Origin of the sequence: Bacillus sp. FSL W8-0519 (genome assembly GCF_038005585.1) — a bacterium.
In the GTDB taxonomy this organism is placed as follows: Bacteria; Bacillota; Bacilli; order Bacillales; family Bacillaceae_G; genus Bacillus_A; species Bacillus_A paranthracis.
In genome coordinates this window covers 4,812,966-4,870,636 of sequence record NZ_JBBOTL010000001.1, presented here as the reverse complement: position 1 = coordinate 4,870,636, position 57,671 = coordinate 4,812,966, and the positions used below count along the sequence as shown (strand labels likewise).

64 protein-coding genes, 1 riboswitch and 1 other annotated feature (1 of these 66 only partly in view) are annotated in these 57,671 nt (G+C 36.8%); of the genes, 49 read left to right on the top strand and 15 right to left on the bottom strand.

The features are described 5' to 3' along the window. The 3 genes from NST14_RS25700 to NST14_RS25690 form a co-directional block, all read left to right on the top strand. On the top strand, positions 1–178 hold the 3' portion of the coding sequence (locus NST14_RS25700) for a hypothetical protein (RefSeq protein WP_000394930.1). The gene continues 107 nt to the left of window position 1, outside the view; the window shows 178 of its 285 coding nt (coding positions 108–285); its start codon lies off the left edge, out of view; it ends in the stop codon at positions 176–178. Between the two features lie 28 nt (positions 179–206). Beyond that, a complete protein-coding gene (gene yidC, locus NST14_RS25695; protein WP_229143398.1) occupies positions 207–989 on the top strand; it encodes a membrane protein insertase YidC in 783 nt (260 codons plus the stop codon). Positions 990–1,119: 130 nt separating this feature from the next. Then, entirely contained in the window at positions 1,120–1,935 is an 816-nt protein-coding gene (locus NST14_RS25690; protein ID WP_341119238.1) for a hypothetical protein, read from the top strand. Between the two features lie 78 nt (positions 1,936–2,013). On the opposite strand, the gene NST14_RS25685 is transcribed toward NST14_RS25690, so the two are convergent. Then, on the bottom strand, positions 2,014–2,241 hold the full coding sequence (locus tag NST14_RS25685; protein WP_048557418.1) for a hypothetical protein: 228 nt from the start codon (positions 2,239–2,241) through the stop codon (positions 2,014–2,016). Positions 2,242–2,406: 165 nt separating this feature from the next. Next, positions 2,407–2,644, top strand: a binding site (T-box leader). 65 nt (positions 2,645–2,709) lie between these two features. Between NST14_RS25685 and NST14_RS25680 the strand changes: the two genes are divergently transcribed. Then, positions 2,710–4,023, top strand: a complete 1,314-nt coding sequence (locus NST14_RS25680; protein WP_048557419.1) for an APC family permease — start codon at positions 2,710–2,712, stop codon at positions 4,021–4,023. A gap of 124 nt (positions 4,024–4,147) precedes the next feature. Here NST14_RS25680 and NST14_RS25675 read toward each other — a convergent pair whose 3' ends face one another. Together NST14_RS25675 and NST14_RS25670 are read right to left on the bottom strand one after the other, a co-directional pair. Further along, the gene (locus NST14_RS25675; RefSeq protein WP_000788578.1) at positions 4,148–5,362 is read right to left on the bottom strand and encodes a hypothetical protein; all 1,215 of its coding nucleotides are present in this window, start codon (positions 5,360–5,362) and stop codon (positions 4,148–4,150) included. Positions 5,363–5,429: 67 nt separating this feature from the next. Next, the gene (locus NST14_RS25670; protein WP_000736809.1) at positions 5,430–6,185 is read right to left on the bottom strand and encodes a YiiX/YebB-like N1pC/P60 family cysteine hydrolase; all 756 of its coding nucleotides are present in this window, start codon (positions 6,183–6,185) and stop codon (positions 5,430–5,432) included. A gap of 398 nt (positions 6,186–6,583) precedes the next feature. Between NST14_RS25670 and NST14_RS25665 the strand changes: the two genes are divergently transcribed. The 3 genes from NST14_RS25665 to NST14_RS25655 all read left to right on the top strand — a co-directional run bounded on the left by NST14_RS25665 (position 6,584) and on the right by NST14_RS25655 (position 10,711). After that, positions 6,584–7,768: an MFS transporter gene (locus NST14_RS25665; protein WP_113732894.1), complete on the top strand. Its 1,185-nt coding sequence runs from the start codon at positions 6,584–6,586 to the stop codon at positions 7,766–7,768. Positions 7,769–7,846: 78 nt separating this feature from the next. Then, positions 7,847–8,011 (top strand): hypothetical protein, encoded by a 165-nt coding sequence (locus tag NST14_RS25660; RefSeq protein WP_000312826.1) that lies wholly within the window; start codon positions 7,847–7,849, stop codon positions 8,009–8,011. Between the two features lie 270 nt (positions 8,012–8,281). Next, the gene (locus NST14_RS25655; RefSeq protein ID WP_229136637.1) at positions 8,282–10,711 is read left to right on the top strand and encodes a SpaA isopeptide-forming pilin-related protein; all 2,430 of its coding nucleotides are present in this window, start codon (positions 8,282–8,284) and stop codon (positions 10,709–10,711) included. A 30-nt stretch (positions 10,712–10,741) separates the two neighbouring features. On the opposite strand, the gene NST14_RS25650 is transcribed toward NST14_RS25655, so the two are convergent. Further along, entirely contained in the window at positions 10,742–11,500 is a 759-nt protein-coding gene (locus tag NST14_RS25650; RefSeq protein WP_000939490.1) for a TrmB family transcriptional regulator, read from the bottom strand. 684 nt (positions 11,501–12,184) lie between these two features. Here NST14_RS25650 and NST14_RS25645 point away from each other — a divergent pair. The 6 genes from NST14_RS25645 (at position 12,185) to NST14_RS25620 (ending at position 17,504) form a co-directional block, all read left to right on the top strand. After that, positions 12,185–12,313 carry a hypothetical protein gene (locus NST14_RS25645; RefSeq protein WP_000672785.1) on the top strand — a complete coding sequence of 43 codons (129 nt, stop codon included), beginning with the start codon at positions 12,185–12,187 and terminating at the stop codon, positions 12,311–12,313. Then, positions 12,313–13,443, top strand: coding sequence for an RNA-guided endonuclease InsQ/TnpB family protein (locus NST14_RS25640; protein WP_073536122.1), 1,131 nt, complete (start codon positions 12,313–12,315; stop codon positions 13,441–13,443). The genes NST14_RS25645 and NST14_RS25640 overlap by 1 nt, the downstream gene beginning before the upstream one ends. 158 nt (positions 13,444–13,601) lie before the next feature. Further along, on the top strand, positions 13,602–15,602 hold the full coding sequence (locus NST14_RS25635) for a methyl-accepting chemotaxis protein (protein ID WP_229143414.1): 2,001 nt from the start codon (positions 13,602–13,604) through the stop codon (positions 15,600–15,602). Positions 15,603–15,679: 77 nt separating this feature from the next. Continuing rightward, on the top strand, positions 15,680–15,982 hold the full coding sequence (locus NST14_RS25630) for an MTH1187 family thiamine-binding protein (RefSeq protein ID WP_001018860.1): 303 nt from the start codon (positions 15,680–15,682) through the stop codon (positions 15,980–15,982). Between the two features lie 47 nt (positions 15,983–16,029). Next, on the top strand, positions 16,030–16,275 hold the full coding sequence (locus tag NST14_RS25625; RefSeq protein WP_001290594.1) for a YusU family protein: 246 nt from the start codon (positions 16,030–16,032) through the stop codon (positions 16,273–16,275). Between the two features lie 311 nt (positions 16,276–16,586). Continuing rightward, the gene (locus NST14_RS25620; protein ID WP_000436775.1) at positions 16,587–17,504 is read left to right on the top strand and encodes a proline dehydrogenase family protein; all 918 of its coding nucleotides are present in this window, start codon (positions 16,587–16,589) and stop codon (positions 17,502–17,504) included. Positions 17,505–17,526: 22 nt separating this feature from the next. Here the strand turns inward: NST14_RS25620 and NST14_RS25615 are convergent, their stop codons facing one another. Beyond that, positions 17,527–18,366 (bottom strand): D-alanyl-D-alanine carboxypeptidase family protein, encoded by an 840-nt coding sequence (locus NST14_RS25615; protein WP_000831472.1) that lies wholly within the window; start codon positions 18,364–18,366, stop codon positions 17,527–17,529. An 87-nt stretch (positions 18,367–18,453) separates the two neighbouring features. Continuing rightward, positions 18,454–18,600: a YuzL family protein gene (locus NST14_RS25610; RefSeq protein WP_001096347.1), complete on the bottom strand. Its 147-nt coding sequence runs from the start codon at positions 18,598–18,600 to the stop codon at positions 18,454–18,456. Positions 18,601–18,835: 235 nt separating this feature from the next. On the opposite strand from NST14_RS25610, the gene NST14_RS25605 reads away from it, so the two are divergent. From NST14_RS25605 to NST14_RS25550, 12 genes are all read left to right on the top strand, one after another. Next, positions 18,836–21,217, top strand: a complete 2,382-nt coding sequence (locus tag NST14_RS25605) for a 3-hydroxyacyl-CoA dehydrogenase/enoyl-CoA hydratase family protein (protein WP_229143413.1) — start codon at positions 18,836–18,838, stop codon at positions 21,215–21,217. Positions 21,218–21,238: 21 nt separating this feature from the next. Beyond that, complete coding sequence (locus NST14_RS25600; RefSeq protein ID WP_001206345.1) at positions 21,239–22,411, top strand: acetyl-CoA C-acetyltransferase; 1,173 nt, start codon at positions 21,239–21,241, stop codon at positions 22,409–22,411. Positions 22,412–22,799: 388 nt separating this feature from the next. Then, positions 22,800–24,584 (top strand): acyl-CoA dehydrogenase family protein, encoded by a 1,785-nt coding sequence (locus NST14_RS25595; protein WP_000416296.1) that lies wholly within the window; start codon positions 22,800–22,802, stop codon positions 24,582–24,584. Positions 24,585–24,722: 138 nt separating this feature from the next. Then, positions 24,723–25,445 carry an MBL fold metallo-hydrolase gene (locus NST14_RS25590; RefSeq protein WP_001242587.1) on the top strand — a complete coding sequence of 241 codons (723 nt, stop codon included), beginning with the start codon at positions 24,723–24,725 and terminating at the stop codon, positions 25,443–25,445. Between the two features lie 3 nt (positions 25,446–25,448). Then, positions 25,449–26,006, top strand: coding sequence for a TetR/AcrR family transcriptional regulator (locus NST14_RS25585; protein WP_046198708.1), 558 nt, complete (start codon positions 25,449–25,451; stop codon positions 26,004–26,006). Between the two features lie 97 nt (positions 26,007–26,103). Continuing rightward, positions 26,104–26,670, top strand: coding sequence for a hypothetical protein (locus NST14_RS25580; protein WP_061131766.1), 567 nt, complete (start codon positions 26,104–26,106; stop codon positions 26,668–26,670). 180 nt (positions 26,671–26,850) lie between these two features. Further along, positions 26,851–27,078, top strand: a complete 228-nt coding sequence (locus NST14_RS25575; RefSeq protein ID WP_000813828.1) for a helix-turn-helix transcriptional regulator — start codon at positions 26,851–26,853, stop codon at positions 27,076–27,078. Continuing rightward, positions 27,075–27,362, top strand: a complete 288-nt coding sequence (locus NST14_RS25570; RefSeq protein ID WP_000117695.1) for a DUF2178 domain-containing protein — start codon at positions 27,075–27,077, stop codon at positions 27,360–27,362. The genes NST14_RS25575 and NST14_RS25570 overlap by 4 nt, the downstream gene beginning before the upstream one ends. A gap of 636 nt (positions 27,363–27,998) precedes the next feature. Further along, entirely contained in the window at positions 27,999–28,184 is a 186-nt protein-coding gene (locus NST14_RS25565; RefSeq protein WP_001180555.1) for a hypothetical protein, read from the top strand. A 13-nt stretch (positions 28,185–28,197) separates the two neighbouring features. Then, on the top strand, positions 28,198–28,446 hold the full coding sequence (locus tag NST14_RS25560) for a spore coat protein (RefSeq protein ID WP_001002987.1): 249 nt from the start codon (positions 28,198–28,200) through the stop codon (positions 28,444–28,446). Between the two features lie 245 nt (positions 28,447–28,691). Then, complete coding sequence (locus tag NST14_RS25555) at positions 28,692–29,642, top strand: L-lactate dehydrogenase (protein ID WP_000820657.1); 951 nt, start codon at positions 28,692–28,694, stop codon at positions 29,640–29,642. Positions 29,643–29,664: 22 nt separating this feature from the next. Continuing rightward, the gene (locus NST14_RS25550; RefSeq protein ID WP_000666170.1) at positions 29,665–30,678 is read left to right on the top strand and encodes a PTS transporter subunit IIC; all 1,014 of its coding nucleotides are present in this window, start codon (positions 29,665–29,667) and stop codon (positions 30,676–30,678) included. 56 nt (positions 30,679–30,734) lie between these two features. Here the strand turns inward: NST14_RS25550 and NST14_RS25545 are convergent, their stop codons facing one another. Further along, positions 30,735–31,382 (bottom strand): phosphatase PAP2 family protein, encoded by a 648-nt coding sequence (locus NST14_RS25545; RefSeq protein ID WP_000713754.1) that lies wholly within the window; start codon positions 31,380–31,382, stop codon positions 30,735–30,737. A gap of 143 nt (positions 31,383–31,525) precedes the next feature. On the opposite strand from NST14_RS25545, the gene NST14_RS25540 reads away from it, so the two are divergent. From NST14_RS25540 to yunB, 20 genes are all read left to right on the top strand, one after another. Then, positions 31,526–32,053, top strand: coding sequence for a hypothetical protein (locus tag NST14_RS25540; protein WP_000826892.1), 528 nt, complete (start codon positions 31,526–31,528; stop codon positions 32,051–32,053). A gap of 254 nt (positions 32,054–32,307) precedes the next feature. Beyond that, positions 32,308–32,550 carry a DUF3937 family protein gene (locus NST14_RS25535; protein WP_000475829.1) on the top strand — a complete coding sequence of 81 codons (243 nt, stop codon included), beginning with the start codon at positions 32,308–32,310 and terminating at the stop codon, positions 32,548–32,550. Positions 32,551–32,667: 117 nt separating this feature from the next. Next, a complete protein-coding gene (locus NST14_RS25530) occupies positions 32,668–33,039 on the top strand; it encodes a hypothetical protein (RefSeq protein WP_001206595.1) in 372 nt (123 codons plus the stop codon). A 744-nt stretch (positions 33,040–33,783) separates the two neighbouring features. Continuing rightward, complete coding sequence (locus NST14_RS25525; protein WP_000218967.1) at positions 33,784–34,149, top strand: arsenate reductase family protein; 366 nt, start codon at positions 33,784–33,786, stop codon at positions 34,147–34,149. 41 nt (positions 34,150–34,190) lie between these two features. After that, positions 34,191–34,574 carry a glycine cleavage system protein GcvH gene (gcvH, locus tag NST14_RS25520; RefSeq protein ID WP_000026900.1) on the top strand — a complete coding sequence of 128 codons (384 nt, stop codon included), beginning with the start codon at positions 34,191–34,193 and terminating at the stop codon, positions 34,572–34,574. Between the two features lie 622 nt (positions 34,575–35,196). Continuing rightward, positions 35,197–35,541: a toprim domain-containing protein gene (locus NST14_RS25515; protein ID WP_000640869.1), complete on the top strand. Its 345-nt coding sequence runs from the start codon at positions 35,197–35,199 to the stop codon at positions 35,539–35,541. A gap of 3 nt (positions 35,542–35,544) precedes the next feature. Next, entirely contained in the window at positions 35,545–35,853 is a 309-nt protein-coding gene (locus NST14_RS25510) for a thioredoxin family protein (RefSeq protein ID WP_001998544.1), read from the top strand. Between the two features lie 154 nt (positions 35,854–36,007). After that, entirely contained in the window at positions 36,008–36,352 is a 345-nt protein-coding gene (locus NST14_RS25505) for a hypothetical protein (protein ID WP_048557138.1), read from the top strand. 125 nt (positions 36,353–36,477) lie between these two features. Beyond that, positions 36,478–36,585: riboswitch (SAM riboswitch) on the top strand. A gap of 179 nt (positions 36,586–36,764) precedes the next feature. Further along, entirely contained in the window at positions 36,765–37,790 is a 1,026-nt protein-coding gene (locus tag NST14_RS25500) for a methionine ABC transporter ATP-binding protein (RefSeq protein WP_000601776.1), read from the top strand. Further along, positions 37,783–38,448 (top strand): methionine ABC transporter permease, encoded by a 666-nt coding sequence (locus NST14_RS25495; RefSeq protein ID WP_000359556.1) that lies wholly within the window; start codon positions 37,783–37,785, stop codon positions 38,446–38,448. The genes NST14_RS25500 and NST14_RS25495 overlap by 8 nt, the downstream gene beginning before the upstream one ends. Positions 38,449–38,471: 23 nt before the next feature. Then, positions 38,472–39,284, top strand: coding sequence for a methionine ABC transporter substrate-binding lipoprotein MetQ (metQ, locus tag NST14_RS25490; protein WP_000735115.1), 813 nt, complete (start codon positions 38,472–38,474; stop codon positions 39,282–39,284). A 72-nt stretch (positions 39,285–39,356) separates the two neighbouring features. Beyond that, entirely contained in the window at positions 39,357–40,163 is an 807-nt protein-coding gene (gene metQ, locus NST14_RS25485) for a methionine ABC transporter substrate-binding lipoprotein MetQ (RefSeq protein ID WP_000722401.1), read from the top strand. A 238-nt stretch (positions 40,164–40,401) separates the two neighbouring features. Then, positions 40,402–41,187 (top strand): Fe-S cluster assembly ATPase SufC, encoded by a 786-nt coding sequence (gene sufC / locus NST14_RS25480; protein ID WP_000929157.1) that lies wholly within the window; start codon positions 40,402–40,404, stop codon positions 41,185–41,187. Between the two features lie 15 nt (positions 41,188–41,202). Further along, a complete protein-coding gene (gene sufD / locus NST14_RS25475; RefSeq protein WP_000152165.1) occupies positions 41,203–42,495 on the top strand; it encodes a Fe-S cluster assembly protein SufD in 1,293 nt (430 codons plus the stop codon). Continuing rightward, positions 42,495–43,715: a cysteine desulfurase SufS gene (sufS, locus tag NST14_RS25470; RefSeq protein ID WP_001020761.1), complete on the top strand. Its 1,221-nt coding sequence runs from the start codon at positions 42,495–42,497 to the stop codon at positions 43,713–43,715. The genes sufD and sufS overlap by 1 nt, the downstream gene beginning before the upstream one ends. Further along, entirely contained in the window at positions 43,705–44,136 is a 432-nt protein-coding gene (sufU, locus tag NST14_RS25465) for a Fe-S cluster assembly sulfur transfer protein SufU (protein ID WP_000009523.1), read from the top strand. The genes sufS and sufU overlap by 11 nt, the downstream gene beginning before the upstream one ends. Positions 44,137–44,184: 48 nt before the next feature. Next, positions 44,185–45,582: a Fe-S cluster assembly protein SufB gene (gene sufB / locus NST14_RS25460; RefSeq protein ID WP_001118823.1), complete on the top strand. Its 1,398-nt coding sequence runs from the start codon at positions 44,185–44,187 to the stop codon at positions 45,580–45,582. A gap of 779 nt (positions 45,583–46,361) precedes the next feature. Beyond that, positions 46,362–47,777 (top strand): bifunctional metallophosphatase/5'-nucleotidase, encoded by a 1,416-nt coding sequence (locus NST14_RS25455; RefSeq protein ID WP_218952492.1) that lies wholly within the window; start codon positions 46,362–46,364, stop codon positions 47,775–47,777. 65 nt (positions 47,778–47,842) lie between these two features. Beyond that, the gene (locus NST14_RS25450) at positions 47,843–48,145 is read left to right on the top strand and encodes a YunC family protein (RefSeq protein WP_000248463.1); all 303 of its coding nucleotides are present in this window, start codon (positions 47,843–47,845) and stop codon (positions 48,143–48,145) included. Between the two features lie 54 nt (positions 48,146–48,199). Next, positions 48,200–48,931: a sporulation protein YunB gene (yunB, locus tag NST14_RS25445; protein WP_002081169.1), complete on the top strand. Its 732-nt coding sequence runs from the start codon at positions 48,200–48,202 to the stop codon at positions 48,929–48,931. A 36-nt stretch (positions 48,932–48,967) separates the two neighbouring features. Here the strand turns inward: yunB and NST14_RS25440 are convergent, their stop codons facing one another. Beyond that, positions 48,968–49,951: a M23 family metallopeptidase gene (locus NST14_RS25440; RefSeq protein ID WP_000944673.1), complete on the bottom strand. Its 984-nt coding sequence runs from the start codon at positions 49,949–49,951 to the stop codon at positions 48,968–48,970. A 189-nt stretch (positions 49,952–50,140) separates the two neighbouring features. Between NST14_RS25440 and lipA the strand changes: the two genes are divergently transcribed. Next, on the top strand, positions 50,141–51,037 hold the full coding sequence (gene lipA / locus NST14_RS25435) for a lipoyl synthase (RefSeq protein WP_000166370.1): 897 nt from the start codon (positions 50,141–50,143) through the stop codon (positions 51,035–51,037). A 20-nt stretch (positions 51,038–51,057) separates the two neighbouring features. Here the strand turns inward: lipA and NST14_RS25430 are convergent, their stop codons facing one another. Then, the gene (locus tag NST14_RS25430; protein ID WP_000272742.1) at positions 51,058–51,537 is read right to left on the bottom strand and encodes a YbaK/EbsC family protein; all 480 of its coding nucleotides are present in this window, start codon (positions 51,535–51,537) and stop codon (positions 51,058–51,060) included. Between the two features lie 74 nt (positions 51,538–51,611). Then, complete coding sequence (locus NST14_RS25425) at positions 51,612–52,166, bottom strand: histidine phosphatase family protein (protein ID WP_000721036.1); 555 nt, start codon at positions 52,164–52,166, stop codon at positions 51,612–51,614. Positions 52,167–52,269: 103 nt separating this feature from the next. On the opposite strand from NST14_RS25425, the gene NST14_RS25420 reads away from it, so the two are divergent. Then, positions 52,270–52,743, top strand: a complete 474-nt coding sequence (locus NST14_RS25420) for a hypothetical protein (protein ID WP_000264801.1) — start codon at positions 52,270–52,272, stop codon at positions 52,741–52,743. Between the two features lie 22 nt (positions 52,744–52,765). On the opposite strand, the gene NST14_RS25415 is transcribed toward NST14_RS25420, so the two are convergent. After that, complete coding sequence (locus NST14_RS25415) at positions 52,766–53,581, bottom strand: YhfC family intramembrane metalloprotease (protein ID WP_229143411.1); 816 nt, start codon at positions 53,579–53,581, stop codon at positions 52,766–52,768. Between the two features lie 85 nt (positions 53,582–53,666). On the opposite strand from NST14_RS25415, the gene NST14_RS25410 reads away from it, so the two are divergent. After that, on the top strand, positions 53,667–54,398 hold the full coding sequence (locus NST14_RS25410; RefSeq protein WP_001241003.1) for a MerR family transcriptional regulator: 732 nt from the start codon (positions 53,667–53,669) through the stop codon (positions 54,396–54,398). Between the two features lie 37 nt (positions 54,399–54,435). Here the strand turns inward: NST14_RS25410 and NST14_RS25405 are convergent, their stop codons facing one another. Continuing rightward, entirely contained in the window at positions 54,436–55,014 is a 579-nt protein-coding gene (locus NST14_RS25405; RefSeq protein WP_000744032.1) for a YhcN/YlaJ family sporulation lipoprotein, read from the bottom strand. A 118-nt stretch (positions 55,015–55,132) separates the two neighbouring features. On the opposite strand from NST14_RS25405, the gene NST14_RS25400 reads away from it, so the two are divergent. Beyond that, on the top strand, positions 55,133–55,435 hold the full coding sequence (locus NST14_RS25400) for a YutD family protein (protein WP_000435941.1): 303 nt from the start codon (positions 55,133–55,135) through the stop codon (positions 55,433–55,435). 45 nt (positions 55,436–55,480) lie between these two features. Here NST14_RS25400 and NST14_RS25395 read toward each other — a convergent pair whose 3' ends face one another. The 3 genes from NST14_RS25395 to glpX all read right to left on the bottom strand — a co-directional run bounded on the left by NST14_RS25395 (position 55,481) and on the right by glpX (position 57,603). Continuing rightward, positions 55,481–55,978, bottom strand: coding sequence for a hypothetical protein (locus NST14_RS25395; RefSeq protein WP_001174564.1), 498 nt, complete (start codon positions 55,976–55,978; stop codon positions 55,481–55,483). A gap of 369 nt (positions 55,979–56,347) precedes the next feature. Continuing rightward, positions 56,348–56,614, bottom strand: coding sequence for a DUF3055 domain-containing protein (locus tag NST14_RS25390; protein WP_000392606.1), 267 nt, complete (start codon positions 56,612–56,614; stop codon positions 56,348–56,350). Between the two features lie 17 nt (positions 56,615–56,631). Then, positions 56,632–57,603 carry a class II fructose-bisphosphatase gene (gene glpX, locus NST14_RS25385; RefSeq protein WP_000439091.1) on the bottom strand — a complete coding sequence of 324 codons (972 nt, stop codon included), beginning with the start codon at positions 57,601–57,603 and terminating at the stop codon, positions 56,632–56,634. Positions 57,604–57,671: the final 68 nt, after the last annotated feature.

Here is a 57,671-nt window from a genome sequence, read left to right as displayed (position 1 = left end):
GCAAGCATCGAGCGGTAGACAAAGAGCATTTGCGTTAGTTGATACATGTGAAGATAGTGCGGGGAATGTACCGCTATTTTCTATTTTTTATAAATATGGAATGATTCGTTCTGTACGCAGACAAGAATCAAGTGAAGAGAATGACGAGGTCGGTCCGTATACACCAATGTTTCGCTAAATAATTACGAAACATTGGAGGAATGAACATGTTAAAATCATACCGAGCTGTGCTCGTTAGTTTATCATTATTACTTGTTTTTGTTTTATCTGGTTGCAGTAATGCAGCACCAATTGATGCACATAGTACGGGAATTTGGGATCATTATTTTGTATATCCAATCTCGTTTATGATTCAATTTGTTGCTCATCATATACCGGGAGCTAGCTTTGGGATTGCTATCATTATTATGACGCTCGTTATTCGTTCAGCAATGATTCCATTAGCTGTTTCGCAATATCGTAGCCAAGCGAAAATGAAGAAAATGCAACCTGAATTGCAGAAGTTAAAGCAGAAATACGGTGATGTAAGCAAAGATCTAGAAAAACAAAAACAGTATCAAAAAGAAATGTCAGAACTAATGAAATCAGGCGGTTGGAATCCACTTGCTGGTTGTTGGCCAATCTTTATACAAATGCCGATTTTCTCTGCTTTGTATTATGCGATTAGCCGAACAGAAGAGATTCGTATATCTTCGTTTTTATGGGTGAACTTAGGACATGCAGATCCTTATCATATATTACCGATTATTGCAGCATTAACGACATTTATTCAAATGAAGGTTTTCCAATCGAATATTACACCTGGAGAACAAGTACAAATGCTAAAGATGCAGCAAATTATGATGCCCGCAATGATTTTATTTATGGGATTTGCGGCACCATCAGGACTTGTGTTGTACTGGATAACAGGTAACTTATTTACAATGACACAAACAATCGTATTAAGAAAAATAATGGAACGTGAAGAATTACAATTACAAAAAGCTTAGAAAAACACCGCTCGGGATGAGCGGTGTTTTTTTTGTTAAGTCGTTAAGGAAATGTTAAGAAACCAACATTACTATAGGCGTTGTATACGAAAGTGTACATGCATTAGAAATATGAAGGAGGAAATTTCCTATGAAGAAGAAAACAGTTGGGTATTTAGCGATTGCAGGTGCTTTATCATTCGGAATCATTGGAGGAGTCGGTATTCCGGCATTCGCGGCAACGAATACTCAAGCAGTGGATCAGTCTGCAAAAACGGCGAAAAAAGATTTAGATGATGCTACAAAACAAAAAGTAAAAACAATTATGGACGATACAAAGAAACAGTTGGAGGAGTTAGGTGTAAAGCTTCCAGAGAAAGAAAAACGTAAAGAAATGTTTGCGGGATTAGATGATCAAACGAAAGAAAAAGCGAAATCAATTTTAGAGCAAGAAAAGTCTGGAAAATTAACAAGAGAACAAGCAAAAGAAGAATTGACAAAACTAGGAGTGAAGTTGCCGGAAAAGGGTAAACACAAAGAAATGTTTGCGGGATTAGATGATCAAACGAAAGAAAAAGCGAAATCAATTTTAGAGCAAGAGAAATCCGGAAAATTAACACGTGAACAAGCGCAAGAAGAATTAACGAAATTAGGCGTGAAAATGCCGGAGAAGGGTAAGCGTAAAGATATGCTTGCTAACTTAGATGAACAGGCGAAAGAAAAAGTGAAGTCAATTTTTGAACAAGAAAAGTCCGGTAAATTAACGCATGAGCAAGCAAAAGAAGAATTAACGAAGTTAGGCGTGAAACTCCCAGAGAAAGAGAAGCATGAAGACATCTTTGCAGGAGTAGATGAGGCAACAAAAACAAAGGCAAAAGAGATTTTAGACAATGAAAAGAAACAATTAGAGGCATTAAATGTGGATCTTCCGCATCATAAGTTTTTTATGAACAAAGAAGATAAATAAGCGAATTACGTAGCTTTCGTGTGGGCAACCGGAAGGTACGTGCGAGGACCGATTTCTGTCAGCAGAAATCGGTCCTTTTTAACGATTCAATAAAATTCTTTTTATTGTTAGTATGTATCCAAAGACGCAGTAGAAGATTGCAAAACCGATAAATACTTCCGTATATTGATATTTACCTAATACATAGAAGGAAACAGCTGGTATAATAGCTACCGCTAAAATGCTATAACCAGGATATTTGTGCCGATGCATGATAGCGAATAGAACAGAAAGAAATGTAGCGATGATACAAAAAACAGCAATCATTATTGGTGCACCTCCTATATGAATTATACCGTTTTTAGGGAATTAGAGAAGTGTCGTAAATTCTGTTATAATATAAGAAGAGAAAAATTTCGTATGTTATATAAAAAATATATTGATTTTTTCTAACAATTCAATATAATGAACAATAACTACAAAATTCGACATCAAGAAGTGATGATGAGGACACGATCAATTTTTTACGATTCTCAGAGAGGGAAGCCTTTGGCTGTGAGCTTCCTAATACGAAAAAATAGATTACCACCTCTGAACTGCAGCAGTGAACGAACATTTAGTAATTGCTTGCCGGCAAAAACCGTTATTTTAGACTTGAGAAATTGGTGAAGTGTGTTACTTTGCGAATTGAAACAAGGGTGGAACCACGAATATAACACTCGTCCCTTTTTTAGGGAGGAGTGTTTTTTTATTTCATTTTTGCATCACACTAGGATTGGAAGGAGGATACGCAGCATGCATCATGATGAGAAGAACAAAATTGGTTTAACGGTAGCACTTTCTATCGTAGTAGGAACGATTATTGGGTCTGGTGTGTTTATGAAACCAGGCAGCGTATTAGATTACTCAGGGAGTTCTAATATGGCGATTCTTGCTTGGGTAATTGGTGGTCTGTTGACGCTAGCAAGTGGTTTAACAGTAGCTGAAATAGGAGCGCAAATCCCGAAAAATGGTGGGTTGTATACGTACTTAGAGGAGATTTACGGAAGTTTTTGGGGATATTTATCAGGCTGGATGCAAACAATTGTTTATGGGCCAGCTATTATTGGAACATTAGGGTTATACTTTAGTTCTTTAATGATTAATTTTTTCTATTTAGATAAAGTATGGAATTTACCAATCGCAATTGGAACAGTTGTGTTCCTTGGCGTTGTAAATAGTATGGGAACAAAATACGGAGGTATCGTTCAAACGATCACGACAATCGGGAAGATGATTCCAATCGTATTAATTGTTGTGTTAGGTTTTTGGAAAGGGAATAGCGATATCTTTAACGTAGTTGTGCCGATATCAGAAAATCAAAGTATCGGGATGGCAATTTTAGCAACGTTATTTGCTTATGACGGTTGGATTTTACTTGCTTCGATTGGTGGAGAAATGAAGAATCCAACAAAGCTATTACCGAAAGCAATGACAGTTGGGATTTTAATTGTAACAGCTGCTTACGTATTAATTAATTTGGCGTTATTGAATGTATTACCAGCAACGCAAATTGTAGAACTTGGAGAAAATGCAACAGCGACAGCTGCAGGAATGCTACTTGGAGAATATGGTGGGAAAATTATTAGTATCGGTATTATCGTTTCTATTTTCGGTTGTTTAAATGGAAAGATTTTAACGTTCCCACGTATCCCGATGTCGATGGCAGAACGTGGACAACTTCCATTTGCTAAGTTTATTGCGAAGGAAAGTCCAAGATTTAAAACACCAGCAAATGCGATTACTGTTGAAATCATTTTAGGAATTATTTTAATGATTATTAGCGATCCGAATAAGCTATCTGAGATTTCCGTATTCATTATTTATATTTTCTATGTAATGACGTTTATCGGTGTCTTCATTTTAAGAAAACGTAATAAAAATAAAGAGCGTGCATACAGTGTACCGTTATTCCCAATCGTCCCAATCGTTGCGATTTTGGGCTCACTCTTTGTAATCGGTAGTGCGATTATTAACGATCCACTAAGTTGTTTCTTATCAATTGGAATTGTCTTTACGGGACTGCCGGTATATTGGTATTTAAATAAGAAGAATAAAACTGCTGTTTAATAATTAGAAAACAGGCGTATCATACGCCTGTTTTTTATGTGAAAAAATTTGAAAGTATAAAATTAGAATTATGGGGAATTACATTACCCTATTTTATAACCTAGAAACAGGTAATTAAGTATAGTTAATTACCTGTTTTGGGTAGTAACATTTTAAAGTCATAAGCATAAACTTTCTTTCCGCCTTTCACGGTGGCGAGTATAGATTCTATACCTTGTATTTCTTGTTCGGATACTTTTCTTCCGTTTGTTAAGTTGTATCTTTCTATATAGTATTTATTATTGCGCTTTGCATCATAACGTAGAACATATAATGAGTCGTTTTCGAAATAAGTTTGTTCATTATATCTAACGCCATCTTTAACATGGTAATCTATGGTGAATTTATGGCTCATCGTATTATTTTTAGGGTTATATGTATATATATCACCAAGACCGTTTAAAAAATATAATTCGTTGTTATATATATATGCGGAATTATCTAATGAAAATGGGCTGGTTGCAGTTGAGTTTTCTTCTTTATACATAAATATTGTATTTTGTTCTAAAGTGGCTTTATTAGTACGTAACAAGAATGTTTCCCCTTTTAGCGGATCATCCTTATCAATTGTACTCATAACCATGTAGTAATTCTCTGAATCTACTAAAATAGGTGAAAGATTAGCATGGTCCTCTTTTCCATTTATATTAAGCGCTGTAATATTCTCTATATTCATTGTTGCATCATTAAACGTTAATTTTTTTAATTCGTATTTATTAGTAACTAATTCTTGAGTGGCTACTAAAATATTTTCCCCATCTAATCCAGAGCTAATAATGAAATGAGGGATATTGCTTTTATGAATAACTTTTTCATTTCCGAATAAAACATTTGAATTATAGTTCCCGTTCTCTTTGTCCATTCCTGAATTGTAAATAGTAACAAATATCTTTTGGTTTGCTAAATATCCATTAAAATCACCGGTATGTTGGTATTTTATTTTATGAGTAGTAGGATTTTCTCCTAGAAATGTTATAGTATTTTTACTCTCTAATAGAACTTGTTTTTTATCGTCGGATACACCAATACCGCCGAGCTCTAGACCACCCATTTTATATCCGCTAGCAACGCCTTGTTTATTTATAAATATGGCATAACTAATGCCTTTACCATCTAAATCTTGATCGGCAGTGGATGAGAAGTAAAGCACAGCCTTTTTATCATCTAAAAAATTTTTATTTTGTATTTCTTTATCTGATATTAAGTTTGCATTCTTATCTTTTATACATAAATAGTAAGCTAATACTGCAATCGTTATAATAATCGTAAAAAATAGAATTATTTTCCGGTGATTTTTCATTTTCACTTCTGCTCCTCAAATAACCAAAAAGTGAAACAAATAAATTGTTTCACTTTCAGTTTTAAAATTATATATTACGAATTAACGATGTTTTTTGCGCATCTCTAACATCTCGAGGATATACACCTGCTCCACCATCTTTATCTAAATCTAAACCACCATGTAATTTATAAGCAGACCATATCAATTTAGAACAATTCTTCGCGCCATAATGGCTAGTATTTCTATTGTTTGCGAAATTATAAGAATAGTCATCCTTTCCTACACGATCTTTCGCCCACCAAGCTGCGTCATTTTTATTTTGCCAAGAAGTATTTACAGATTTGACAACTGCATCACCTTTATCAACTAAGCGTTTATTAGTAGCAATTGTGCGCACACCTTTGTCTGGTACAGATTCAACAATCAAGTCTTTACTATAGTACATACCGACATGTCCGTGATTCATATAAGCAGTTGTAGATCCAGTATAATAAAAGTCGCCCATATTAGAATTTCCTACTTTTACATTTCCGCCGCTAGCACCATATTGAACATTAGTAGTATCTTTATTATTTCGTTGAGTAGCTTCTCGTTCTCCTTGTTCATGATTTGCTTTTAATTCTTTATAAATTTGTTCTGCTAAAGCTTCTTTTGTATTGCCCGTATTTTTTGCAACTTCAATAATATCTGAAATTAACTCTTCTGTACTTACGTCTGGCTGCAATTTCTTAATCTCATTTAAATACGGAAGTTCGTTACTTGCTGCGAAAGATGATGTAGGCACAAGCCCAGCTGAAGCTAAAATACTTGCTGTCAAAGTTAGTGCAGTTAATTTTTTCATTTCTTTTCCCCCTAAGTTTTTTGATATTCCAAACTATTGTGTGTTTATAAAGTATAGTATTTACTCTACAAGAAAATAATAATTTTTCTGTAATTTTAATACAAGTCTAGTAAAGAAAAATCTTATTTGGTACAATTTGTTTGTAAATAATAGGAAATTTAATCAAGTTTATTATAAATTAAATTTATATATATAAATTTAATAATAAATGTTGTTTTTTATTAATATTTCTTAGTTTGATTACAAATTGGATAGAAGTAGTGATAATTTTTCAGATAAGGATCTTTATTTAAATGTTGGAGATATATCATAAGAGGGGAGTTTCTTATGATAAAAAATTGTACTTGCTTCCGCTTTCTTTTTTGGTTACTATAATCGTAGTAACCAAAAAAGAAAGCGTGGGGAAAGACTTGAATTTTCGTGTGTATATTTTAGCTATCGCGGCTTTCGTAGTCGGAACGGTTGAGCTAATTATAGGAGGAACGCTCGATTTAGTTGCCAACGATTTAGGTGTATCTATTAGTGCAGCTGGTCAGCTTATCACAATATTTTCAGTAGTATTTGCTTTATCAGGTCCTGTTTTACTAGCTTTAACAGGGAAATTTGAAAGAAAAACATTGTATGTTGGGGCATTATCAATTTTCTTAATCGGAAATATTATTTCAGCATTTAGTGTGAATTACGGGATGTTAATGTTCTCAAGGGTGATTTGTGCGGCGAGTGGTTCGCTTATTATTGCACTGTCAGTAACACTTGCTTCTAGCGTTGTAGAACCGCATTTTCGTGCGCGTGCAATTGGAATCATTTTCATGGGGATTAGTGGGTCACTTGTACTTGGAGTACCGCTTGGCCTTGTACTCGGAAATGCATACGGATGGCGTGCACCATTTGTACTCATTTCGATCTTAACAGTTATAGCAATCGCTTGTATTTCATTATTCTTAACGAAAGTACCACCGACATCGGTATTATCAATAAGAGAGCAGATTGCTACGTTAAAAGATAAAAAAATCGTCAGTGCACAGTTAACGTCATTCTTATTTTTAACGGGTCATTTAACACTATATGCATATTTAACACCATTTTTAAAAGATGTTATGCATGTGGAAGCGAATTGGATTAGTGTATTTTACTTCATCTTCGGAATCGCAGCAGTAATTGGGGGCGGCTTCGGAGGTTGGCTTGCTGATAAATGGGGATCGAAGAAAAGTATTATTTCAATTATTATCGTATTTGCGTGTGCGATCTTCCTATTGCCGATGATGACATTCTCATTCCCGCTGTTCATTATTATGATGGGACTTTGGAGTATGCTGAGCTGGGCTATTTCGCCAGCACAACAAAATTATTTAATTGAAATTGCACCGGAATCAGCTGGTATTCAGCAAAGTTTAAATAACTCTGCCCTTCACTTAGGAATTGCGCTCGGTTCAACAGTAGGCGGAGTTGTTATTGAGAAATCGTCTGTTATATATAATGCTTGGGTAGGAGGCGGCTTTATTATATTAGCGCTGCTTTGTGCGATTTTCTCGATTACGAGAGGACGTTCTACTCAGTTTGCGAAGGAAGAATCTATCGTTTGATAGGTTCTTTTTTATTTGTAAAAAATTGCAGGTTTTAGTAGAAAGGTAGAGAATTTGTATGTAGCGAGGTGATAGAAAATGGCATATGATTTAGTCGGAGTGATACTTAGCCTTATACCAATATTTGTGGTCGCGTTTATTTTTAGATGGGTTCGTTTCATCTATCAAAATTCAGAGAAACAAGTGGAGCAAAATGAGAAGATTATTGAGCTGTTGATGGAGATAAAGGAAAAAGATAAGTAATATGTATTCATTTGAAATTTGTTTCTCGTAAGATATGAAGGCACTTATAAAGTGCCTTTTTTATTATGTTTGAAAATTGGAAACATGTAATGTTTATTTGTCAATAGCAGCATGACAACAAAACGTTTTAAAATGGCTTATTACTGTGAAACTTTCTCAACAATTCGACAAGATACTACAAAAAAACCACCTATTCTCTTTTTTTCACTATAAGTACAATGAAACAGTAAGATTGCTTCATGTAGAAATTTATATATGGTGGTGGAGAGAATGAAACGAAAGATGGTAGGAAAATGGTTTAGTTTTTTAAGTGCTCTTATTATTTTATTAGGAATTGCGATGCCACAAGTAAAGGCAGAAGTAATGAACAGAGAAACATATAAAATGGATTGGAGCTATAGTAATTCGAAACAGCGTGAAATAAAGACAGAAATAATTAAAACGGCTTCGGGTAGTATTGCGTATTGTTTAACGCCTGATTTACGTTCGCCCAATGGGGATGATTTGCCTGAGATGGGGAAAACATCCGATGCTGTATATCGTATTTTATTAAATGGATATCCTCAAAAAAGCCCATCTGAATTAGGTGTAGCGACAACGGAAGAAGCGCATTATGCTACACAATTAGCAGTATGGATTGCAGCAAATGAATTAACGGAAGAAGATTTAGTTGCAAAAAATGAACGTGTACATAATCTTATGAAGCGTTTAGTAGAGGCTTCAAAGAAAGAAACTGGATCACAAAATGTATTCTTTAAAGTTAATCCTGTAGATTCACAAACTGCTACAAAAAAAGGTGATTATTTAGAAACAGGATTTTATGCAGTGCAAACAAATGCGGTTTCTGGCTCTTATACAATTCTTCCTGAAAATGCTCCTAAAGGGCTTCGCATTGTAAATGAAAATGGTGAAGAGAAAAGTACGTTATCAATTAACGAAAAATTCAAAATATTAATACCAAAAAATACGAGTAGTGGTAACTTTAAAATGAAAGTGAAGTCTACTTTAACAAATTTACAAGCAATAGCTTTTAAAGGATCGGAAAAAGTTCAAAATACAACGGTATTGTTACAAAGAAATAGTGAGAAAATCAGTACAGATTTAGTTGTAAATTGGGAATCAGTAGGTTCTTTAAAGATTATGAAATTAGGAGAAAAAAAGGAAGTATTAAAAGGAGCGGTGTTTGAAGTTTCTAATGAAAACTTTAAACAAAATGTTACGACTAATGATAAGGGGATTGCGGAGTTAGGTAATCTTCCAATCGGTATATATAGCGTCAAAGAAATTCAAGCGCCAGCTGGATATGTGTTAGACGGAAGTGTTAAAAAAATTGAAGTGAAAACTGGTGAAACTGCTGTATTAGAGCTTAAAAATGAAAATGTAAAAGGTGAATTAGAAATAACGAAAGTAGATATAGCGGATGGGAATACGAAACTGCCGAACGCAGAATTTACAATCTACAACGAACAAGGGAAAGAAGTAGTAAAAGGAAAAACGGATGAAAAAGGTGTAGCGAAATTCAAACTACCATACGGAAAGTACACGTATAAAGAAACAATAGCGCCAAATGGATATGTAATAAATGAAGAGACATTCGCATTTGAAATAAAAGAGAATGGACAAATTATTAAACATATTGTTCAAGATAAGAAAGTAGAAGGTGAGTTAGAAATAACGAAAGTAGATATAGCGGATGGGAATACGAAATTACCAAATGCAGAGTTTACAATCTACAACGAACAAGGGAAAGAAGTAGTAAAAGGAAAAACGGATGAAAAAGGTGTAGCGAAATTCAAACTACCATACGGAAAGTACACGTATAAAGAAACAATAGCGCCAAATGGATATGTAATAAATGAAGAGACATTCGCATTTGAAATAAAAGAGAATGGACAAATTATTAAACATATTGTTCAAGATAAGAAAGTAGAAGGTGAGTTAGAAATAACGAAAGTAGATATAGCGGATGGGAATACGAAATTACCAAATGCAGAGTTTACAATCTACAACGAACAAGGGAAAGAAGTAGTAAAAGAAAAAACAGATGAAAAAGGTGTAGCGAAATTCAAACTACCATACGGAAAGTATACGTATAAAGAAACAATAGCACCAAATGGATATGTAATAAATGAAGAGACATTCGCATTTGAAATAAAAGAGAATGGAGAAATTATTAAACATATCGTTCAAGATAAGAAAGTAGAAGGCGAGTTAGAAATAACGAAAGTAGATATAGCGGATGGGAATACGAAACTGCCGAACGCAGAATTTACAATCTACAACGAACAAGGGAAAGAAGTAGTAAAAGGAAAAACAAATGAGCAAGGTATAGCGAAATTCAAACTACCATACGGAAAGTACACGTATAAAGAAACAATAGCACCAAATGGATATGTAATAAATGAAGAGACATTCGGATTTGAAATAAAAGAGGATGGAGAAATTATTAAACATATTGTGAAAAATAAGAAAGAAGAAAAGGCATCGTTTCCTTCTAAGCCAAATAAGCCAACACCGAATGGAGAAGTGAAACCTTCTGCTGATGTGAAGCCAATGCAACAACCTAGTACTCATAATGAAGTGCGATTACCAGCTACAGGTGGCGTCGGCAATGAATTTACGGTTTTATTTGTTCTAGGACTTGGTTTTATTATTGCAGGAGCTTATGTGTTAAAGATGAAAAATAGAAAAGAAATGTAGAAAAAAACGCCTTGTAATAGAGGCGTTTTTTTAGTATCTCAACTTCATCAACAAACTCTTAATTTCCTCATCTTCCATAAAGAGATCATGGTGTTTCTGGGTAATCTTTGCAAGTGCAACGTCATGGTAGAAAAATTCTGTAAAGAACTTTACGAAAGGTTGTGACATTGTTTTCATCGCTTGCCATGACTCTTGCTCTACACCAGCAAATAAAATTTCACGGTCGTCAACGATGAGCAGTAAGTATCGCTCTAGCGCGTTAGGCTCTTCGGCTGGGATTAGAAAATGCATGTTTTCTAAGTCTGTTTTTACTTTTCCAACTATAAGGGCTTCGGTTTTGACGCCTTGTTTTGCTTTTTCTTCTAATAACGGAAGATATTCTAAAAGGGTATCGTTCCAAGCTGAAATGCGAATTGATTCTTTTGCACTTTCGATGAGCTCTTTACTTTGAACGCGAATAGAAGATTGCATTTTTAAGCTCCATACACGATCATCTGTAAATGATTTTTTCGATATAGTTGTCTCTAATTCTTTAATATTGGATTGAAATTCTGTCGTTAATTTTTCAATTGCTAGCTTGAGTGGTAATGCTGTATACATCTTTTTCTTCTCCGAAACAGAATCCATTACCATTCCTTTATCGATTAGACGTGCAAGCACTTCATATATTTTTGCTTTTGGCACGCCAGAATGCTTCACAATCGTTGTAGCATCTAATGGTTCGTTGCTTGATACGACAACTTCGTAAGCTTGGCTTTCATATTGTGAGAAACCGAATTTTTGTAACATAGTTCCCTCCGAACGAATGAGATTATAGTTTAAGGATAATGAACTATTTGTTTTTGCACAAGTGGTAGTCAGTTTTCTAATTGTATTAAGGTGAGAATTAATTTCAATTTTTTAATTTTATCTATTATACTTAATATAATGATTAATATGATTACAATACAACAAGAAGGGTAATTAACTGTTACGATTTATTTAACCAATTATAACGAAAGTTAATTAAATATATCAGTAAGCCCTGCTAGTCAAGTGATTGGCTAGTAGTGAGGGTTAACTGCGGGCAATCCCTAAAGCTGATTGAACTACAACGTGGCTAGAAATAGCGAGCGTGAATGTCGCGAAAGCAGAAAAAATCAATCAGATGGTGCAAGGTTAAATCCTAAACACTAGAACAATGGGTCTTCCGCCTCGAATCATCTAAGTCAAAATGGATAAGGTGAACGTTCAACGACTATCTCGTATAACTGACGAGAGTACATCACAAGCCTATGGTGGTGGAAAAATCCTCTATCTTTAAGTAGATAAACATATAGTCTGCGCTCATGTGAAAACATGAGAAGTTCATAAGAGAACTGGCTAAGGAATTGCGCCCTTAGTTGAACAAGATACATTTAATTAAATCTATCAAACTTCATTGAAAGTATCGAACATACGTGCTATGTTAGGTTTAATGAGGTGAGAATAATAATGAAATTTTCACGAGTTAGTCAAGTATCAGAATTAACAGGTTTGCATCCGAGTAGTCTAAGGAGAATGCTGGTGGAACACGCTACGATTCAGAAGAACAAATCTTTCATTAAAGGAGTTACATTCTGATGATATTAGCGAAGAAAGTCAGACTGATTCCAACGCCTGAACAAGAGAAAGTGCTTAGAAATCATGCTGGTGCTGCAAGATTTGCTTATAACTATTGTAAAAGAATGAGTGATAGATACTATAAGCTATTTGGAAAATCTGTTTCACAGTTAGCTTTACAGAAACGATTTACAAAGATCAAGAAGCGAAAGAGATATGAGTGGTTAAAAGAAATTAATGCACAAGTTCCCAAACAGGCTTCAAAAGATTTTGATACGGCGAGAAAACATTCGTTCAAAAAGTACAAAAATGGTTATCACACTTCTTATAAATCCAAAAAAGATGTAATCCAAGGATTTTATGCCAATTATGAAAGACTGGTTATAGGAAAGAAAGTCGTTCATATTCAGTCTATTGGAGAAGTGAAAACAAGCCAACAACTACCAAGAAATAAAAAACCATCCAATCCAAGAGTTACCTTTGATGGTCGTCACTGGTGGATTAGTGTAGGGTTCCAAGAAGACTTTGAATCACAAGAACTAACGAATGAGTCGATTGGTGTGGATGTTGGTTTAAAAGAACTTTTTGTAGCTTCTAATGGTATGAAAGAACGAAATATAAACAAAGATGCTAAGGTTAAAAAACTTTTGAAAAGGAAAAAGTCAGCGCAAAGAGATATGTCTAGGAGATTTAAAAAAGGTGTGAAAATTCAGTCTGCCGGATATGAAAAAGCGAAAGCTGAGCACCTGCGGTTATCTAGGAAAATTATGAATATCCGAAATAACCATATCCATCAAGCAACAGCTAAATTGGTGAAAACCAAACCAATGAGGATTGTTGTGGAAGACTTATCTATTTCGAACCTGTTAAAAAACAAAAAACTATCGAAGGCACTTTCCTTTCAAAAATTAAACTTCTTCTTTCAATGTTTATCATACAAGTGCGAGAAGTACGGCATTGCGTATGAAAAAGCTGATAAATGGTTCGCCTCAAGCAAGATTTGCTCATGTTGCGGCGTAAAATACGACCATTCGGTTCAACCAGAAGGACAGTGGAGTTTAAAGATTCGTGAATGGCGTTGTGCTTCATGCAATAGCTATCACGATAGGGATGTAAATGCTGCGATAAATTTATCAAGATGGGTAAAATAAATGCTTGATAATAGGAGGTAACGATACTGCCTCGTGTGGAGTGTTATACCCCTCGTCCCTTCGGGGTTGCGAGAACACGATGAAGCACTAACTCGTGTAAATTTGATTGAATTGTATAGATTTAGTTAAGTTTATCGTATCGGGATGCTTGGGGGAAGATGTTAAGAAGTTTACGTTTAAAAATTGCGGTAGTATTTTCGGTACTTATTTCTATGATGTTCGTAATATTAGGTACAGCTATGTATGAATTACAGAAAGAGAAGGAAGTGCGCTCCTTAGACCAGTATTCTCAAAATACGATGGATCTTGTGACAGAGCAACTTACGACATTTGTTCAAAGAACGGATGAAGATATGGGGTATTATGCGAACAGTGAGATGATTCGTAATATGCTTCAAGACGGAGTTACTCCAGAAGAGGAAGCATTTTTGACGAAAGAGTTTTCGGAGTATAAAAAGAACCATCCAGGCATTTTAGACTTATATATTGGTACGAAAGATAAAAAAACATTAAGTGCCAATCTTGCTGAAGGTGGAAAAGTGCCAGAGGGATATGATCCAACGACAAGACCTTGGTATAAAGACTCAGAAGCTGATGTGAAAACGGTTCACTGGGGACAACCTATGTATGAAATTGCAACAGGTAAGTTAAGCGTGGGAGTTTCTAAAGCAATTACAGCTCACGATGGATCTGTATTAGGTGTTGTGGCGATGGATGTATCGCTCGGAACAATTCAGAAATTACTTCATAATATTCAATACAATAACGGCGGAGAAATGTTTATTATAAATGATAAAAATATGGCTCTTGTTTACCCGGAAAAGATAGGGAAAGATGTTTCGAAAGAGCCACTTGTGCAGAGTTTAAATAAAGATGTAACAAAATATGCTGTCACTACATTAAAAGGTGAAGAGGTAGTTGCATATAGTCAGTCATTTGATTTGATGAAATGGAAGATAGGAATTTTTTATCCGAAAGAAACAATTGATGGGCTATTACATAGTACGAGAAATACAGTCATTATAATGGCATGTATTAGCTTATTCGTTGGAATCGTAGCTTCATACTTGTTTTCACGAAGATTAGCAAGACCACTGCAATTATTAACGAATCACGTTCAAAAAGTAGCAGAAGGTGATTTAACGTTGCAAATGAAAGTGACAAGTAAGGATGAAGTTGGAGAACTGACGAACCATTTTAATCATATGGTTGAACAAATGAATGAAATGGTAAGCAAAATTAAAAATAGTGTATCAACCGTGCAACAATCAACGAATAATCTACATTATTTAACGAATGAAACTGTAGCAGCTAGTAAAGAAGTGTCAGGTGCAATGGATGACGTGAGCGGAGGAGCTTCTACGCTCGCTAATAGTGTAGATGAAGTTTCAGAGCAGCTCGAGAATATGGCGCAGTCAGTGGAACAAATGAATAACTCTGTTGGTGAAATAAAAGGAGTAGCTGGTAAAGCAGAAGAGGCATCTAAGCAAGGATTAAATACGATGCGAAATTTAGTTCGTACGAGAGAACAATCCTCTTCAATTGTCGTTCATACAGAGGAAGCATCTGGAAAGTTAGAGCAAAGGGTTGGATCGATTCAAAATGTTGTAGAGCTTATAAAAGGTATTTCGGATCAAACGAATTTACTTGCTTTAAATGCTTCAATCGAGGCGGCACGTGCGGGTGAACAAGGTAAAGGCTTTGCTGTTGTTGCGGAAGAGGTTCGGAAATTAGCGGAACAATCAAAAGAAGCAACAGTAGAAATTGCGACGATGATTGGTGATGTACAAGTAGAGGTAAGACGAGTTGTAGAAGTTGTAAGTAAATTAAAAGATATTGCGGATATACAAAATAATGTTACGATAGAAGCAGAGGCGGAGTTCCGCACAATTATGTCAGTTGTTAATACGATTAGTACTTCAGTGGAACAAATTGTAGAAGAGGTCCATAACATCGGTCACGAGCAAGGAGAAATTACAGCGGTCATGCATACAATTGCTGGTACGAGTCAAGAAAGCGCAGCTGTTTCTGAAGAAGTAAATGCTGCAACTGAATCACAAGTGAATCATCTAGAAAAGGTAGCTCATACGATGGAAAGCTTGACGGAGCATATGAGAGACTTGGAAAGATTGGTTGAGCAATTTAAAATAGAGGAATAACAAATTAGTAAAATGATGCGTATTTCGGTAAAATAGATAATGGATATATAAGAAGCAATTATAGGAGGAAGACTACTATGGCAATTGTTGACGTATCGATTATTCCAGTAGGAACAGGTAATCCAAGTGTTAGTGAATATGTAGCAGAAGTACAAAAGGTGCTAGAGAAAAATGCAGATCGCGTGAAGTATCAATTAACACCAATGAATACAATTATTGAAGGAGATCTTCCTGTCATTCTAGAAGTAATTCAACAAATGCATGAAGTTCCATATACGAAAGGTGCACAGCGCGTTGCAACAACAATTCGTATCGATGATCGTCGTGATAAAGTAAGTACAATGGAGAAGAAATTAAACTCTGTTCGATCAAAATTATAAAAAAAGCAGCGATTTCCGCTGCTTTTTTCATATAGGAGGTAGATAAGATGAGTGAAAAGTTTAACGAACAATTTGATGGGTTGTTAGAGAAATACACGGAACTATTACTTGGAGAGAGCAATGAAGAGAGAAAAGAACAGGTACAGAAGTGGGCACTGTATTCTTACATAGCGAAGACGATGCCAGCTTTAGTGAAGCACTGGAATGAGACGTATCCCGATGCGAAAGAAGAGATGGTGCAGTTAATTACTGATATTAAAAGGCTGAATGAAGAAAAGAGAAATGAACAATAAAAAAAACTTGGGATAAATATAATCTCAAGTTTTCTGTATTAATATCCTCATATAATTTACATGGAATATAAAGGATTTTATAAGCATGTCGAATATTTTCGACATGCTTATTTTGTGCCTATTAAACTCTATTTTTCTAAATGTCGAAAAATATTTCAGGCATATTTATAAGCGAGAATATAGGGTTTTAAATGTTTTTATAGTATTTTATAAATTATCTAAATAATTATTTGTATCCAATAATTTTAAACAATGATATAATTTTGAAGAGGGGTAAAAAACAGATAAATTAAGTCATAGGGGTGAATTACATGGAACAATTAATGCGAAATTCGTTTCTTTTCTTATCTAAAAATAAAGCGCTAACAAAACTGGCTAAAAAGTACGGTTTACGCTTTGGTGCAGGTCGCTTTGTCGCAGGGGAGACAATTGAATTAGCGACAGCAGCTATTAAACAATTAAACAAGCAAGGACTTTGTGTAACAATCGATTATTTAGGGGAGTTCGTTGATAATGAAGCGGAAGCAAATGAAATGGCTAACCAATCGATTGAAGCAATCCGTGCTATTGGAAGAGAAGGTTTGGATTCGCAACTTTCTTTAAAGATGACTTCTATGGGATTAGATATCTCTGATGAAATTGTAATGAACAATATGCGCCGCATTTTAGAAGCTGCAAAAGAAAATGGTGTATTCGTTACAATTGATATGGAAGATTATACACGTTGCGGAAAGACAATCGATATCTTTAAACAATTAAAATCTGAGTACGATAATATCGGTACTGTTATTCAAGCTTACCTATATCGTACAGAAAAAGATATTGAGGATTTAAATGCTTATAATCCTAATTTACGTCTTGTAAAAGGGGCTTATAAAGAACCTGAAGAAGTGGCATTCCCAGACAAGAAAGATGTAGATGAAAATTATAAAAAGATTATTAAAATGCACTTATTAAATGGAAATTATACTGCAATTGCTTCACATGACGAAGCGATTATTGAATATACGAAAAAACTTGCCGAAGAACACAACATTCCAAGGGATCAATTTGAATTCCAGATGTTATATGGTATTCGCAATGAGCGTCAACTTGAGCTAGTAAAAGAAGGTTACAAAATGCGTGTTTACGTACCTTATGGAAACGACTGGTATGGCTACTTCATGCGTCGTCTAGCAGAGCGTCCAGCAAACGTTGCGTTCGTATTAAAAGGTATGGTTAAAAAATAACCAAGGAGAAAATACTCCTTGGTTATTTTAATTGCTGAAATGCGTAATGTGCCATTTTCTTCGTATCAGGATACAGTTGCTTGCGAGTAGAAGATAATACAACATTAATGACGCGTTTACCGTCTTTCTCATCCACTGTTACGACTGTATATTTTCCGAGTGCTGATAGACCGCTTTTACTTCCAATTGCATATGGATCGTCATATAGTTCTTCTCGTCCATAGTTTGCAATCTTTGGAGAGCGTTCTGAAGTATGTAGAGTTGTACGCGTTGAATTCATATATTCTAAAACAACTGGGTACTTTAATGCTTCTTTCGTAATTATAGCAATGTCATATGGTGATACTTTGTTTCCTAGTGCATCAGCACCACTTGCGTTTTTGAAAGTCGCATGCTTTGTACCAAGTTCCTTCGCTCTAGCATTCATCATTTTTACAAATTCATTTTTTGATCCTGCGATATGTTCTGCGATGGATTCAGCTATTGGATCTGCACTAATGATAAGCATCAGTTTTAATGCCTCATCACGTTTTAACTTTTCCCCAGCACGAAGTTTAATTTTCTTACTTTGACTTTCTGTTTTAATTGCGTTTTCTGTAACTGTAATTTCCTCATCCTCTTTTACATTCTCTAGTAAAAGAAGCGTTGTCATCATTTTGGCTATACTAGCCGGATAAGAGCGTTCGTCTTCTCGTTTGCCATACAAAATTTCACCTGTGTCTGCATCGATTGTAATCCCGTATTGCCCAGTGATGCTAGGTTGATCGGCTCTTACAGCTTGTTGTCTTTGTGCGTAAGAGAAGAAAATCATCCCTGTAAATAGTGTGGCAATCATTACAATCATAACTATTGTTCGTTTCATTATAATTCCCTCATTTGTTACAAATAAATTGGGCAGAAAAAGCAGCCATTACCCATTATGCCACGTTCTCTGCCCAAAAATATAGCGTTATTTTTCGCCCATATTATGCTTCTTATATTGTTGGTTATTACCTTGACGTCCTTTTTCCACGCCTCGATCAGTTGGTCCAGCGTTTCCTGTCACACTTGCTGCGCTAATTCCAGCCTTTGAAGGGTTCTTCTTAAGTTTTGCCATATATATTCCTCCAGTTTCGTCAGATTATAAAAAGGGAAAGTGTATTTTAGTGAAGAAAATACATATATAGCATGGGCAAATAAAAGAAAAATATTTATTTCAGAAAATTTTATCAATAAATATATTGCGAAAATTTAAACAGTATCATATATTTATTAGTAGAGGCTCACTCATTGATTGCGACTTATGTCGAAAAATTGAATGAGCATTCATTCAAGAATAGGGGGAGAATTGGATGTTCCAAATTAAAAAGGCTGCTGTTCTAGGTTCAGGCGTAATGGGTTCAGGAATTGCGGCACACTTAGCTAATATTGGTATTCCGACATTATTGCTTGATATTGTACCACCTGCGCTTACGAAAGAAGAAGAAGCGAAGGGACTTACATTAGAACATAAAAGTGTGAGAAATCGTTTTAGTAATACGGCACTACAAAAACTATTAAAGCAAAAACCAGCTCCTCTGACAGTGAAAGGAAATTTAGTACTGATTGAAGCAGGTAACTTAGAAGATGACCTTGAGCGTCTAGCTGATGTAGATTGGATTATTGAAGTAGTAGTTGAAAACTTAGATATTAAAAAGAAACTATTTGAAAAAGTAGATGCTGTTCGTAAACCGGGTTCTATCGTAAGCTCGAATACGTCAGGCATTTCAGTTGAAAAAATGGCAGAAGGTCGTTCAGACGACTTCCAGAAACACTTCTTAGGCACACACTTTTTTAACCCACCACGATATTTAAAACTTCTAGAGGTAATACCGACGAAAGAAACTGATCCACAAGTATTAAGCTTCATGAAACTATTTGGCGAAGACGTTCTTGGAAAAGGCGTTGTTATCGCGAAAGACACACCAAACTTTATTGGAAACCGCATCGGTACGTACGGTTTATTAGTAACTCTTCAAGAGATGGTAAAACGCGGCTATAGCATTGGGGAAGTTGATTCTGTAACAGGCCCACTTATTGGTCGTCCGAAGAGCGCAACGTTCCGTACATTAGATGTTGTCGGTTTAGATACATTTGTACACGTTGCAAATAACGTATATGAAAACGTACAAGAAGAAGAGCGCGATGTATTTAAAGTACCAGCTTTCATGCATGACATGCTTGATAAAAAATGGCTTGGAAGCAAAACAGGTCAAGGCTTCTTCTTAAAACAAGGAAAAGAAATTCTAGAATTAAATCCAGAAACAATGGAGTACGAAGCTCGCAAAAAATTAAAAGCTGCATCGATCGAGTTAAGTAAACAAGAAAAAGGTTTATCGAATAAATTGAAAGCGCTTGTATACGCGAAAGACCGCGCAGGAGAGTTGTTATGGAACATCATTACACCAACTCTTTTATACTCTGCAAAACTTCATAAAGAAATTGCTGACGATATCGTTGCAATTGACCAAGCGATGAAGTGGGGCTTCGGCTGGGAGCAAGGACCGTTTGAAGTTTGGGATGCAATTGGCGTTGAAAAGTCCGTTCAAAAGATGGAAGAAAATGGCGTAGTTGTTCCGACTTGGGTGAAAGAAATGTTAGAGAAAGGTTTCACTACTTTCTATAAACATGATAACGGAGATAGCTACTATTACGATAATGGCGAATATAAGTTAATTGAGCGTAATAAAAAGGCCATTTCTCTTAAACAATTAAAAGCGAAAAACGGCGTATTAAAGAAAAATAGTGGAGCGAGCTTAATTGATTTAGGCGACGGCATCCTTTGCTTAGAATTCCATTCGAAGAGCAATGCAATCGGCATGGATATTACGCAAATGATTAACTACGCTGTTGATGAAGTAGAAAAGAATTATAAAGGTCTTGTTATCGGTAACCAATCGAAGAACTTCTGCGTTGGTGCGAACTTAGCAATGATCTTAATGGAAGCACAAGACGACAACTACTTTGAAATTGAGTTAGTTGTGAAAAACTTCCAAGATGCAATGATGAAAATGAAATACTCTTCTAAGCCAGTTGTAGCAGCACCATATGGTATGACGCTTGGCGGAGGTACAGAAGTTTGCTTACCAGCAGCGAGCATTCAAGCTTCTAGTGAAACGTATATGGGCTTAGTAGAAGTTGGTGTTGGCTTAATCCCTGGCGGAGGCGGTAATAAAGAGCTATACATTAAACACTTAAATAAAATGGCAAACGGCGTAGAATTTGATCTACAAAAAGTTGCAAATAAAGTGTTCGAAACAGTCGCAATGGCGAAAGTTTCAACTTCAGGACAAGAAGCGGTTTCTCATAACTTCTTAGGTGATAAAGACGGTATTAGTGTGAATGGTGATCACTTACTATACGATGCGAAACAGAAAGCACTTGCTTTATATGAAGCTGGTTATAAAGCACCGATTCGTAAAAAGATACCGGTTGTTGGTGAAACAGGATATGCAACTCTTGCACTTGGTGCAGAAGCAATGCATTTATCTGGTTACATTTCAGAGTACGACCTTCATATTGCGAAGAAACTTGCATATGTCATCGCAGGCGGAAAAGTGCCGTACGGAACAGAAGTTGATGAGCAGTATTTATTAGATGTAGAACGTGAAGCATTTATTAGCTTAGTAAGTGAGATGAAATCACAAGCAAGAATGCAGCACATGCTTGTAAAAGGAAAGCCATTACGTAACTAATAACGAGGGGAGATATCGTTCATGAGAGAAGCTGTCATTGTTGCGGGAGCAAGAACACCAATTGGAAAAGCAAAGAGGGGTTCATTAAAAACAGTTCGTCCTGACGATCTAGGGGCGTTAGTAGTAAAAGAAACGTTAAAGCGTGCGAATTATGAAGGACCAATCGATGATTTAATTTTCGGTTGTGCGATGCCAGAAGCAGAGCAAGGTTTAAATATGGCTCGTAATATCGGCGGATTAGCAGGACTTTCTTACGATGTTCCAGCTATTACAATTAACCGTTACTGTTCTTCAGGTTTACAAAGTATCGCTTACGGAGCAGAGCGCATTATGCTTGGTCACTCGGAAGCGGTATTATCAGGCGGAGCGGAATCAATGAGTTTAGTTCCCATGATGGGGCACGTTGTTCGTCCGAATAGTCGCCTTGTAGAAGCAGCTCCAGAATATTATATGGGTATGGGACATACAGCAGAGCAAGTTGCTGTGAAATATGGAATTTCTCGTGAAGAGCAAGATGCATTTGCAGTAAGAAGTCATCAACGTGCTGCGAAAGCATTAGCTGCAGGGAACTTTGCTGATGAAACAGTATCTGTAGATGTAACGTTACGTACTGTTGGATCAAATAACAAACTGCAAGAAGAAACAATTACTTTTGCGCAAGACGAAGGTGTCAGAGCAGAAACGACGCTAGACATTTTAGGTAAATTACGTCCAGCATTTAACGTTCGCGGTTCTGTAACAGCTGGTAATTCTTCACAAATGAGTGACGGTGCAGCATCTGTACTATTGATGGATCGTGAAAAAGCAGTGAGCGATGGCATGAAGCCACTTGCGAAATTCCGTTCATTTGCAGTAGCGGGTGTACCACCAGAAGTAATGGGAATCGGCCCAATCGCAGCAATTCCAAAAGCGTTAAAACTAGCTGGCTTAGAGCTATCTGATATCGGCCTATTTGAACTAAATGAAGCATTCGCTTCACAATCGATCCAAGTTATTCGTGAACTTGGTTTAGATGAAGAAAAAGTAAACGTAAACGGCGGTGCAATCGCACTTGGACATCCACTTGGCTGTACAGGAGCAAAACTAACACTATCTCTTATTCACGAAATGAAACGCCGCAACGAACAATTCGGTATCGTAACAATGTGTATCGGCGGCGGAATGGGAGCAGCGGGAGTATTTGAATTACTATAAAAAAAGTGGAAGCGGCTCGTTCAGAATGTGAGGGGGATGGAGCTTCAGACGTAGAGGCGCTCTTTGCCTCGCAGGAAGAAGCGAAGCCACCGAACATTCTAGCCGCTGGAACTGGATTAGATAAAAAGTGCAGGTGGCTTGCTCAGAACAGGAGGGCGTTGGAAGCCCTGACGAAGAGGCGCTTTTTGCCTCACAGGAAGGGGTGAAACGACCGACTGTTCTAGCCACCGGAACTGGATTATAAAAAAAGTGGAAGCGGCTCGCTCACAACGAGACGCCGACAATGCAAAGAATGGAAGCAACAAAGGTTTATAAAAAATAAACGGGAGAGCCAGCTTCTTTCAAAATGAGAGAAGCGGCTTATGAAAATATGAAGGAGGAAATTTTCATGGAAAAAACAGTAGGAAGTGCGGTTAAAGGCGGTAGCTTTTTAGTAGATGAGATTACGATTGATCAAGTGTTTACGCCAGAAGATTTTTCATCTGAGCATAAAATGATTGCAAAAACGACAGAGGACTTTATCGTAAATGAAGTTCTTCCAGAGCTTGAATATTTAGAGCAACATGAGTTTGATCGTTCTGTTCGTCTTTTAAAAGAAGCTGGGGAACTTGGTTTATTAGGCGCTGACGTACCAGAAGAGTACGGCGGAATTGGTCTTGATAAAGTAAGCTCAGCGTTAATCGCAGAGAAATTCTCTCGCGCTGGTGGTTTTGCAATTACTCACGGTGCTCACGTAGGTATCGGATCTTTACCAATCGTGTTATTCGGTAACGAAGAGCAAAAGAAAAAGTATTTACCATTACTTGCAACTGGTGAAAAATTAGCTGCATACGCATTAACAGAGCCAGGTTCAGGATCTGACGCATTAGGTGCAAAAACAACGGCACGTTTAAATGCAGAAGGTACACATTACGTATTAAATGGTGAAAAACAGTGGATTACAAACTCTGCATTCGCTGACGTATTTATCGTATACGCAAAAATTGATGGAGAGCACTTCTCAGCATTTATCGTAGAGAAAGACTACGCTGGTGTATCTACAAGCCCAGAAGAAAAGAAAATGGGTATTAAATGTTCGTCAACTCGTACGTTAATTTTAGAAGATGCGTTAGTACCGAAAGAAAACTTACTTGGTGAAATCGGTAAAGGTCATATTATCGCATTCAACATTTTAAATATTGGTCGTTATAAATTAGGTGTTGGTACAGTTGGGTCTGCGAAACGTGCAGTAGAAATTTCAGCACAATATGCAAACCAACGTCAACAGTTCAAGCAACCAATCGCTCGTTTCCCATTAATTCAAGAGAAACTTGCGAATATGGCAGCAAAAACATATGCAGCTGAAAGCTCTGTATATCGTACAGTAGGCTTATTCGAAAGCCGAATGAGCACATTATCTGAAGAAGAAGTAAAAGACGGTAAAGCAGTAGCAGCTTCTATCGCTGAATATGCAATCGAGTGCTCTTTAAACAAAGTATTCGGTTCTGAAGTACTAGACTATACAGTAGATGAAGGTGTTCAAATTCACGGTGGTTACGGATTTATGGCAGAGTACGAGATTGAAAGAATGTATCGCGATTCTCGTATTAACCGTATTTTCGAAGGAACGAATGAAATTAACCGCCTAATCGTACCAGGTACGTTCTTACGTAAAGCGATGAAAGGTGAATTACCACTTCTTCAAAAAGCACAAAAATTACAAGAAGAGTTAATGATGATGATGCCAGAAGAAGTAGGCGATGAGCCATTAGCACTTCAAAAATATTTAGTAAATAACGCGAAGAAAATCGGCTTAATGGTAGCTGGATTAGCTGCTCAAAAATACGGTAAAGCATTAGATAAAGAGCAAGAAATTCTTGTGAATATCGCTGACATCGTAAGCAACTTATACGCAATGGAGTCAGCTGTTCTTCGTACAGAAAAAGCAATTAAAACAACTGGTCTTGAAAAGAATAAACAAAAAGTGTTATACACTGAAGTATTCTGCCAAGAAGCATTCAACGAAATCGAAGCACATGCGAAAGAAACACTTATCGCAGTTGAAAACGGCGACATGCTACGCATGATGTTATCATCATTACGTAAATTAACTCGCCACACACCACTTAACGTAATTCCGAAGAAACGTGAAATTGCTGCGAAAATTTTAGAAGATGAGCGTTATACAGTTTAATACCTTTAAAGAACAGTAGGCGTTTATACGGCTACTGTTCTTTTTTCTGAAAAAATGAAATTTTCAGTGGTATAAAACTAATACCATTAGTATAATAAAACTAATGGTATTAGTTTTCATGAAGAGGGAGATGGGAATATGAGAATGATGCATGAAAAAACGGTATATCAATTGTCATTTTTGCCAAGAGTGTTTCCTGTGAATTGTTACTTTGTGGAGGAAGAAGATGGTTTAACTTTAATTGATGCTGCTTTACCATATAGCGCAAAAGGGATCTTGCAGGCGGCTGAGAAAATAGGGAAACCAATTACTAAGATTGTATTAACACATGCGCATGATGATCACATCGGTGCATTAGACGCATTAAAGGAAGTAATTCCTCATGTTCCAGTCTATATTTCTAAGCGGGACGCAAAGCTGTTAGAAGGAGATACGACGTTACAAAAGGATGAACCAAATACGCCAATAAAAGGCGGTGTACCTAAAAAGATAAAAACGGTACCTGATATTTTATTAGAAGATGGTGACCGAGTTGGATCGCTGCTTGCTATTGTGACACCGGGACATACACCGGGCTCCATGTCGTTTCTTGATATAAGAAATAAAGCTCTTATTGTTGGGGATGCATTTCAAACAAGAGGAGGTACGGCTGTTTCGGGACAAATGAAATTTTGGTTTCCGTTTCCTGCGATGGCAACGTGGAGTAAAGAAATATCATTACAAAGTGCAGAGAAGTTAAGAGAATATGAGCCTTCCTTACTTGCGGCAGGACATGGGAAAATGATAAAGGATCCAGGTGCTATTATAGAGCTTGCTATTAAGGAAGCGAAGCGGAATATAGAAAGTAGAAAAGAGGGGTAATTTATGTCACCGAGAATCGGACTTACATTACAGAAAATTGTAGAAACAGCAGCAGAAATTGCAGATACAAATGGAATACAAGAAGTAACGTTAGCTTCATTAGCGCAAACATTAGGGGTACGTTCACCCTCGCTATACAATCATGTGAAAGGTTTACAAGATGTACGGAAACATCTTGGTATTTACGGAATCAAACAGCTGTATAACAAACTGGAAGAAGCGGCCGAGGGTAAACGGATGGATGAAGCAATTCATGCTTTAGGAGAAGCGTATGTAGCATTCGTACGTAAACATCCTGGACTGTATGAAGCAACTTTTTTACGAGATGAAGAAGTAAGAAAAGCAGGTGACGGAATTGTAAAGCTTTGTCTTCAAGTTTTACAACAGTACGGCTTAGAAGGAGAGAATGCACTTCATGCGACACGTGGATTCAGAAGTATTTGTCATGGATTTGCGTCGATTGAACAGCAGGGCGGATTTGGTCTGCCATTAGATTTAGATACAAGTTTACATGTATTGTTGGAAACGTTTATTAAAGGATTACGTGGAATGAGAGAGTGAATAAGAGGAGAAAAACATGAATTTGTCGCTGAGCATGCTTTTTATATAGTAGGCTTTGATTTGCTGGAGGGACAATGACAAAAGGATGTGAAGTGAAATGTTTGCAGGACATTTTGGCTTAGCGGCAGTAGTAAAAGCCAAATCACCTAAATTACCACTTTGGGTTCTCATGTTAAGCTCACAATTGTTGGATGTCATTTTTTTGCCACTTTATATTTTAGGAGTAGAGACAATTGAACCTATTAATAGGAATAGTTATGGTGAAGCAATCATTCATGCGGATTACACACACTCTTTAATAGGAGCACTGTTTATTGCTTTTGTTGCAGGAATAGTCGGTACGAGGCTGTGGGGAAAGCGAAATGGCTTTGTTATTGGAGCTGTAGTTTTTAGTCATTGGATTTTAGATTTACTTGTGCACCGTGCTGATTTGCCGTTACTTCCGGGCAATTACGGGGATTTACCTATGCTTGGTTTTGGATTGTGGAGATTTCCGGCTATTAGTATCATATTGGAATGTATTCTTATTGCGATAGGTGGTATATTATATTTCCGTTTTATCGTTTCAAGTGCGGGCGAACAAAAGAAATTTATAGCAAGAATAATCGGCGGGTTGGTAGTTATATTATTAATTTTTTCGTTGCTCATCAGTATAGTGTCTTGAATATGGATAGCCGGAAACCTTAGAAGCGATTCTAAGGTTTTTTAGTGCGTATGATTCCTGAATAATGGTAGGTGGAATTGGAAGATTAAAGATTTAGTTCGTCATTGTTAAAAATAGTTTACATCATGTTAAAAATAAATTACAATTAAAATATAGAAAATAATGTAAAAAGGAGAGGTTATGAAACAGAGTGGAATTTTACAAAATAATCTCGTTGTACTTAGAGCAGAAAAACGCTGGTCACAAACTGATTTAGCGAACAAAGCAGGGGTAAGTAGACAAACGATCGCCTCAATTGAAGCGAATCGTTACAATCCATCTTTAATTTTAGCTTTTGAAATTGCACATATTTTAGGTAAGGAGTTTCATGAAGTTTTTCAATATAAAATAGAGGGGGAAACGGAATGAGCGTTGTAATAGGGATCATAATCTCAGTAGCGGGACTAATAGGTGTTTTATATTCCACACGTTTTCAGAAGAATGAGGGGGAAGATGAAAGAGGCGAGCATATTACAGGGAATGCAGCTAAAATTTCATTATTTGTATTTTTATTTCTATATTTAGTTATCTTTTTAATAGGGAATCTATATTCGTTAACAGGCGAACAGTATAAATTAGCAAATGCATTTTTATTAGCTGGAGTGCTTTGTTCGTATGCTTTAACTATTGTAGTTTTGAAAAGAAGATATTAGATGAGAAAGAGCCTCTAGTGGTTTAGAGGCTCTTTTTTGTTAAATGATATTATTTAGCTAGTTTGAAAAATGTAAATATCGCTAAGAAAAAGCAAACGAAACTGAATGCGATGGAATCTTGATAGGGACTAGGCTCAGAGCCCTTCTGGATTTCTGTAAGGAAGTCGTGGGTTTTCATGTTTATTGCTCCTTTATATAAGAATACTTTTAATGGAACTAATACTTACTAATAGAGTTGCACTAATAAACAATAGGAAAAATGTAGTGTTACGATTTTTGTAATTGTTAAGTGCTATAAATAGAAAGCAAATGAGAAATAACATATGTGAAGGAATAGAAGTGAGTAATGGCTTTAAAGTTAATATATCAATCAACAATTTTATATACAGAATTGCATAAACCATTAAGAAGATAATTTTAAAATATTTTTGCATAAGCACACCAACCTACTATGGTTTGTTTTGAGATACTATCGTTAGTGTAAGGTGACCTTTTGAAAATTTGTATTTTTCTGTAATTATAACGTTTTTCTGTATTTATAAATAGATGTGAAATGTAAGAAAGCTTTTTCATGAATACGATTTAAAAAGAACAGAATACTAAAGAAGAATGAAAGAAGAAAGGTAGGAGTATCCTATGCAAAACTTAACAGAGCTTGAAGTAGAAAACTTACGTCATTTAATTGGTGGACACGCAACAATTATTAACAAGTTGGAGCAGTATGCACAGACGTGTACGGATCCACAACTGAAACAAATGCTACAAAAAGATGCGCAAGATGCACGAAATACGAAACAACAATTAATGACTTTCTTAGGATAGGAGGAAGCGAAAGATGAATGAAAAAGATATGGTAAATGATTATTTAGCAGGATTAAATGCAAGTTTAACAAGTTATGCAAATTATATTGCTCAGTCTGATAATGAACAGTTACACCAAACGTTAATCCAAATTCGTAATCAAGATGAAATGCGCCAACGTAATATGTATGAGTATGCAAAGCAAAAGAGTTATTACAAACCGGCAGCACCTGCAAATCCGATGATTGTACAGCAATTAAAAAGCCAATTAAGTGCGGAATAACAGGAAAAAGAAAACGAGCGAATCTATTCGCTCGTTTTCTTTTTGTATATGTCAATAAATACATAATAAATATTTTTCCAGTTGTAACAAATATGACGAAAATGGAATATAACAATTCACAAAAAGGACAAAAACTTTGCTCAATATTTCACAAAGTATCCATGGTTTCTATCGTGGGAACCTCTATAATTAGGAGTGTAAGGAACAAAAGAAATAGATTATATGATCAATTAGGAGAGATTGCTATGAAAAGACATACAAGAAAAATTGCAATTATCGGTACTGGATTAGTTGGATCAAGTTGTGCATATTCCATTGTCAATCAAGGCATTTGCGAAGAGCTATTATTAATTGATATAAATCATGAACGTGCAGTTGGGGAAGCAATGGATTTATCACACTGCATTAACTTTACAAATACAAGAACAAAAGTATATGCAGGAAGTTATGAAGACTGCAAAGATATGGACATTGTTATTATTACAGCAGGACCAGCGCCAAAACCAGGGCAAAGTCGCTTAGATACTTTAGGAGCAAGCGCAAAGATTATGGAAAGTGTTGTTGGCGGCGTAATGGAAAGTGGATTTGATGGTATTTTCTTACTTGCATCGAACCCAGTTGATATTATTACATATCAAGTTTGGAAATTATCTGGATTACCTAGAAATCGTGTAATCGGTACTGGTACATCACTAGATTCTTCTCGCTTACGAACAATTTTATCTGAAATGTTACATGTAGATCCTCGTAGTATTCATGGGTATTCATTAGGAGAACATGGTGATTCTCAAATGGTTGCTTGGTCACACGTAACTGTTGGTGGAAAACCAATTCTGCAAATATTAGAAGAACAAAAAGAACGATTTGGTGAAATAGATTTAGATGAAATCGTTGAGAAGACTGCAAAAGCCGGATGGGAAATTTATAAACGAAAAGGTACTACTTATTACGGAATCGGAAATTCTCTAGCATATATTGCAAACTCAATCTTTAACGATGATCACCGTGTAATTGCTGTATCAGCCATTTTAGATGGTGAGTATGGTGAATATGATATTTGTACAGGAGTGCCAGCTATTATTACTAGAGATGGTATAAGAGAAATTGTAGAACTAAATTTAACAGAGGATGAAGAATCTCGATTCGCAAAATCAAACGACATTTTACGTGATTATATGAAAACAATTGGCTACTAACTTATAGGAGAAGGTGAAACAAATGAAGGAATATATAATGTCTCGTGTATTTAAAGCATCAGCTGGAATCGCACAAGGTATTTTCGTATCCCTTGGAATTGGTTTACTAATCGAAAATATAGGAAGAATTGTTGATATTCCGTTGCTTATTACAATCGGAGTTGTTGCAAAATCACTTATGGCACCAGCCATTGGTGCCGGAATTGCTTTTATGCTTGGTGCAAACGGTCTTGTAATCTTCTCAGCTATGGTAGCTGGAGCGATTGGTGCCGGATCCATTTCAATTACTGAAGCAGGTCTAATTATTAAAACAGGTGAGCCAATCGGTGCATTATTAACAGCGACTTTAGCTGTATATATTGGTAAACGTTTAAGTGGAAAAACTGCGTTAGATATGATGCTCGTTCCATTTGCGGCAATATTAGGTTCTGGTTTAGTCGGCATTTGGTTATCTCATAATATTACTCCTGTTTTAAATGCAGTTGGAGCATTCATTAAAGATAGTTCAGCTGGTAGCCCGTTTATCGCTTCTATCGTCATTGCAGTCGTTTGGGGACTATTACTTATCTCACCAGCTTCATCAGCTGCGTTAGCGATCGCACTTAGCTTAGACGGTGTTGCAGGTGGTGCTGCTCTTGCAGGCTGCGTTGCTCAGTTTATCGGATTCTCTGTCATCTCAGCGAAAGAAAATAATTTAGGTGGCATATTAGCTCAAGCACTTTGTACTCCGAAAGTACAGTTGCCAAATATTACTAAAAATCCAATGATTCTCGTCCCAACTGTCGTCGCCAGTGCAATAGTTGGTCCAGTATCCGCATTAATTTTCCAACTGGAAGCAGGAAAAGAAATTGCAGGTCTTGGATTAAGTTCTCTTATCGCACCAATTAATTTAATTTCCAGCGAAGGATGGGAAGTTGTCCCAGCGATGGTAATCACTTATATCGTCATTCCAGTAGCTGTTTCTTATATACTTTACATTGCTCTTAAAAAAGCAGGTCGTATTCACTCTGGTGATATGACTGTACCGCAATCTTAACTTGAAAATCTCCTTTTATATAGAGAAAAGCAGACTGAGAAGCCACAGTCTGCTTTTTACATTTTATGATTTTGTTTTACTGGAACACGTACGGTTTCTTTTGCTAATAAAAGCTGAACGCCGAAGTAGAGTATGCTTGCAAGCGTCATTCCAGAAATGGCGTCTACAAATGCGTGTTGCTTCGTAAATAGCGTTGATAAAATAATAAGCGTACCGAAGAAGGTAAGAATGTAATATTCAAAAGCATGTTGTTCTCTACGTCTAAAGGCAGCTAACATAATGATAAAGGTAGTAAGAACGTGAATGCTAGGGAAACAGTTCACCGGTTGATCGATACTATAAATATAGCGGACTAGTTCGGAAAATACGTCTGTTCCAACGACGGTTGGACGTGGTACAGTTGTTTGCCAAAAATAATAAATAGAAAAACAAGCAAGTTTTCCAAGAATGATACTACTTAAAGTGACATAATATTGTTTTCGATCTGCAAAGCAGTAATAAATAAGTGCGCCGTATAAGTAAGGAAACCAAATTAAATAAGGAATAATAAATGCTTTCACAAATGGAATCCAATCATCTACTACAGTTGTGACATCTACTGCGTGTACAGTCGATTTATTTAATACATCGTAAAGGGGACTTACGAGTACGAGTAGAAGTATATAACTTAACGGAAGAAAAGATGAAAGTTTAAATTTCTTCATGATAATCTCCTATGTTTAGTAATGTAAGTAAATTCAATTGATTATAATATAGAAACGCAATTTGGGCTATCGATTTTACTTACATTTTCTTGAATGAACCTTACGTTTTTGTCACTTGACTGAAAAGAAGGGGAGGGTGCTAAATGAAGCGTTTATCGTATTTCTTAGTTTTTATATTCATATGCCTAGTCGGTGCTGGGTGTGCAAAGGATAAAGAAGGAGAGAAATTAGAATATAACGGAAGAGCACTAGTAATTGGAGTTGTTGGAGAAAAACCGAAAGATACGTTTAGGAATGTAAAGTTTGAGGAAATAAAGTTAGAGGAACTGGAAAAGAAATCTAAGGAAGTAGATGGTTTTCTAATAATGAAAGATCACTTTCAAGAAGCCTCAACAGAGCAATATAAAAATGTATTTTCATCACTAAAGAAACCAGTATTTTTTATCGGTTTACAAGATAAATCATATTCGATTTTTATTACAAAAGGGATAGAGTATAACAGTGCCCGAAAAGATGTAAATGCGATGTATACGCAAGGGTTTGCAAATATCGGAAGTGGTGAAGGACAACAATGGGCAGTTGGTTTATCTAATGGCGGAAATACAGAAGAAAGTATTCATAATATGTATATCGTCGTATTTCAAACAATTGCAGATTATTTGAATAGATGAGGAAGAAGCCTGTAAACAAGGTTTCTCCTTTATTTTGCATTCAGGAATTGGTTATATAATGGTCCAAATGATTCCATTTTTATGAGGTTACTAGTAGGGCTTTTTTATTAACAGTAATTCCTCAATATACACGAAATATGCAAATATGCATATTGTATTTATTTGGAATTTTTGTATGTTAAAATTAAATATAGAGATTTTTATATGTAATGAACTAAAATTAGAAATATCCAATGAATTTTGAGAGGTGTTACATGTTTAAAAATAAGAAATTAATTCGATTCGGTCTAACATTACTTGTATGTTTATTTGTAATTGATTTTACAATCAGTTATTTTCAAACATATCTTGAATCAGCGGCAGGTATTAAATGGGCAGTATCAGAAACTTGGAGAACTATTTTGTTAGATGCCCCTGAAAGTATATTGGTTATTTTAGGCGCAATTGCTTTATATGATTTCACAAAAGAAACATCGCCAAAAGACGCATCTATTTAAATGCGTCTTTTTTATTTCATGCAATTAGCAATTTTGTGGATGGTAGTCTTGCTATCAATGATAGAGCATTATGCCATACAATGAAGATAATATTAGAAATTTATGGGGATGATTACGTTGAGGGAATTTTTAATTAGTTATGCTGCAAGCCTGCTTACTTTTACTATTATATGGTTCTTAATACCGTATATTTCGGATCCTAGTTATTCTAACGAGAATGGTTTACCTAACATAGTTGGATTTATTGTAATTCTCATCATATTTGGTAGTGTATTAGATCTTGTAGCTTGCCTAATTGGAGAAGTGTTATACAGGAACATAAAACAATGTAGGAAGTTTCGAGTTGGAATTCCTGTATTTATTGGACTATCTCTTATCTATATATTTATACTCTCTCTTTTTACTATTACTAGTGCATATGCTTCTAGTTTAGTTGCACCTATTATTATGGGTTCCTTAGCTTTTTATGTAGTACGTAGAAAAATATAATTAACCTCAGCTAACGATAATGATGTAAATAAGCTAGTGGCGATTCCGCAAAGAGTTTAAATAAACTACGAAAAAGTAGAAAAGTATACATTTCTGCTTTAATAAAGGATACGTTTACCTTTAGATTGATGATAAAAAAGAAGTGCTCCTGTTTCTAAGCAAGGGCACTTCTTTTTATATTTCAGTCAGTAATTTGAATTTCATATTCTCAGGAGCAGTTACTTTTGCTTTATTGATGATAGGCTTAATAACTTTTTTATGGGCTCACTACTACGGTCAAAATCGTTAGTTCCTTTCATCTGTACGCCTTTGTCATGTAAAGTGTTTCCGGGTTTTGTGACTATAGGCTGAACTGGTTAAATAAACGTTTGTTTAAGATGTATGTTCGGCAGGAAGAAAACGATGCAGCTCAAGGGTTAATAAAGAAAAAAGGAAATTAATCAAACGTTTGTTTAAGATGTATGTTCGGTAGGAAGAAAGCGATACAGCTCAAGGGTTAACAAAGAAAAAAGGGGAGTTAATCAAACGTTTGTTTAAGATATATGTTCGGAGAGTGATAAGAGAAGAATCTAAAAAAATTTATATATTTATTTTTCCTTAACAAATGGCGGAAAAATAAGAAAAATTCGCAGGATTATTAAAAATTATCACGAAATAAGTAAAAGTTTAGCGAATAATGGTTTGAAATAATAAAACGTTTTCTATATGATAAAGGTAAAGGTTAGTAAAAAAGTAGGTGAATTTATGACAGTAACATTTTATTCATATCCAAAGTGTGGCACATGTCAAAAAGCAAAGAAATGGTTTGAGGCAAACGATGTAGCATATGAGATGATTCATATTGTTGAAAATCCACCATCAAAAGAAGATTTACGTAATTTACATGAAAAAAGTGAATTACCATTAAAAAAATTCTTTAATACAAGTGGAATGCGTTACCGTGAACTTGGTCTGAAAGATAAGTTAAAAGATGCAAGTGAAGACGAAATGTACGAGCTTTTAGCATCTGATGGCATGTTGATTAAACGTCCAATTGTAACAGATGGAACGAAGGTAACACTTGGTTTTAACGAAGAGCAGTTTGAAAGTGTGTGGAAAAAGTACCAATAAGGTATTTTTACATAATTAATACATTCACTGGAGGTACAGTCATGAGCATTCCAAATAATTTACGTTACTCTGAAGAACACGAATGGGTAAAAACTGAAGGTAATGAAGTTGTTATCGGTATTACTCACTTTGCACAAAGTGAGCTAGGCGATATCGTATTCGTTGAACTTCCAGAAGTAGGTGCAACAATCGAAGCTGACGAGCCATTCGGAAGCGTAGAATCTGTTAAAACAGTTTCTGAATTATACGCACCTGTAAGCGGTAAAGTTGTAGCAGTAAACGAAGAATTAAGTGACCAACCAGAACTTGTTAACGAATCTCCATACGAGGGTGCATGGATGGTTAAAGTTGAACTTTCTGATGCAAGCCAAGTTGAGAAGTTATTAACTGCTGAAAAATATGCAGAAATGACAAACCAAGACTAATTATAGTCGACTGAAGGACAGCCTTTGTGCTGTCCTTTTTTATTTTGTGTTACATAATGCATTTAAAAACGAGCGCAAATGAATAAGCTATTATGGGAATGAATGTTTTTCGATAAGGTTTCATGGGGCTTTGTAATCTGAACGAGCCGCTTGCGCTTTTCATTATGATCCAGCTCCAGCAGCTAGATTGTTCGGTGGCTTCGCTTCTTCCTGCAAGGCAAAAAGCGCCTTTACGTCAGAAGCTCCATCCCCCTCACAATCTGAACGAGCCGCTTGCGCTTTTCATTGTCTAGCTCCACCTCCTAGCCCTTCATGTCTAAGAACCTTCCGCACGAGAAGACAAAAAGCGTCTTCTGTGCGAAAGAACCTTAGCCAACAGGGCTAAGCAGTCGGTTCCGCTTTTCACTATGATCCAGCTTCAGCGGCTAGATTGTTCGGTGGCTTCGCTTCTTCCTGCAAGGCAAAAAGCGCCTTTACGTCAGAAGCTCCATCCCCCTCACAATCTGAACGAGCCGCTTGCGCTTTTCTTTTGCAAAAATAAACAGGAAACAACATGAAAATAACGAATATACTATATACTAAGTTAAAGGTTGTATAGTATATGGTGATCGGGTGATGACATATGATTTATGTAGAAAAAGTCATTATTGTAGAAGGTACATCAGATAGAAGAAAGATTGAATCTATTATTCGGGAACCGGTGGAAATTGTTTGTACAAATGGTACAATTGGTTTGTCGAAAATGGATGAGCTCGTTGATCAGTTTTTTGATAAGGAAGTGTATGTGCTAGTGGATGCTGATGATGCTGGAGAAAAGTTAAGGAAACAGTTTCGAAAAGAATTTCCGCAAGCAGAGCATATTTATATTGATCGCTCGTACCGGGAAGTGGCAACAGCGCCATCTTCACACTTAGCAAATGTATTATGGGGAGCTGACATTGACGTTTATACAGAATATTTACGGTAAGGAATGATAGAAGTGATTGATTGGACAGGAGCCGAAGCTACAGCCCTAATAGAGAACGAAGAAAAAACAGTGTTATATGTATATACTCCAATGTGTGGAACATGCCAATTAGCAAAAAAGATGTTAACAGTCGTTGAGATGACAATTGAAGATTTGAAAATTGGGATGTTAGATTTAAATTATGCTCCGCATTTCGCGAAAGAGTATGGAATTGAAAGTGTACCGTGTTTACTTGTTTTTGAAAATGGGACACTCATGAAGAAGATATATGCATTTCATTCGGTTGAATATTTATATACGGAATTAAAGTAGGCGGCAAAGTTTTTGCCGCCTCGACATATTTCTTGGGAAATATGTCGAGATGCAGGGTGGTTACAGTATTTGTCGAGCGAAAGTAACAGGATTGCTCTTGAGTGAGAGGGAATGGTATGTGTAATAGAAAGTGATATGAAGGATGTGATTTAGAGTGAAATTATATTCTTTGCTTCAATCATTTGTAAATTACGCTAATGGTCAATATCATTTAGAGCCGCTTTTAAGACAAGGAGAAAAAACTGTTAATTTCCGCTTTGGAGATGAAAGTTGTTCGTTACAAATTTCAAGAGATTATATAGAACTGTTGAAAGAAGAAAGAGGAACGGAGCAAATCGTTTGTGTAGATGAAGAAGATGTAAAACAATTGGTGAATGGCAATGTACGATTGCAAACGTTAATGAACGATGGACGTATACAATATTCGGGAACGTATCGAACGATGTTATTAATTGAATCGATGTTTCATATATGTAAACCGATGTCAGTGGGCGCTTAAAATTCTGAAGTTTCGTTTTTTACAAAAATTTCTGTTGACATGGTGTGTGGATATTGATACAATTCAATTCATAAAATATAGACAATTTCATAAATTACAAATCAGACGAAAATGTAATCTGATTTCTCTTATCAAGAGAGGTGGAGGGACTGTGCCCTGTGAAGCCCGGCAACCGTCAACTTATGTTGAAATGGTGCCAATTCCTGCAAAGCAAATGCTTTGAGAGATGAGAGAGAGGGATAATGTTGTTATATACGCATATAAACCTTTCTGCTTCTCTAAAGCGGAAAGGTTTTTTTGTTGTTTGAATGTGGAGGACATTCAAATAATAAAAGTAATGAGAACGGTAGACTACACGCATCAAAAATAAAAAATTGCGGAGTCGACCTAAACAAAAAAGGGGTGATACACCATGATTCTATTAGAGAATGTAAAGAAAATATATAAAGCAAAAAGCGGTGATGTCACTGCTGTAGATAATGCCAATTTAAAAATAGAGAAAGGTGAAATATTTGGTGTTATCGGATATAGTGGCGCTGGAAAAAGTTCTTTAATTCGATTATTCAATCAGTTGGAGAAACCAACTTCAGGTCAAATTACAATTGCCAATCGCGTCATTTCAGCGATTACAGGAAGCGAACTTCGTAAGGCAAGACAAGAGATCGGAATGATTTTTCAACACTTCAACTTACTTTGGTCACGAACTGTACGTGAAAATATTGAGTTCCCACTTGAAATTGCAGGTGTTGATAAGGCGAAGAGAAGAAAACGCGTTGATGAGCTAATTCATCTTGTTGGATTAGAAGGAAGAGGAGACGCGTACCCATCTCAGCTGAGCGGAGGACAAAAGCAACGCGTTGGGATTGCAAGAGCGTTAGCTAACAATCCGCAAGTACTTTTATGTGATGAAGCAACGTCAGCTCTTGATCCAGAAACGACAGATCAAATTTTAGATCTATTATTAGATATTAATAAACGTCTCGGTTTAACGATTGTACTCATTACACACGAGATGCACGTAATTCGAAAGATTTGTAATCGCGTTGCGGTAATGGAGAAAGGAAAGATTGTAGAAACAGGTCCAGTACTTGATGTGTTCCGTAATCCGCAGCAAGACATTACGAAACGATTTGTACAGCAGTTAACGGATTCTGAAGATACAAATGAAACGATTGAAAGTTTAATTGAAAAATATCCAGATGGAAAAGTAATTCGTTTGCAGTTTATCGGTGAAGCGGTAGAAAGACCAGTACTTCAAAGGTTAATGCAGCGCAGTGATATAGAAGTTAGCATTTTGCAAGGAAATATTGCACAAACGAATAACGGCTCTTACGGTAGTTTAGTTGTTCATTTAAATGGTGAGGAAACAGCGATTCAGCAAGCAATAGAGGGAATACATCAAGATCAAGTAGAGCTGGAGGTGATTGCACATGGATAAATTACTCACAAATGTTGATTGGAATCAAATGTTAGAAGCAACGGGTGAAACGTTATATATGACGGCAATCGCAGCTCTTGCCACATTTGTTTTAGGACTCATTTTAGGATTGTTACTCTTTATGACAGCGAAAGATAATTTATGGGAAAACAAAGCGGTTAACACGGCGATTGGAGCGTTCGTAAACATTTTCCGCTCGATACCGTTCATTATTTTAATCATTTTATTAATCCCATTCACAAAGATTCTGCTTGGAACAATTCTTGGAGCGAGTGCAGCACTTCCAGCTTTAATTATTGGAGCGGCACCGTTTTACGCGAGAATGGTTGAAATCGCCCTTCGTGAAATTGATAAAGGTGTAATTGAAGCTTCAAAAGCGATGGGAGCAAAAACAAGCACAATTATTTTGAAGGTGTTAATTCCAGAATCGTTACCAGCATTAGTATCTGGTATTACGGTTACGACAATTGCTTTAGTAGGCTATACAGCAATGGCGGGAGTTGTTGGTGCTGGTGGCCTTGGAACACTTGCTTATTTAGAAGGATTCCAACGAGGAAATAACGACGTAACAATTGTTGCGACAATTTGTGTATTACTAGTTGTATTTTTCATTCAATGGATTGGTGATCGTGTAACGACTCGAATAGATAAACGATAATAAAAAACGGGAGGATGTTTCAAATGAAAAAATTATTACTGACAGCACTTATTTCAACTTCAATTTTTGGGTTAGCTGCTTGTGGCGGGAAAGATAACGATGAAAAGAAACTAGTTGTTGGTGCTTCTAACGTACCGCACGCTGAAATTTTAGAAAAGGCAAAACCGTTACTTGAGAAAAAAGGAATTGAATTAGAAGTGAAAAAATTCCAAGACTACGTATTACCAAATAAATCGTTAGCGGATAAGGATTTAGATGCAAACTACTTCCAGCACATTCCGTATTTAGAAAAAGAAATGAAAGATAAAAAATATGATTTTGAAGTAGCAGGAAAAATTCATTTAGAACCGATTGGTGTATATTCTCAAAAATATAAGAGCTTAAAAGAACTTCCAGACGGAGCGACAATTATTATGAGTAATTCAGTTGCTGATCATGGACGTGGTTTAGCAATTTTACAAAAAGAAGGCATTTTAAAAATTAAAGATGGGGTGGATCCAGTTAAAGCAACTCCAAAAGATATTGCGGATAACCCGAAAAACTTGAAATTCAAAACAGATATTGAGCCTGGTTTATTACCACAGGTGTATAACAATAAAGAAGGCGACGCGGTTTTAATTAACTCGAACTATGCAATTGATGCGAAGTTAAACCCAGAAAAAGATGCAATTGCAATTGAAAGTAATGATTCACCATACGCAAACGTAGTAGCTGTTCGTAAAGGCGATAAAGATAAGAAAGAGATTAAAGCTCTTGTAGAAGTATTACATTCTAAAGAAATCGAAGACTTCATTAATAAAGAATATAAAGGGGCAGTTGTTCCTGTAAAAGAATAATTGCTGTAAAAGGGCTGGTGTATGCCAGCCTTTTTTATAACTACATAATTATACGGGAGAAGGGGACATCATATGAAAAAGATTCTATTGTCAGTTGTTACAGCGTTGTCTGTATTTACATTAGCTGCTTGCGGAGGGAAAGAGGAGAATAAGCTTGTTGTGGGAGCTTCTAACGTACCGCACGCTGTTATTTTAGAAAAGGCACAGCCGATATTAGAGAAAAAGGGAATTAAATTAGAAATTAAAAAATTCCAAGATTATGTGTTGCCAAATAAAGCGTTAGCGGATAAGGAAATTGATGCGAACTACTTCCAACACATTCCTTATTTAGATAAAGAAATCCAAGAAAAAGGATATAAAATTGTAAACGCGGGAAAAATTCATTTAGAGCCAATGGGTATTTATTCAAAGAAATATAAAAGCTTAAAAGACTTACCAGATGGCGGGACAGTGATTATGAGTAATAACGTAGCGGAGCGTGGCCGTATGCTAGCACTGTTACAAAAAGGCGGCGTTATTAAACTAAAAGACGGAGTAGATGTTGTGAAAGCAACAGTAAAAGATGTTGTAGAAAATCCGAAAAACTTAAAGTTTAAAACAGATGTAGAGCCTGGGCTTTCACCAAAGTTATATGAAAATAATGAAGGTGATGCATTATTTATTAATTCAAACTATGCAATTGACGCAAAATTAAATCCAACAAAGGATGCGATTGCGATTGAAGGATCAGACTCTCCGTATGCAAATATTATTGCAGTTCGTAAAGGTGACGAGAAGAAAAAAGAAATTAAAGAGCTAGTAGAAGTACTGCATTCAAAAGAAATTCAAGATTTTATTAATAAAGAATATAAAGGTGCTGTACTTCCGGTAAGTGAATAAATATAAGGAAAGGACTGGAAAATTACCAGTCCTTTTTTCTTTATATAAATAAGAAGAAAGGTGTATCATAGAAAGATGTGAAGGAAATACTTATATACATTTGTGAAAAAATTGTTACTTTTTTTCGTCGTTTGCGATATCATTTTATTTGATATAAAATTAGAATGAGAATAAAATGAGAATATGAACGTTTTAGGAATTTTTAAAATGTATATATAGGATTAATGGAGGTATTGAGATGGCTGGTTCTACATTAACGGTTAAAGACTTACACGTATCAATTGATGGCAAAGAAATTTTAAAAGGTGTAAACCTTGAAGTAAAAGGTGGAGAAATCCACGCAATTATGGGACCTAACGGAACAGGTAAATCAACTTTATCTTCTGCAATTATGGGTCACCCAAAATATGAAGTAACAGAAGGTAGCATCATCATCGACGGTGAAGATGTATTAGAAATGGAAGTAGATGAGCGCGCACAAGCAGGTCTATTCCTAGCAATGCAATATCCAAGTGAAATTAGCGGAGTAACAAACGCTGACTTCTTACGTTCTGCAATTAACGCACGTCGTGAAGAAGGCGATGAAATTTCTCTTATGAAATTTATCCGTAAATTAGATAAAAACATGGAATTCCTAGAAATGGATCCAGAAATGGCACAACGTTACTTAAACGAAGGTTTCTCTGGCGGTGAGAAAAAACGTAACGAAATTCTTCAATTAATGATGATTGAGCCAAAAATCGCAATCTTAGACGAAATTGACTCAGGTCTTGATATCGATGCATTAAAAGTTGTATCTAAAGGTATTAACGAAATGCGCGGCGAAGACTTCGGTTGCCTAATGATTACGCATTACCAACGTTTATTAAACTACATCACTCCAGACTTCGTTCACGTTATGATGAACGGTCGTATCGTTAAATCTGGTGGACCTGAGCTTGCACAACGTCTAGAAGCTGAAGGTTACGACTGGATTAAAAAAGAATTAGGTATTGAAGACGAAACAACAGAGCAAGAAGCGTAAGAGAGGAGCATAAACATGACAATCGGTACATTACCTTTCGATCAAGAAACAATCCGTCAACGCGCAAGCGAAGTAAACGAAGCAGCTTGGTTGACTGAGTTCCGCTTACAAGCTCTTGCACAAGCAACTGAACTTCCAATGCCAACTCCTGATAAAACGAAAATTGACAAATGGGACTTTATCGGAAAAGGCGACGCTGCTAAGCAAGAGCCTGTAAGTTCTTTAACAGAGCTTCCAGAAGCAGTGAAAAACTTAATCGATGAAAATAACAGTGTATTAGTGCAACGTACTGGTACAACTGCATTCGTTTCTTTAGCAGACGAAGCAAAAGAAAAAGGTGTTATTTTCACAGACATCGTAACAGCTGCAACTGAGCATGCTGAACTAGTACAAAAGTACTTAATGAAAGACGGCGTGAAGGTAGACGAGCATCGTCTAACTGCACTTCATGCTGCATTAATCAACGGTGGTGCATTCGTATATGTTCCGAAAAACGTTGTTCTTGAAACTCCACTTCAAGCTGTATTCTTAGTAGACGGCGAAGAAGCTAACGTATATAACCATGTATTATTCGTAGCTGATGCGAACAGTACTGCAACTTATGTAGAAAACTACGTTGCAAATGAAAATGCTAAAGGTATTGCAAATATCGTAGCAGAAGTAATCGTGGAACAAGGCGCACAAGTGAAATTCGGTGCGGTTGATCTATTAGCGAAAGACGTAACAACTTACGTTAACCGCCGCGGTATTGTTGGACGCGACGGCCGCGTTGATTGGGCTCTAGGCCTTATGAATGACGGAAACACAATTTCAGAGAACGTTACAAACTTAATGGGCGACGGTTCATATGCTGATACGAAAACAGTAACAATTGGCCGTGGTAACCAAACACAAAACTTTACAACTAAAGTTGTTCACTTCGGTAAACACTCTGAAGGTTGGATTTTAAAACACGGTGTACAAAAAGATAGTGCAACATCTATCTTTAACGGAATTGGTAAGATTGAACACGGTGCATCTAAGTCAAATGCACAACAATCTTCTCGCGTTCTTATGTTAGATGAGAAAGCACGCGGTGATGCAAACCCAATTCTTTTAATTGACGAAGATGATGTTATGGCAGGTCACGCAGCTTCAGTAGGTCGCGTAGATCCAACTCAACTATACTACTTAATGAGCCGTGGTATTCCAAAACGCGAAGCAGAACGTTTAGTCATCCATGGATTCTTAGCACCTGTAGTTAATGAGCTTCCAATTGAAGGAGTAAAGGCACAGCTTGTTGAGGTAATTGAAAGGAAAGTTCGCTAATGAATATTCATGAAATACGCAAACAGTTTCCAATTCTTGATCAAAAAGTGAACGGCAAACAACTTGTTTATTTCGATAGTGCAGCAACTTCTCAAAAACCAATTCAAGTCATTGAAACGTTAGAACGTTACTATAAAGAATATAACTCTAATGTGCATCGCGGTGTTCATACGCTCGGTACGAAAGCTACCGACGCGTATGAAGGTGCACGCGAGAAAGTTCGCAAGTTTATTAATGCGAAATCAATGGAAGAGATTATTTTCACGCGCGGAACAACAACTGCATTAAATACAGTAGCGGCTAGCTATGGTCTTGAAAATGTAAAAGAAGGCGATGAAATCGTTATTTCTTACATGGAGCACCATAGTAACATCATTCCGTGGCAGCAAGTTGCGAAGAAAACTGGTGCAACTTTAAAATATCTTCCGCTTCAACCAGATGGGACAATTTCAATAGAAGATGCTCGTCAAACAATTACACCGAATACAAAAATCGTTTCTATCATGTATGTTTCTAACGTACTTGGAACGATTAACCCTGTAAAAGAAATCGGAGCAATTGCACATGAAAATGGCGCAATTATGGTCGTTGACGGTGCACAAAGTACACCTCATATGAAAGTGGATGTACAAGATTTAAACTGTGATTTCTACGCATTATCTGCTCATAAGATGTGCGGCCCTACAGGTATCGGCGTATTATATGGTAAGAAAGAATTGCTAAACAATATGGAGCCAATTGAATTTGGCGGTGAAATGATTGATTTCGTAGATTTACAAGAATCTACTTGGAAAGAGCTTCCGTGGAAGTTCGAAGCAGGTACGCCGATTATCGGTAATGCAATCGGACTTGGTGCGGCAATTGATTTCCTAGAAGAAATCGGTCTTGATAATATTGAAAAGCATGAGCATGAATTAGCGCAATACGCTTTAGAAAGACTATCAGAAGTAGATGGCGTTACAATTTATGGTCCAAAGCATCGCGCTGGTCTTGTTACATTTAATATTGAAGACGTACATCCTCATGATGTAGCGACAGTATTAGATGTAGAAGGTATTGCGGTTCGCGCAGGACATCACTGTGCACAACCGCTTATGAAGTGGCTGAAAGCTTCTTCAACAGCACGTGCAAGCTTCTATTTATATAATACAAAAGAAGAAATTGATACATTTGTTGAATCGCTAATCAAGACAAAGGAGTATTTCACAAATGTCATTTAATAATTTAGATACGTTATATCGTCAAGTTATTATGGATCATTACAAAAATCCTCGTAACCATGGCGTGTTAGAAGATAGTGTTACAGTTAACTTGAACAATCCAACTTGCGGCGACCGTATTCAACTTACGATGAAAGTAGAAGAAGGTATTGTGCAAGAAGCGAAGTTTGAAGGAGAAGGATGTTCTATCTCAATGTCTTCAGCTTCAATGATGACACAAGCAGTAAAAGGTAAGAAAATTGAAGAGGCACTTCAGCTTTCTAAAATTTTCTCTGACATGATGCTAGGAAAAGAGTACGATGACAGCATCGATTTAGGAGATATTGAAGCATTACAAGGCGTATGCAAGTTCCCTGCACGTATTAAATGTGCAACATTAGCGTGGAAAGCGTTAGAAAAGGGCTTAAACGAAGATAAGTAATGTTAAAGGTTCCTAAAAACGAGGTTATCTAAGGAGGGACACACCAACATGGCGAAGCAACTGCCAGATATCGGCGATTATAAATATGGTTTCAAAGACAAAGACGTTTCGATTTTCCGTGCTGGACGCGGTTTAACAAAAGAGATCGTTGAAGAGATTTCACGTATGAAAGAAGAACCACAGTGGATGTTAGACTTCCGTTTAAAATCACTGGATAAGTTCTATGAAATGCCAATGCCACAATGGGGCGGCGACTTAAACGACTTAGATTTCGATGAAATTACGTACTACGTAAAACCATCTGAGAAATCTGAGAAGTCTTGGGATGAAGTACCTGATGAAATTAAAGCTACATTTGATAAATTAGGTATTCCAGAAGCTGAGCAAAAGTATTTAGCTGGTGTATCTGCACAGTACGAATCTGAAGTTGTATACCACAACATGAAAGAAGACCTAGAAGCTCTAGGAATCGTCTTCAAAGATACAGATAGCGCATTAAAAGAGAACGAAGATATTTTCCGTGAGCATTTCGGAAAAGTAATCCCACCGACAGACAACAAATTCGCAGCATTAAACTCTGCAGTTTGGTCTGGTGGATCATTCATCTACGTTCCAAAAGGTGTTAAAGTTGATACACCACTTCAAGCGTATTTCCGTATTAACTCTGAAAATATGGGACAATTCGAGCGTACGCTTATCATCGTAGACGAAGGCGCACACGTACACTACGTAGAAGGTTGTACAGCACCTGTTTACACGACTAACTCACTTCACAGTGCGGTAGTAGAAATCATCATTAAGAAAGATGCATATTGCCGTTATACAACAATCCAAAACTGGGCGAACAACGTATACAACCTAGTTACAAAACGTGCGGTTTGTGAAGAAAACGCAACGATGGAATGGATTGACGGTAACATCGGATCTAAATTAACGATGAAATACCCAGCAGTTATCTTAAAAGGCGAAGGCGCTCGTGGTTTAACATTATCTATCGCGATTGCTGGTAAAGGCCAACACCAAGATGCTGGTGCGAAAATGATTCACTTAGCACCAAACACGTCTTCAACAATCGTTTCTAAATCGATTGCGAAGCATGGTGGTAAAGTAACTTACCGTGGTATCGTACACTTCGGACCAAAAGCGAAAAACTCTCGCTCTAACATCGAGTGTGACACGTTAATCATGGATAACCAATCTACATCTGATACAATTCCTTACAACGAAATCAAAAACGATTACGTTTCACTTGAGCACGAAGCGAAAGTATCAAAAGTATCAGAAGAACAATTATTCTACCTAATGAGCCGTGGTATTTCTGAGCAAGAAGCTACAGAAATGATCGTAATGGGCTTCATCGAGCCATTCACTCGCGAACTTCCAATGGAATACGCAGTTGAAATGAACCGTCTAATCAAGTTTGAGATGGAAGGTTCTATTGGTTAAATAGAAATGCGGAGCCGACTGTTCAGACCCGTTGGCTAAGGTTCTTTCGCACAGAAGATGCTTTTTATCTTCTCGTGCGGAAGGTTCTTAGACATGAGGGTCTAGGAGGCAAAGCTGGACATATTTAAAGTGGAGGCGGCTCGTCCAGAATGTGAGGGGGATGGAGCTTCTGACGTAGAGGCGCTTTTTGCCTCATAGGAAGAAGTGAAGCCACCGAACATTCTAGCCGCTGGAACTGGATAATATATAAAGGAAGCGCCCTGCTGTGCAGGGCGCTTTTTTTTATTGTGTGAGTTGGGCTTGGGGTGGGGTTAGCCGAGATACCCAGGTGGGTTTCTGACTAAATATATCAGCGATTTTTCAAATATATCGATCACAACTCGGAATATATCGGCGATTATTTCAATATATCGACGATTCGACAAGGAATATCGACTTATCAACAAATTACGACAAAAGAAATTCTTCATATACCCTGCAACATTTTATATGAAAGGGGACCGACTGGAAGTAAGGCAAAGATACTGACAAATCCACTGGTGAATCCAATTGAAAAAAGACCTGCGAATCTCCTGTTGAACTTTCTGACAAATCCCCGCTCTACCAACAAATCCCCAGACTGGAAAAAGTAAAGTTTCTCATATAAAAAGGACAATCTTTTGCTTTTTCTCACAATGCGAGTACAATGTAAAATAGCAAGAAAAGACGAAAAGTATTTACAGGATTATTGCGTGCGCATAGCGTAAATGGCAGTAAGGAACTGAGAGGAGGTTTTTTCTCTGAATATAAATAAAGAAACAATCATCCACCTTTATCATACAAACGATATACATAGTCATTTTGAAAATTGGCCGCAAATTTCTCGCTTTGTACAAGGAGAGAAAAAGCGAAGACAGGAAGCGGGAGAGACTGTTTTAACTGTAGATATCGGCGATCATGTGGATCGTTTTCATAGTATTTCGGAAGCGACGAATGGGCTTGGCAATACGAAGCTTTTAAATGAGGCGTTATATGATTATGTAACGATCGGAAATAATGAAGGAATTACGTTAGCGAAGGAGCATTTGAATCGTCTATATGATGATGCTGGATTTGAGGTGCTTGTCGCAAATTTATTTGAAAAAGAAGGGGTACGTCCAGAGTGGGCAAAGCCTTATAAATTACATACAACGACAGATGGGATTACGATTGCTTTTATCGGATTAACGGTTGCGTATCCAGAGTTTTATCAAATGTTAGATTGGCATATTGAAGATCCAATTGAGCATTTAGAGTCTATTTTAGAAGAAGTGAGAGATGAGGCTCATATAACGGTTGTCCTTTCTCACCTTGGAAAAAGTATGGATGAGCATATGGCGGAGCATTATGATATAGATGTTATTTTAGGGGCACATACGCATCATTTATTTGAGCGTGGTGTTCTTATGAATCATACGTTACTTTGTTGTTGTGAAAAGTGGGGACGTTACGTTGGGCACGTTCAGCTTACTGTGGATAAAGAGACGAAGAAGCTGTTGAAAAAGGATGGTAGAGCAATTAAGACTGAACGTTTAGGTGCTTATAACAAACCATTATCCACAATTGAAGCGCTGCAGGAAGAAAGTAAACATATTATGGAAGAACCTGTTGTTCATTTAAAGGAATCATTACCGGTTGATTGGTTTCATGAGACAGCATTTTCGCACATGTTAGCAAATGCGTTGAAAAACTGGTGCGATGCAGAGATTGGCATGGTGAACGCTGGTGTACTTCTTGAAGGATTAGAAGAAGGCGTTGTGACGCGCGGAGATATTCACAGAATTTGTCCACATCCAATTAATCCATGCCTATTAAAAGTGCCGGGGAAAACGTTAAGAGAAGTGATCTTGAAAGCACGTCGGCCGAATATGGAGAACCTTGAGGTAAAAGGGTTTGGATTTCGGGGGAAAGTAATGGGGAAAATGATTTACGCTGGTGTAGAAGTCATTCCAGATACGATTCCTGGGAATAAAATTTTACTCGAAGATGTATTAATTAACGGGGAATCGCTGGAATTAGAACGTATATATACGGTAGGAACGATTGATATGTTTACATTTGGCTACTTATACCCAGAGCTATCCACACTTTCTGACAAACAATATTATATGCCAGAACTACTTAGAGATGTGTTAGCAGACATGTTAATAACTTATACATCTTCTGTCAAACTATAGGCTAGTTAACTTGTAACACTCATTTTTCTCTTGTCATACAGATAAGAAAGAGAGGAGTGTGAACTATGGTTAATGTAGAGCCGATTATAATCGATAATTATACGTTTATTGCGGTTAGCGTCAAACTTCCAAAGACAAATTTGCTAGCTGTAATGAGCGATAAAGGATATATTATGTGCGGTGCATTAGATGTAGGTCTTTTAAATGAGAAGTTAGGGGATCGTGGTATTATTGCTGGTCGCGCGGTTGGTGTAAGAACGATTGAACAACTTCTTGAAGCACCGCTAGAATCAGTAACGATTGAAGCCGAAGCGTTAGGTATTACGGCTGGCACAATCGGAAAAGAAGCATTATTAAAAATGAGATAAGCATATATCGTCCCTCCTTCTTGCATAGAAATGATATAAGAAGGAGGGTTTTTTATGAGTATATTTCGTTCGAAAAATTCGCGGTTTCGAAGGGGGCCTATTTCCTTTCGGCACATACTGCTTATGTCGTTTATTCTTTTTGTCATATTACTCGTGCAAGGATTATGGATTGTGAATAGTAGCATTCAGCCGACATTAATGAAATATGGAGAAGTAGAGACACATAAAATGGCGACAGCGGTTATGACGAAGGCGGTAAAAGATAGAATTGATGAGGGATTCGATGTCGATTCATTAATGAAAGTACAAAATGATAAAAACGGGAAAGTATCCACAATTAATTTAAATACGAAGCAAGTAAATGAAATCGTAACGTCAACGACCACATACATAGAAAAGTATTTACAGCAAGTAGAACAAGGGAATTTGAAGGGACTAGGTATTTCTGAAAAAAATGGGGCAACGATGGCAGTTCCGTTTGGTCGTGTAACAAATAATGCGCTTCTTGGAAATATCGGACCCGATATTCCAATTGATTTCACGACGATTGGTCATGTAAATACGGATATTAAACAAAAAATTGAGCCGCACGGAATCAATACGACAGCGATTCAAATTATTATGGAGATGGAAGTTACGTTGCAAGTCATTATTCCATTTCATACGAAAGAAATAAAAGTGAAACAAAATGTTCCAATTGCGACGCGCATTGTTCAAGGGGAAGTGCCTACTTATTACGGAAGCGGAAGTGTTGTTGTACCTGATAAAAAGAAAACGGATAGTTAGCCATAAATAAAAAATAACCGTAGCAATGTGCTACGGTTATCGTTTTGTATTTGCGCGTTCTTTTCGCTCCCAAAGACTTAAGTGCATGTAGGGGTCGAAAGCCCATTCTGTATAACCATTGTCTTTATACATGCCGAAATGTAGGTGAGGCGGGAATTTTCCAGCTGTGCCGGGAGGACCGTAACCGGTGCTACCAACAAATCCGATTACTTTTCCGGGTTCGACAATTTGTCCAAGCTGTATCTCTTTTGAGAACCCGCCTAAGTGAGCGTAATAATGATAATTGTTATGAAGGTCACGAATACCGATGCGCCATCCGCCAAGGCGGTTCCAGCCTTTTGTTTCAATAATGCCATAGCAAGTGGATCTTACTGGTACGCCATAGCCTGCGAATATATCGGTTCCTTCATGAACCCTTCTTCCCCCAAAACTTCTTCCAGCGCCAAAAGTACTACGGTAGCTATGGTCACTGCGAATCGGAAGAGGGAACGCATTTCCTTCTAAATTAATACGTCCGTAATGTTTATAAATTTGGGCGTATTCGGTAATTAAATCAACTGTTTTTGCACGTCTATAATATTCCCAGAGCATGATTTTAATACGTTCTTCTGACGTTCCTTGTTTCTTTAAAATCGTTGCTGCTGTATGCAAAAGATCACGGTCGTTATTTGCATTTGCAAATCCATCTTTGTCACCATCTAAACCTAACCCGCCAAATAGAGCAATTGTGTGGGGGAGAGTGTCGTTACCATTAACAGGTCCAGCCCATATTTCTGGTTTGAAATAAAGGGAAATGATGGCATCTGGTTTTTTCGGAATATCTTTTCTTACGCTCCGTATATTTCTTTCGTATTGATCCATTGCAGCTAAGTAATACCACGGAATGCCTGAAGATTGCTCGGTTTCTTTATATAGTGCCATGCGCTTTTCGTATATGCTTTGCTGATTATCTTCACCGTAAGCGATGTTTTGGTGGAGAAGAAAGCAAATCGAAAGCAAAAGAGAAATTTTTCGAAGCATGAAATAGACTCCTTTCACATCATCACTCTTTTTAGTGTGGGATATACGGAGTATTTCATTATAGGGAACGATTGGAAAAAATCTTAGAATCTTCATTTGAGCAAATCGCTTTCATACGTTAGAATAGATATGTTACATTGAAAGAAGCGAACACGGTAAACTATTTCATATTGTGCGGAGTTGATAACCATGACAAAACAAACAGAATATAAGCGCAAGCCCGAATGGTTGAAAATTAAGTTAAACACGAATGAAAACTATACAGGCTTAAAGAAAATGATGCGTTCTAAAAATCTTCATACAGTTTGTGAGGAAGCAAAATGTCCGAATATTCATGAATGCTGGGCTGTAAGAAAAACAGCAACATTTATGATTTTAGGTGCGGTTTGTACACGTGCTTGTCGTTTTTGTGCGGTTAAAACAGGATTACCAACTGAGCTTGATTTACAAGAGCCAGAACGCGTAGCAGATTCTGTAGTACAAATGGGCTTAAAGCACGTTGTTATAACAGCGGTTGCACGTGATGATTTAAAAGATGGTGGAGCAGCTGTTTTTGCTGAAACAGTACGCGCTGTACGTCGTAAAAATCCATTTACGTCAATCGAAGTATTACCATCTGATATGGGTGGAGTAGAAGAAAACTTAAAAATGTTAATGGATGCAAAACCAGATATTTTAAACCATAACATTGAAACAGTACGTCGATTATCTGACCGAGTTCGCGCTAGAGCAAAATATGATCGTTCATTAGAGTTTTTACGTCGAGCAAAAGAAATGCAGCCTGATATTCCAACTAAATCGAGCATTATGGTGGGCTTAGGGGAAACGAGAGAAGATTTAATTGAAGCAATGGATGACTTACGTGCAAACAATGTGGATATTTTAACTCTTGGACAATACCTACAACCATCTAAGAAGCATTTACCAGTTCTTAAATATTACCCACCAGCGGAATTTGCAGAGCTAAAAGAAATTGCACTTAGCAAAGGCTTTAGCCACTGTGAAGCTGGCCCACTTGTGCGTTCTTCTTACCATGCGGACGAGCAAGTTCGTTCTGCAAAAGAAAACACAGCAGAAGCAAAATAATGAAAAAAGGGAGCTAATGATTAGCTCTCTTTTTGTTTGTACTCCAAAACAGTATTTGGGCATGTTAATAAAATCTTTTTTAATTCTTCTGTGGATAATTCAATTGTAAATTCAGGTACACCAGGTGTAATTAAAATTTTATCGTACGTATAAATAGCGTTATCCACAATAATTGTTACATCGTGTGCATACCCGAAAGGAGCTACACATCCTGGCGTACAACCAGTTTTGTCTCGCAGTTCATCAGCGGAACAGAGAGATAATCGTTCTCCTGTTAGTTCTTTCATCTCTCCGCGGTTAAGCCTTGTGCCCTCTAACGTGAAAAATACGTAATAATCTCCAGCCTTTGATTTTAAAAATAAGCTTTTACTTGGAGTACCTTGTAAGCCAAGCCTCTCGCGTACAATCCGATCTGTCTCATAATCGAGTACCGGTTCGTGTTCGAATTTTTCATAAGAAACATTTGTTTTATGTAGTAAAGCAAGTACATCTTCGTACATATGGAGTGATACCCCTTTCTATTATTGGTACAGTTTCTTCTCGTGGCGTCAACTGAATGTGTTGGAAAGAGATATTACTTGGACGGTGCTTTCCATAATCGTTTTAGGCTACATTGTTCATCAATTGTAATTTCATACATATCAGGATTCGTTAAAGTTCTCCATTCATGAAAGCCGATTGTATGATCAAAGTGCTTTAAAATGAGAGTAAGTAAGTTTCCATGTGTAACGAGTAATATTGTAGTATGGTTTAATTTTAAAACGTCTTCGATAAGTGATATAGCACGGTCCGTTGCTTGTTTTGTTGACTCTCCGCCTGAAAAGGCAATATCTATATTTGTAAAAGTAGATTCTAGTTTTTGCATCCAATCGTCCATTGAAACGTCGCTTAATATGCGTTCAGCTAATCGTTCATCTTCTTGGATAGACAAATTAGCTTGGAGTGCATAGGGCCGAATAGAATCGATAGCTCGCACAAATGGGCTTGAAATAATATGGTCTATTTGTAGTTGGTTTTCTAAAAGGAATGTAGCAAGGGTGTTTGCTTGTTTTTTTCCATCGGTCGTTAATTCGGCATCACGTTCTTGGCCAGTTGCTGAACAATGTCGTATGACAATGATTTTCTTCATAATTCATCCCCATCTTTCAAGTTGACGCTATATACTTCGACAAATGTGGAAAATATTCCTTTTTATTGGAAAGGACATAATGATCTGATCATGTGGAAAAGTAATGTGGATAATAGAAAATCGAGGTGCAATGATGAAAAAAATGCTATGTATTGTATTTGTGATTTGTTTTCTCTCACAACTGTCCACAACATATGCACAATCCAATCAAAAGTTAGATTATCCAAGTAATCGAAATAAGCCATTTGTGAGCGAAGATGTGTTTTACGAACAGTTAGATAAGAAAATGTATAAAGAATACAATAATGCAGCGTATAGTGTTCGAAAAAAGATTTTATTTAAAGAAGTACCCGACGAAGAATATTCCTTTTTACAAAAAACAGCCGCGGGTTGTCGGGGTGAAGTAGTGCTTCAAGATTCTTTTATTCACCCTGATCGCCAAGTTTATTTTTTCGCTTCCTTTTCTCAAAATGAAGTAGAAGAGTTACACAAGTACATCGTTATAGATGCAGAAACAAAGAAGGAGCTACAAAGCGGTAAAAGTTATCATCGCTATGATAATCTTTATAAAAAATAACCCACCAACAGGCGGGTTATTTTTACTTTGGCACACTCATTAATTTCTCTTTCATTTTACGAATAAGAATGATAGCGCCAATTGTAAAGAGAAGGGTGATTCCTTCTGCAACAAAGATGTTAATTGTTTTCGTTTGGTAAAGTGCCGCGAAGAAGTCTACAAGTGCGTGGAATAGTATAGCGTACACAAGGAAGATATACTTCTTCTGTTTTACTGCGTATAAAACAAGCATTGTAAAGGCGATTTGCAGCACGAGTGCCATAATTCTTTCTAAGCTGCCAAGGAAGTATAAGTAGGCAGGTTGCTGAATTAACATGTCTTGTAGGCGGCTTAGTTCTGGCATTTTTTCGACCATCTGGGCGAAGCTACCGTCGTTAATTGAATTCGCAAATATAAGTGCTTGGAATGCAGAGAATCCGCCAACTAAAATGGATTCAATTCCGCCGTGACCGATTCCGTAAGCGAAGCCATCTTTATATTCTTGATATTTTTTTAGTAGGAAGAAGAAGGCAACGAAGCGTCCTAATTCTTCAAATATACCAGCAGTTAGTCCGCCATAAAGTGCGAAAACAAATGGATTTTCTAAAATTGGAGCGATTGCTGGATTACCGCGCATAAATAGGTGGAATGGTGTTTCGAGAATTTGGGTAAATCCGATAAAGATAAGAACACCAACGCCGACCACTTTCCAATTTATATTATATTTTTTACGGAAATAAACGAGTACAATAATTGGGACCAGAATCGAGACAATGAGTTGAAAGATGATGCTGGCAATTACAGTATTTGAAACCATATTTTCACCGCTTTCTAATATATGTACATATCTATTATGCATGAAATATTTTATAAAGAAAATGAATTTACTTATTGACTCTAACGTTGCGTCATACTTTATCGTATGTATTAAGGGGGAGATACACATGGCAATGAAGGTAAAAGAAGTAGCTAATTTAGTTGGAATTAGTGTGCGCACACTGCATCATTACGATGAAATTGGGTTGTTAACCCCAGATGAGACGACAGAGTCTGGATATCGTCTGTATTCCAATGAAAATTTAGAGACGCTGCAGCAAATTTTATTTTTTAAAGAATTAGGCTTCCCTTTGAAAAAAATTAAAGAAATTATCATGAGTCCATCATTTGACCGGGAAGAAGCATTGCAGCTTCATAAGAAAATGCTTCTTGAAAAGCGGGCTAGGTTAGATAAAGTGATTGCGACGATTGATAAAACAATTCAGCATACAAAAGGAGAGATTGAAATGACGAATAAAGAGAAATTTGAAGGCTTCGATTTCAGCCATAATCCGTACGAAGAAGAAGCGCGTGAAAGATGGGGAGACAGAGCTGTAGATAAAGCGAATGAATATGCGAAAGGTATGTCTAAAGAAAACCAAGAAGAGTTTAATACGATTTACAGAAACTTAGCGGCGCTTAGACACGGAGAACCAGATTCTAAAGAGGCACAAGAAGCAATTGGAGTATGGTACGATTACTTGCAAAACTTCGGTGAATATTCATTAGATGCTTTTAAAGGACTCGGTCAAATGTACGTCGCTGATGAGCGCTTTACGAAAAATATCGATAAGTTTGGCGAAGGTTTAGCGCAGTTTATGTGTGATGCGATGGAGGTTTACGCAAATCGTAAGAAATAGTAAAAAATAAAGAAGATGGAGGTTTTCTCCACCTTCTTTATTTTTTTATCATATCATTTAAAGTCTGATCCCCTGTATTGTTCAAATGAGGATTTTTACTCATTTCACGTTTTAACATATCGAGGCTTTGCGTATATTCTGTATCATTTAATGCGCCAGATTGAAGCCCTTGAATTTGAGAAATCAACTTTTGGTCTGTTGATACATATGCTTTATAATAGCGAGGGACGATGGACAAAGCAGCTCTATATACTTGATCCGCTACGAGTTTCGGATCCGTTGTGTTTGCACGGTATACAACAAATACTTCATCGTCTGTAACGAGCGTAGCAGCGTTTGTAACGTCAGGAAGTTTGACTGTCATGCTTGTAATCATTTCAGCAACTTTCTCACGGTTAATGGCTCCTACTTGTTTATTAGATACTTCATGCTTTTGTTTAGATGAATAGCCGACTCTCGTTAATCGTGTATTTGTATTTTCCGTATGATACATGTCGTTTTTGTTGGAAACAAGAACACGACTTCCTTCTTCACGTTCCATTTCGGCTTTATTCGTTGGTTGGCAGCCTGCAAATAAGGAAAGAGTGAGGAGAGAAAGTATAATTTGTTTTTTCACGATGTATCACCTCCTTCTCCATAGCATGCACTAATTTTCAATTTTTTGTATTTGAAATTGTTGGTTGGTATGCTTTGTGATACGATAAAAAGAAGAATGCTTAGAGAGGAAGTTAATGATGGAGCAAAAGCAGGAGATTCATGCTACGGTGAGCATTAATAATGTGCAGTACGAAGTAATTAAAAACTTTCGTGACGGTTTTAGTGAAGAAGCATTTAAAGAGCGCTATGCAGAAATTTTAAATAAATATGATTACATCGTTGGGGACTGGGGTTATGAGCAACTTAGATTGCGCGGATTCTTTGATGATAGTAACCAGCGTGCGACATATGATACGAAAATTAGTACGTTATCGGAGTATTTATACGAGTACTGTAACTTTGGTTGTGCACACTTCGTATTACGAAAAGTGAAGAAATAAAAAAATCCTCTTACAATTGTAAGAGGATTTTTTGTATATTCTCATTTATAAACAAATCGAGATACGATCGCCTTCAGAAAGTATTGTATTTGGTTTCATTTGTTGTCCGTTCAATTGAATATCCCCGTTTTTAATTTTATCCACAATGCGTGTACGGCTCCAGTCGGAAATATATGTGGATAAAGCTTTATCCATCCGGTGGGAACCGAAAACGAGGTCTAATACAATTGTGATTTCGGCTATGCCACTTTCTTTATGCTGTGTAATGGAAATGGTAGTAGTTGTTTCCGTTTGATCTTGCTGAGGCATATCGACTGTTTCCACATGATCAGTAAATGATTTATAAATACGAAGTTTTTGATTCCACGTATGATCTTTCGGGCATTTATAAATAGCAAAACGATATATATTTTTTCCGTTGGCGTTATGCCTACGAATATTTGTGTCGGTAAATAGGGTAGTGCGTCTGCAATTTTTACAATATTTTTCAATTGTACCTTGTTCATTTTCATATAAGCTCCAAGAAAGTTGTACTTTCTGCATTTTCCTTCACCTCTTATAGTAGTGGTAAAGGAACGTAATACAGCTATTTGGATGTCTTGTAGTATGAAGACATGAGGAAAAGACAAAAATAAAAGGAGGTTCCCTTAGGAACCTCCGTAAACATCATACTACAGATGCAATACGTTCCTTTGTAATGGGAATGGGCAGACTACTCCCTTGAAAAAGCACGGTGCTTTTTTGAGAGTAATGCTATCCAATTGCTGGTCCATTACAAAGTAAATGTTGGCATACGTAGATAACGTCCTTTCTATCCAAATAGATTTATTTTTCATTATAACACGGATAATTGAAAATTCAAAATAATTAAAGTGAAAAAACACCAGCTAAAAAGCTGGTGCCTAAGATAAATTATATAAGTTCAAATAAAAATGAGCGTAGTTCTTCTGCAATTTCTTCAGTCATAGAAAATGCATGCTCTAAGTAGCCTGGTTCGTTTAAATCGTCAGCGCCGATGATTGCAAATTTATTACGCTGCATATCAAGGACAATTGTTTTACCGTAATGACGATCGGAGTATAGTAGCGCTAAATCATGACGCTCATTTTCTCCCATAAAGCTAACGAAACGAGTTTTTGTAGCGACAGTGTCGTCGTACAGAAAGAAACGTTCTTCCATACACATGGCTCCTTTTATTAAATATCTAAGTTTAAGTGTGGCTTATGATCTAAATGGTGATGCGTTTTAATGAATCGTACCGTTCTTGTTTTGTAACGCATTACGATAGAGTATGTTTCAGCTAAATCTCCGCCTAGGAATTTCACGCCGTCTAATAACTCACCAGCAGATACACCAGTTGCTGAGAAGATTGCATCATCACCAGACACTAAGTCTTCTAGCATTAGAAGTTGACGAGGGTCTTCTAATCCCATTTCACGACAACGAGCTTCTTCTTCTTCGTTCATTGGAACTAAGCGAGCTTGCATTTCACCTTCAAGGCATTTTAATGCTGCTGCAGAAATAACGCCTTCTGGAGCTCCGCCAATACCTACGAATAAGTCGATACCAGTTCCAGGTAGTGCTGTTGCGATTGACGCACCAACATCACCGTCACCAAATAATTTTACGCGTGCACCTTTTGCACGAACACGATCGATAATATCTTGATGACGTTCACGTTCTTGAACGATAACTGTTAGATCGCGAATCTTTTTATTGTTAGCTTCCGCTACAATTTCAATTGTTTTTTCAATTGGATCATCTAAGCTAATTTTACCAGCTGCTTTTGGACCAACCGCGATTTTTTCCATGTACATATCAGGAGCATGAAGAAGGTTTCCTTTATCTGCGATTGCGATAACTGCCATTGCATTTGCAAGACCTTTTGCAACGATGTTTGTACCTTCTAATGGATCAACGGCGATATCTACTTCTGGACCGTTACCTGTTCCTAGTTCTTCACCAATATATAACATCGGTGCTTCATCAAGTTCTCCTTCACCAATTACAACTGTACCTGCCATGTTTACTGAATCGAACATATCACGCATTGCTGTAGTTGCTGCATCATCTGCTTCATTTTTCTTTCCGCGGCCCATCCACTGTGCGGATGCTAATGCTGCTGCTTCTGTTACACGGACAATTTCTAGTGCGAGTTCACGTTCCAAGATTCCATTCCTCCAATTTCAAAAATCATACAAATATAACTATAACAAATTACGGGGAAAAGGTGAAT

Coding starts and splice junctions, on each gene's coding strand:
- yidC (WP_229143398.1), top strand. CDS start 207: ATGTTAAAATCATACCGAGCTGTGCTCGTTAGTTTATCATTATTACTT.
- NST14_RS25690 (WP_341119238.1), top strand. CDS start 1,120: ATGAAGAAGAAAACAGTTGGGTATTTAGCGATTGCAGGTGCTTTATCA.
- NST14_RS25685 (WP_048557418.1), bottom strand. CDS start 2,241: ATGATTGCTGTTTTTTGTATCATCGCTACATTTCTTTCTGTTCTATTC.
- NST14_RS25680 (WP_048557419.1), top strand. CDS start 2,710: ATGCATCATGATGAGAAGAACAAAATTGGTTTAACGGTAGCACTTTCT.
- NST14_RS25675 (WP_000788578.1), bottom strand. CDS start 5,362: ATGAAAAATCACCGGAAAATAATTCTATTTTTTACGATTATTATAACG.
- NST14_RS25670 (WP_000736809.1), bottom strand. CDS start 6,185: ATGAAAAAATTAACTGCACTAACTTTGACAGCAAGTATTTTAGCTTCA.
- NST14_RS25660 (WP_000312826.1), top strand. CDS start 7,847: ATGGCATATGATTTAGTCGGAGTGATACTTAGCCTTATACCAATATTT.
- NST14_RS25655 (WP_229136637.1), top strand. CDS start 8,282: ATGAAACGAAAGATGGTAGGAAAATGGTTTAGTTTTTTAAGTGCTCTT.
- NST14_RS25650 (WP_000939490.1), bottom strand. CDS start 11,500: ATGTTACAAAAATTCGGTTTCTCACAATATGAAAGCCAAGCTTACGAA.
- NST14_RS25645 (WP_000672785.1), top strand. CDS start 12,185: ATGAAATTTTCACGAGTTAGTCAAGTATCAGAATTAACAGGTTTGCAT.
- NST14_RS25640 (WP_073536122.1), top strand. CDS start 12,313: ATGATATTAGCGAAGAAAGTCAGACTGATTCCAACGCCTGAACAAGAG.
- NST14_RS25635 (WP_229143414.1), top strand. CDS start 13,602: ATGTTAAGAAGTTTACGTTTAAAAATTGCGGTAGTATTTTCGGTACTT.
- NST14_RS25630 (WP_001018860.1), top strand. CDS start 15,680: ATGGCAATTGTTGACGTATCGATTATTCCAGTAGGAACAGGTAATCCA.
- NST14_RS25625 (WP_001290594.1), top strand. CDS start 16,030: ATGAGTGAAAAGTTTAACGAACAATTTGATGGGTTGTTAGAGAAATAC.
- NST14_RS25620 (WP_000436775.1), top strand. CDS start 16,587: ATGGAACAATTAATGCGAAATTCGTTTCTTTTCTTATCTAAAAATAAA.
- NST14_RS25615 (WP_000831472.1), bottom strand. CDS start 18,366: ATGAAACGAACAATAGTTATGATTGTAATGATTGCCACACTATTTACA.
- NST14_RS25610 (WP_001096347.1), bottom strand. CDS start 18,600: ATGGCAAAACTTAAGAAGAACCCTTCAAAGGCTGGAATTAGCGCAGCA.
- NST14_RS25605 (WP_229143413.1), top strand. CDS start 18,836: ATGTTCCAAATTAAAAAGGCTGCTGTTCTAGGTTCAGGCGTAATGGGT.
- NST14_RS25600 (WP_001206345.1), top strand. CDS start 21,239: ATGAGAGAAGCTGTCATTGTTGCGGGAGCAAGAACACCAATTGGAAAA.
- NST14_RS25595 (WP_000416296.1), top strand. CDS start 22,800: ATGGAAAAAACAGTAGGAAGTGCGGTTAAAGGCGGTAGCTTTTTAGTA.
- NST14_RS25590 (WP_001242587.1), top strand. CDS start 24,723: ATGAGAATGATGCATGAAAAAACGGTATATCAATTGTCATTTTTGCCA.
- NST14_RS25585 (WP_046198708.1), top strand. CDS start 25,449: ATGTCACCGAGAATCGGACTTACATTACAGAAAATTGTAGAAACAGCA.
- NST14_RS25580 (WP_061131766.1), top strand. CDS start 26,104: ATGTTTGCAGGACATTTTGGCTTAGCGGCAGTAGTAAAAGCCAAATCA.
- NST14_RS25575 (WP_000813828.1), top strand. CDS start 26,851: ATGAAACAGAGTGGAATTTTACAAAATAATCTCGTTGTACTTAGAGCA.
- NST14_RS25570 (WP_000117695.1), top strand. CDS start 27,075: ATGAGCGTTGTAATAGGGATCATAATCTCAGTAGCGGGACTAATAGGT.
- NST14_RS25565 (WP_001180555.1), top strand. CDS start 27,999: ATGCAAAACTTAACAGAGCTTGAAGTAGAAAACTTACGTCATTTAATT.
- NST14_RS25560 (WP_001002987.1), top strand. CDS start 28,198: ATGAATGAAAAAGATATGGTAAATGATTATTTAGCAGGATTAAATGCA.
- NST14_RS25555 (WP_000820657.1), top strand. CDS start 28,692: ATGAAAAGACATACAAGAAAAATTGCAATTATCGGTACTGGATTAGTT.
- NST14_RS25550 (WP_000666170.1), top strand. CDS start 29,665: ATGAAGGAATATATAATGTCTCGTGTATTTAAAGCATCAGCTGGAATC.
- NST14_RS25545 (WP_000713754.1), bottom strand. CDS start 31,382: ATGAAGAAATTTAAACTTTCATCTTTTCTTCCGTTAAGTTATATACTT.
- NST14_RS25540 (WP_000826892.1), top strand. CDS start 31,526: ATGAAGCGTTTATCGTATTTCTTAGTTTTTATATTCATATGCCTAGTC.
- NST14_RS25535 (WP_000475829.1), top strand. CDS start 32,308: ATGTTTAAAAATAAGAAATTAATTCGATTCGGTCTAACATTACTTGTA.
- NST14_RS25525 (WP_000218967.1), top strand. CDS start 33,784: ATGACAGTAACATTTTATTCATATCCAAAGTGTGGCACATGTCAAAAA.
- gcvH (WP_000026900.1), top strand. CDS start 34,191: ATGAGCATTCCAAATAATTTACGTTACTCTGAAGAACACGAATGGGTA.
- NST14_RS25515 (WP_000640869.1), top strand. CDS start 35,197: ATGATTTATGTAGAAAAAGTCATTATTGTAGAAGGTACATCAGATAGA.
- NST14_RS25510 (WP_001998544.1), top strand. CDS start 35,545: ATGATAGAAGTGATTGATTGGACAGGAGCCGAAGCTACAGCCCTAATA.
- NST14_RS25500 (WP_000601776.1), top strand. CDS start 36,765: ATGATTCTATTAGAGAATGTAAAGAAAATATATAAAGCAAAAAGCGGT.
- NST14_RS25495 (WP_000359556.1), top strand. CDS start 37,783: ATGGATAAATTACTCACAAATGTTGATTGGAATCAAATGTTAGAAGCA.
- metQ (WP_000735115.1), top strand. CDS start 38,472: ATGAAAAAATTATTACTGACAGCACTTATTTCAACTTCAATTTTTGGG.
- metQ (WP_000722401.1), top strand. CDS start 39,357: ATGAAAAAGATTCTATTGTCAGTTGTTACAGCGTTGTCTGTATTTACA.
- sufC (WP_000929157.1), top strand. CDS start 40,402: ATGGCTGGTTCTACATTAACGGTTAAAGACTTACACGTATCAATTGAT.
- sufD (WP_000152165.1), top strand. CDS start 41,203: ATGACAATCGGTACATTACCTTTCGATCAAGAAACAATCCGTCAACGC.
- sufS (WP_001020761.1), top strand. CDS start 42,495: ATGAATATTCATGAAATACGCAAACAGTTTCCAATTCTTGATCAAAAA.
- sufU (WP_000009523.1), top strand. CDS start 43,705: ATGTCATTTAATAATTTAGATACGTTATATCGTCAAGTTATTATGGAT.
- sufB (WP_001118823.1), top strand. CDS start 44,185: ATGGCGAAGCAACTGCCAGATATCGGCGATTATAAATATGGTTTCAAA.
- NST14_RS25450 (WP_000248463.1), top strand. CDS start 47,843: ATGGTTAATGTAGAGCCGATTATAATCGATAATTATACGTTTATTGCG.
- yunB (WP_002081169.1), top strand. CDS start 48,200: ATGAGTATATTTCGTTCGAAAAATTCGCGGTTTCGAAGGGGGCCTATT.
- NST14_RS25440 (WP_000944673.1), bottom strand. CDS start 49,951: ATGCTTCGAAAAATTTCTCTTTTGCTTTCGATTTGCTTTCTTCTCCAC.
- lipA (WP_000166370.1), top strand. CDS start 50,141: ATGACAAAACAAACAGAATATAAGCGCAAGCCCGAATGGTTGAAAATT.
- NST14_RS25430 (WP_000272742.1), bottom strand. CDS start 51,537: ATGTACGAAGATGTACTTGCTTTACTACATAAAACAAATGTTTCTTAT.
- NST14_RS25425 (WP_000721036.1), bottom strand. CDS start 52,166: ATGAAGAAAATCATTGTCATACGACATTGTTCAGCAACTGGCCAAGAA.
- NST14_RS25420 (WP_000264801.1), top strand. CDS start 52,270: ATGTGGATAATAGAAAATCGAGGTGCAATGATGAAAAAAATGCTATGT.
- NST14_RS25415 (WP_229143411.1), bottom strand. CDS start 53,581: ATGCATAATAGATATGTACATATATTAGAAAGCGGTGAAAATATGGTT.
- NST14_RS25410 (WP_001241003.1), top strand. CDS start 53,667: ATGGCAATGAAGGTAAAAGAAGTAGCTAATTTAGTTGGAATTAGTGTG.
- NST14_RS25400 (WP_000435941.1), top strand. CDS start 55,133: ATGGAGCAAAAGCAGGAGATTCATGCTACGGTGAGCATTAATAATGTG.
- NST14_RS25395 (WP_001174564.1), bottom strand. CDS start 55,978: ATGCAGAAAGTACAACTTTCTTGGAGCTTATATGAAAATGAACAAGGT.
- NST14_RS25390 (WP_000392606.1), bottom strand. CDS start 56,614: ATGGAAGAACGTTTCTTTCTGTACGACGACACTGTCGCTACAAAAACT.